Genomic DNA, 43,377 nt, shown 5'->3' with positions numbered 1-43,377 from the left:
ACGGCGCCCACGCGATCCACCACGCCCAGTAGAAGATCGTCCAGTCTGCCACCCATGTGCTGCCCGAGAACGGCGACATCCGCAGGCTCATCGTCACCAGTGAATTGAGGTAGGAACCGATCGTGGTGGTGAACGTATCGAAGATGAAGCCGGTCGGCCCGAGCACCAGGATCAGCGCCAGCAACAATGCCGCCAGGCCGAGGTTGAAGTTCGAGAGCCACTTGATGCCGCGGTGCACGCCACTGGTGGTGGAGGCCATGTACAGCACGAACGCCACCGCGATGATGGTCAACTGCACGGGTACCGAGGCCTGGATACCGAACACGCGCTCAAGGCCGGCCGCGATCTGGATCGTGCCGAAGCCCAGCGTCGTGGCCACACCGATCGCCGTGGCGACCACCGCGGCGACGTTGACCACCGTGCCCATCCAGCCGCGGTGATGCGCGCCGATGATCGGCTGCAGCAGATCGCTGATCAGCCCGCGGCCGTTGCGGTTGAACTGGAACCAGGCCATCGCCAGGCCGATCAGCGCATAGATCGCCCACGGGTGCAGGCCCCAATGGAAGAACGCATAGCGCATCGACGCGCGCGCCGCCTCCATGCTCTGCGGGGCCAGCCCTTCCGGTGGCTTCACGAAGTGCGAGATCGGCTCGGCCGCGCCCCAGAACACCAGGCCGATGCCCATGCCGGCGGCGAACAACATCGACATCCAGCTGGCGTTGGAAAAATCAGGCTCGGCATCCTCGCCGCCGATGCGCAGCGAACCGAAGCGGCCGAAGGCCAGGTACATCAGGAACGACAGCGTGATGAACACCACCAGCAGATACAGCCAGCCGGTACTGCGGATGATGGTGGACAGGCCGCTCTGGACGACCTCGTTGAAGGGGCCCGGCGCGAGGCCGGCGATCAGCACCAGCAGTGCGACCAGTGCGATGGAAATGCGGAACACCATGCTGGCGTGTCTCCGATCAGTAGGGGCGAGCCGAGGCTTGCAATCTCCAGCGGCGCAACGGCAACGACTGGGGCGGATCAAGCCGGTCGAGGCCGGTCAGTACGGACGTCAATGGCGTCGAGCAGAGCGCGGTGTGCACGCGATCGGGAGGCTACCCCCTGACCGCACCGCATACCGCGCTGCAGCATGGTAGTGCATGGCGTGTCGGTGCTCTGTTCACATGCACAGGCCGATCACGTTGGTGTGCGGCTTGGCGGTGCGCCCCTGCGCGCTGCTTTGTGCTCTAATTCGCCCCGAAGCGGGGGTACCGCGGCCCAGTGGCCAAGGTTGAGACAGTCCCTTCGAACCTGATCCGGTTGATACCGGCGTAGGGAAGCTTCGCATCTGCAGATGCATTGCGCCGTAGGGCCACCGTGCCCGGAGACCGCCCGCGATCCGTCCGTCGAGCGCCGCCGTTTCGTCCCTCCCATGCGAATCCCTCGCATAGAACCGCACAGTCCCTGTGCGGGGATTGAACCTAGGACGATGCCTTGATGAACGCACAGCTCTCCGCCCTGCAGCAACAGGCCCAGCAACTCTCCGAATCGGTCACGCGGCCGATTCCCGGCTCGCACAAGATCCACGTGCAGGGCTCGCGCAGCGACCTGCAGGTGCCGATGCGCGAGATCACGCTGACCCGCACGCCCACCTTGTTCGGTGGCGAAGAGAACGCGCCGGTCACCGTGTACGACACCTCCGGCCCGTATACCGATCCGGGGGTCGCCATCGACCTCTCCGCCGGCCTGCCCGCACTGCGCGCCGCCTGGGTGGCCGAGCGTGGCGATACCGAGGTGCTGGAGGGCCTGAGCTCGGTGTTCGGCCGCTCGCGTGAAACCGATGCCCGCCTGGATGCGGTGCGCTTCCCCGCGCGGTTGCAGCCACGCCGTGCACAGGCAGGCGCCAATGTCACCCAGATGCACTACGCACGCCGCGGCATCATCACGCCGGAAATGGAGTTCGTGGCGATCCGCGAGAACCAGCGCCTCGATGCGATCCGCGACGCCGCACTGCTGAAGCAGCATCCCGGCGAGTCCTTTGGTGCTTCGATCCCCAGGGTCATCACCCCCGAGTTCGTCCGCGATGAGATCGCCCGCGGCCGTGCGGTGCTACCCAACAACATCAACCACCCGGAAAGCGAACCGATGATCATCGGCCGCAACTTCCTGACCAAGATCAACGCCAACATCGGCAACAGTGCGGTGTCCTCGGGCATTGCCGAGGAAGTGGAAAAGCTGGTCTGGGCGATCCGTTGGGGCGGCGACACCGTGATGGACCTGTCCACCGGCAAGCACATCCATGAAACGCGTGAGTGGATCGTGCGCAACTCGCCGGTGGCGATCGGCACCGTGCCGATCTACCAGGCCCTGGAGAAGGTCGATGGCCGCGCCGAGGAGCTGAACTGGGCGATCTTCCGCGACACGCTGATCGAGCAGGCCGAGCAGGGCGTGGACTATTTCACCATCCACGCCGGCGTGCTGCTGCGCTACGTGCCGCTGACCGCCAAGCGCGTGACCGGCATCGTCTCGCGCGGTGGCTCGATCATGGCCAAGTGGTGCCTGGCCCATCACAAGGAGAACTTCCTCTACACGCACTTCGAGGACATCTGCGAGATCATGAAGGCCTACGACGTGACCTTCTCGCTGGGCGACGGCCTGCGCCCGGGCTGTATCGCCGATGCCAACGATGCCGCGCAGTTCGGTGAACTGGAGACACTGGGCGAGCTGACGAAGATCGCGTGGAAGCATGATGTGCAGACCATGATCGAAGGCCCCGGCCACGTGCCGATGCAGCTGATCAAGGAAAACATGGACAAGCAGCTGCGCGAGTGTGGTGAAGCACCGTTCTATACGCTGGGCCCGCTGACCACCGATATCGCGCCGGGCTACGACCACATCACCAGTGCGATCGGTGCGGCCATGATCGGCTGGTACGGCACCGCGATGCTCTGCTATGTCACCCCGAAGGAACACCTGGGCCTGCCCAACCGCCAGGACGTGCGCGACGGCATCATGGCCTACCGCATTGCCGCCCACGCCTCGGACCTGGCCAAGGGCCACCCCGGCGCGCAGGTCCGCGACAACGCGTTGAGCAAGGCGCGTTTTGAATTCCGCTGGGAGGACCAGTTCCACCTTGGGCTGGATCCGGAGAAGGCCAAGGAATTCCATGACGAGACGCTGCCCAAGGATGCGCACAAGCTCGCCCACTTCTGCTCGATGTGCGGCCCGCACTTCTGTTCGATGAAGATCACCCAGGATGTGCGTGACTATGCGGCGGGGCAGGGCCTGGATGCGCAGCAGGCGTTGGAGGCCGGCATGGCCGAGAAGTCCGCGCAGTTCCGGGATCTCGGGGCGCAGGTGTATCGCCAGGAATGAGGCGCCGGCCGTGGCGGGGCGCGCCGCCACGGCCATCATCCGCCGGCGGCGTGATTCCAGCTAAGCTCGGCGCGACCAGGCAGGGGCGGGGACGACGATGGCGATAGCACGCAGCACCAAATGGCTGGCCATCGCGCGCCGGCATCCCTCTGCCTGGCTGTTGGCCGTGCAACTGCTCGGCGTGCTGCTGTATCCGGCAATGGACGAGGCCGGCGCCAGTCGCGCGCTGTTTGGTGCGTTCGGCATCGCCGTGCTCGGCCTGGCCTTGTGGGTGGTACGGCGCAGCCCGCTCGGCATGTGGGTGGCGCTGGTGCTGGCGATCCCCTCGGTGGTGTTCTCCATCTCCGGTGCTCTGTTGGACCGCCCGGCGCTGGTCACCACTGCGCAGCTGCTCGAATGCCTGCTGTACTTCTATACGGCTGGCAGCCTGATCGCCTACATGCTGCAGGACCACAAGGTGACCCGCGACGAGTTGTTCGCGGCGGGGGCCACCTTCACGCTGTTGGCGTGGGCATTCGCCTTCGCGTTCGCGGTGTGCCAGCAGTGGTACCCGGGCAGTTTCGTGGCGACCAGCGAGAGCGAACTGCGGACCTGGATGGAGTTGCTTTATCTGAGCTTCAGCTTGCTGTCCGGGGTCGGCTTGAGCGATGTGGTGCCCATCCATTCACAGGCGCGCGCGCTGGTGATGCTGGAGCAGTTCGCAGGCGTGATGTACGTGGCTTTGGTGGTCTCGCGGCTGGTGGGACTGACCATGCTGACCCGTGCACGAAACTGAATAAAACATAAAAAATTCGCGCCAGAAGGCGCGAATGTTGACGCAATTTATGTGAATTCATCGGCGAGAGAGAGCCTGTTGTCGGCCGCACGCACAGGCGCGGTTAACCGGCATAGGCTAGTATTCGCGCGCCTCGGTGGTTTTGCGGTTTGCGCCGATGGCGTGTGCGGAATCTGGCGGTTCGTCTGGCGGTATCTATTGCGGCGACCGTGTGAATTCCAGTGGTTTTTTGTATTTTCCTCGTGTCCTGGATGATCAGCAACGACAGTGAGCGCCCTTCCGCCGATGTGATTCAGATCGGCGATTTCATCGTCACTCTCTCCTCGCGGGAAGTGATGAGCGAAGGCATGCGTCGTCCACGTCGACTGACACCCAAAGCATTGGGTGTTCTCAAGGCGCTGCTGCGTTCTCCAGGGGCGGTGGTCACCCGCGATGAATTGTTCGCGGAGGTCTGGCCGGACACGCTGCCGACCAACGACGTGCTGACCCAGGCGGTCACCCAGCTGCGCAAGGCCTTCGCCACTGATGACGATGCGGCCGAACCCTATATCGAGACCATTGCCAAGACCGGTTACCGCCTGCTGATGCCGGTCAGCGTGGTCGAGGATGCCGCACCTGTGTTGCTGCTCGAGCCCGAGCTGCAGCCGGCCTCCACGGGCGTGCTCGCCGCCGCGCACGTACCGGCGGCACTGCCGCATGCGCGGCCTCCGCAAGACCCGATCAAACGCCGTCGGCGGCGCATTCGCCGCTACGCGGTGATGGTCGTCGGGCTGGTGATGCTGGTGGCGCTGCTGGTGATGGCAGCCCTGCTGATGCAACGCGATCCGCCGGCCTCAGCGGTCGAGGCCGCGGTGGAGGATGGCACGCGGGTGATTGGTAGTCCTCAACGCCCGTATCGCCTGATTACCGCCACGGCAGGATTTGAAACCTATCCCACGCTGTCTCCGGATGGGTCGCAGATCGCCTATGAAGCCGATGTGCCCAGCCGACCGGGCAGCGTCATCAAGGTGCAGACCTCCGGTAACACGCCGGCACGCCTGCTGGTCGAGCCGCCCCCAGGCATGTCCGACCGCTTCCCGAGCTGGTCGCCCAATGGCCGTGAGATCGCGTTCGCCCGGTTCGGTCCGGCCGAAAGCTGCGAGGTGCTGATCGCCAGTGCGACGGGTGGGGCGGTGCGTCACGTGACCCGTTGCGACGGCACTGAGCTGCTCAGCTTCGACTGGACCCCGGATGGTCGCGGCCTGGTCTTCGGCTCGCTGTCCGGCCGGTATGCGCAGCGCGGCATCCGCACCCTGGACATCGCCAGCGGACGCTGGCAGCCGCTCCAATACGATATAGGCAGCGACAACTTCGAATATGCCCCGCGGTACTCGCCGGATGGGCGCTGGATCGTGTTCGTGCGCAATCCGCAGATCGGCGATCTGTGGCGCATGCCGGCTGGGGGGGGCAGCCCGGAGCAGCTGACCGATGACTCGGCGGAGATCCGGGGCTGGGCCTGGCGCGGCGACAGCCGCCATATCGTGTTCGGCCGCCGGGTCGACAGCGAATCGCGCCTGTATGAGCTCGATACCGATACGCGTGTCCTGCGCGACGTCGGTCTGGACGATGCGCAGTCCCCCACCGTGTCCCGGGCGAACGACATGCTCGCCTTCGTACACCGGCGCCCCCAGTTCGGCCTGTTCCGGGTGCCTGTGGAAGCTGGCGCGCTGGGTGTGCCGCAGCGCCTGTTCCCCTCGGGAGGACGTGACTCGCAGCCCATGGTGTCTCCGGACGGTCAACAGATCGTGTTTTCTTCGGACCGCTCGGGCAGCTATGCACTGTGGTGGGCGGATCTGCAGCGGCCGGAGTCCTTGCGTCCGATCGAGGGCCTCAGGCCCGAAGCGCGCCAGGCCTCGGACTGGTCGCATGACGGCAAGCGCGTGCTGGTATTGGGGCGCGATGAGCATGCCAACCCCGGGATCTATGAGGTCTCCCCGCGCGATGAGCAGACCGTGCGTCTGCCCGTCCCGGTGCGCCAGCCATTGCAGGCGCTGTATGGCAGGGATCCGCTGCAGGTCCTGGTGGTGGAGCGCGACCGTGATGAGCGGATGCGTCTGTCGTTGTTCGATCGCAGCCTGACCCCTTGGCGACTCATCGGCAGCATCGAGGGCGTTTCCCAGGCGCGTTATGACGTCGCAGGCGAGCGCGTGTTGTTTACCCGGCTCTCGGCGGGGGGGCTGTGGCAGGCCGACGCTTCGCTGAGTTCGCAGAGCATCCGCCAGATCAGCGAAGACCGCCCCACGCGCTGGCGCTATCGCACCTGGACCGTGTCCGCGCAGGGGGCGATCGACTATCTCTCCAATCGATCCGATTGCGCCACGGTGTTCACCCGGATTGCCCAGCCGATCGCCGATCAGGAGCATTGCCTGGATGCAGGCCGCCTCAGCGCCAGCAATGGATTCAGCGCAGGACCCGGCGGGGAGGCCCTGTATGTGGCCCTGGCGGTGGCCGATGGCACCGACATCGGGGTGATGTCGCTCCCCGAGCGCGTACCGTCGTTGTTTCCGGGGTTCGTCAAGTCCATGATTTTGAAAACAAAAAACCCTTCGTAACTTCTTCGTGGCGTTCTCGTCTCGAATTCGTATCAATCTCGCCAGGACTTCCTGAGGCAGCGGCCTGATTTGGCAAGACTGCAGGCCAGCAAAGGCAAACTCTCGGTGAAGTCATGCGTCAGCTCTCCCTGGCCGATCGCGGTCAAGCGCTCTCCCTGGACAAGGTCGTCGACGACGGTCCCTTGCCAACCTGTCTGGGTGTGGCCCGGTTGGGCAGTCTGCAAAGTCCTGGGACGACCTTCACTGTGTGGATCCAGTTGCGTGGCAGCGCGTGGGTCGAGTCCAAGGAAGGGCGGTTCCGCTTGCGCCAGCGTGAGTGGATCGCCTTCGAGAAGGAATCGCGCCCCATGGTCCAGGCCGGCCGCGACGGTCTGTGCATCGGGCTGAGCCTGGCGCCGGACGCGCTGCGCGCCCTGGGTGAGCTCACCGACTGCAGTCTCTACGCGGGTCGCGGCAGCATGAGCCGCAGCGACGCCCGCGTCGCCCTGCGCCTGTGGCGTGACGTCCTGGCCACCGGCCATCCTACCCAGGCCCTGCGCCCGGTGCTGCTGCATCTGGCCGCCCTGCAGCAGGGCATGGCGACTGGCGTGCAGCGCTGCCCGGGGCGCTCACGCAGCCGCAAACGCCAAGTCTTCGGACGCATGCAGCGCGCCCGTCTGTACCTCGAGGGCAACAGCCACCGTGTCGTGCGCATTGGTGAACTGGCCGAACTGACCAATTTCTCCAGCTGGTACCTGTCCAAGACGTTCCAGAGCCTCTACGCGGAAAGCCCGCAATCGCTTTCCGCCCGCCTGCGCCTGGAGCGCGCCGCCGATCTGCTGCGCGATACGGACATGATGGTCGGCGAGGTGGCGGCAGCGAGTGGATTTGACAACTGCTGCAGCTTTGCACGGGCGTTTCGAGCCCGCTTCGGACTGTCCGCGTCACGCTATCGTGAGGCCGGTGCGAATCTCTCGCCAGAGTCGGCAAAGTCTTCGGTTGTCTCACGCAAATAATTCACTGCAACGCAATCGTAACTTTCCGAGGCGTTTTTAACACGCTACTAACGTACCTCGGAGAGATAAATGAATTTTCGTACTCCCGCAGTGCGGCTGGGCCTTCTGCCCGCCGGCATTGCGCTTGCCCTGACGCCGGCCTTTGCTTCGGCGCAGGAAGCAAGCGGCACGACCGACCTGGACCGCATCCAGGTCACCGGCTCACGTATCCGTCAGGCCAGCACCGAGACCGCCCAGCCGGTGATCGCGCTGCAGCGCGCCGACATCGAGAAGCAGGGCTTCACCAGCGTCGCCGACATCGTCCAGAACCTGTCGGCCACCGGCTCGCCGGCCATCAGCCGCGCCGATGCGCTGTCCTCGGGTGAAGAAGTTGGCGGCCAGTACGTCGACCTGCGCAACCTCGGCCCGGAGCGCACCCTGGTGCTGCTCGACGGCAAGCGCATGGGCGTCAGCTCCGGCGGTTACACCGACCTCGCCTCGATCCCGACCTCGGTCGTGGAGCGCATCGAAGTCCTGACCGATGGCGCTTCGGCGATCTACGGTTCCGACGCGATCGCCGGCGTGGTGAACATCATCACCCGCAAGAACTTCGACGGCCTGGAAGCCAGCGTCTACAAGGGCCAGTACGGCCAGGGCGACGGCGACAAGACCACCTACAACTTCGTCTACGGCCAGACCGGCGATCGCGGCTCGATCACCCTCGGCGCCGAGTACAGCGAAGAAAAGCCGGTTCTGGCCAAGAACCGTCGCTACAGCGCCTCGGCCAACGGTTACCGCCATCCGGTGCCGACCGATGAGGACACCAACGGCTGGAGCGCGATCACCGAGAAGGGCGTGCTGGTTACCGATGATGGCAACTACGTCCTGAACCCGGGCGGCGCCTCGAACAACTTCGGCGACTACCACGAGCTGGGCAACGCCGATCTGTCCAACCCGTCGCAGCAGATGTTCCTGTCGACCGGCATCAAGCGTCGTTCGGTCTTCTCCAACGGCCAGTTCGATTTCACCGACAACATCCGCGGTACCGCCAGCGTCCTGTACACCGAACGCGAAGCGCTGCAGCAGATCGCCGGCTATCCGTACCGTTCGGCTGCCTACGACACCCAGATGGACGCCAACAGCGTCTTCAATCCGCTCGATACCGACGTTGATTTCATGCGTCGTACGTGGGAAGTGCCGCGTCAGACCAAGTCCGAGCTCAACACCTTCCGCTTCAGCGGCGGTCTGGAAGGCTCGTTCGAGTTCGCCGACAAGTACTTCGACTGGGATGTGGGCTACGTCTACAACCGCAACAAGGGCGTCAAGACCGGCACCGGCAATCTGTTCATTCCGAACGTGAAGAATGCCGTGGGTCCGTCGTACCTGGATGCGAACGGTGTTGCCCAGTGCGGTACCGCAGCGGCTCCGATCGCCGGCTGCACCCCGTGGAACCCGCTGCTGCCGTACGGCTCCACCGCCGACGGTTCGCTGTCCAACCCGGACCTGCAGAAGTACCTGTTCCTGCCGACCCACGACACCTCGCTGACCACCAGCAAGGTCTACAGCGCCAACCTGAGCGGCGCCATCGTGACCCTGCCGGCCGGCGACCTGTCCTTCGCGACCGGCTACGAGCACCGCGAAGAAGAAGCCGAGTACAACCCGGATGCGCTGCTGCAGTCGGGCCTGAGCACCGACCTGGCCGGTGCGCCGACCGCCGGTGGCTACAAGCTGGACGAGTTCTACCTGGAACTGAATGTGCCGATCCTCGCCGATCTGCCGTTCGCCAAGGAACTGTCGGTCGATATGGCCGGCCGTTACTCGGACTACAACACCTTCGGTGACACGTTCAACTCCAAGTTCGGCCTGAAGTGGAAGCCGATCGACGACCTGCTGGTCCGTGGCACCTATGCCACTGGCTTCCGTGCGCCGACCGTGGCCAACCTGTACGGTGGCACCTCGCAGAGCTTCGACAAGTACACCGACCCGTGCGACACCTCCTTCGGTGCAGCCGTGCGCAACCCCGACGTCGCCGCCCGCTGCGGCGGTGCCGTGCCGGCCAACTTCCGTCAGGAAGCGTCCGGTGGCATCGATGCCACCGGCCCGGGCGCACAGTCGAACTACCCGTACCTGTCCGGCTCCAATGATGGTCTGCTGCCGGAAACCTCCAAGACCTGGACGGTCGGCCTGGTCTACAGCCCGAACTTCGTGCAGGGCCTGGATGTCAGCCTGGACTGGTGGAAGATCCGCATCGACAACGTCATCGCGGCAGAGTCGGTCACCTCGATCCTCAACCAGTGCTACGTGCTGAACAACGCCAACGCCTGTGACCGAGTCACCCGTGACACCGACTCCGGTCAGGTCGTCGACGTGACCCGTACGCTGATCAACGGCGGCTACCAGGAAACCGCAGGTTACGATCTGGGTATCCGTTACCGTCTGCCGGAACTGTCCTTCGGCAATGTCGTCATCGACTGGAAGACCACGTATGTGGACTACCTCGAGTACAAGCGCGACAACGAAGCTGAAACCGCTGTCGAGCAGCACACTGGCTGGGGCACGGGCGACTGGGGCGGCAACTTCCGCGTGCGTTCCAACCTGAACATCGATTGGAGCCTGGGCAACTTCGGCGTCAACTGGGGCATGCGTTACTACTCCGGCCTGAAGGAAGAGTGCGCCTACGATCGCGAAGGCGGCCCGGAGTGCAACAACCCGAGCTACTCGTCGGCCTATACGCTGGCGATCCCGGTGCGCAACACCGGTTCGAACACGTTCCATGACCTGCAGGTGCGTTACACCACCCCGTGGGATGCCACCATCTCGGCAGGCGCGAACAACGTGTTCAACCACGAAGGCCCGGTGATGTACAGCCAGCCGAACTCGAGCTTCTCCTACTACGGCGGCTTCGACATCGGTCGGTTCTACTACCTGAAGTACACCCAGCGCTTCTGATCCATCGAAGCAATGGCGTAAAAAAGGAGGGCGGACCGCAAGGTCCGCCCTCTTTGCGTTGTGGGTAAGGAAACTCTGAGTTTCAGTGAAGGGTGATCCGCCTCACGTTTCGAGTGGAAATTCAGTTGATACCGTCAATCGGTCCAATCTTGGACGATTGAGAGATCGATATGAAAATGACGCTCGCTCAGAAATTTTCGGCCGTGTTCCTTGCGTCCCTCGCGCTTGGCGCCAGTGCATCGCCCAGCCTGATCATCTGCGCAGGAGGGCGCTACTGCGAAGGCGTCCGTGCCGAATGCCTGGCCGAGGGCCGCTCGGCTGCCATGTGTGAGCGCCTCTGGCGTGATTGCGTGCTGGACGCCTGTCCGCAGCGCTGAAACGACGATGGCGCGCCACAGGGCGCGCCATCCTTTGAGAACGTTCCACCTCACACTCAGGCGTCGCTGGCGACCAGCCCCATCAGTGCGTTGGCGTGATCGCGCCACTGCGGCAGCTTGTTGAGCACGCCGGCCCGCTGCAGATACTCCTCGTCCACCGGATCGCCATTGATCAGCGCCAGTGCTACGTGCACCGCACCGGTCACCCAGAAACTGCGGGTGTTCGAGCGCTGCGGCTGCAGGTGGAAGGCCACCGCCTCGATGATCGGCATCGGCAGGCCCCACAGCCCCAGCAGGTAGGCGCCTGCCTCGGCGTGACCCGGGCGATTCTCTGCCGGGTCTTCGGCGCTGCGTTCGTTGCGTACGCCCGGCAGCAGCAGCCCGATGTCGGCCAGCAGGGCCGCGGTGGCGCCCAGTTCGGCGCTGGACTCCGGCAACAGCTTGGCGGCCAGGCGGGAGGCCAGCAGCGCGCGCTGCTGCAGCGAGTTGCGCTCGGCACCGGACAGCGGCTGCGCGGAGAACACTTCGCTGGCCAGGACCAGATCACGCAGGGTGGACAGCCCCAGGCGGGTCACGGCGGTGCGCAGGTCGGAGATGATCCGGCCATTGTTGAAGAAGGCCGAGTTGGAGAGCTGCAGCACCTTGGCCGCGATGGCCGGGTCGGCCGCGACCAGCTTGGCCACGTCGGCGGTGTTGGTATCGTCGTCGTGTTCCAGCGCCTGGGTCAGGGTCAGGTACAGATGCGGCGGGGAGGGCAGCTTCTCGATCCGGCCGATGGCGCTGCGCAGGCGCGCGCTGTCGAGCAGTTCGCGCAGCTCTTCCAGGCTGGTCAGGGCTTCGAGCAGGACCTCCGGGGCCAGCGGCATCGGCAGGAAGCGGTGGGCCACGCCGATCAGGCGCGCCGGCGGCGGGCGGTTGCCATGCTCGGCATCCACCAGCGCGATACGGATGGTCTCAGGGCGCAGCGTACGGATCTGGCCGAGCAGCGTGGTGGCGTTGAGATCGGGCAACTGCGGGCACACGATCACCGCATCCACCGGCGAGCCGGCAACGATGCCCATGGCGCTCTGGCCATCGGTCGCGGTCAGCGGTTGCCACTCTTCCCCAAGATCGGCAATGAATTCCAACAGCTCAGCCGACAGGCTGGCTTCGTCCCCAACAAGCAGAATGCGCACGACACGGTCCCCTGGCTGACCACGGTGAAACGCACCGTGGACGGTGTGAAGAGACGCAATGTACCCAATCCGGCACGAATAGTGATGTGCCGCATTGAAAAAACGTGATGCGCATCGCTCCGGCAGCGGTGTGCCGGAGCGACGCAGGTCAGTCTCAGGCGATGTTGCCGAGGTAGCGCTGGTGCGCTTCGACCAGGATCTTCTTGGCTTCGGCGGCGCCGCCCCAGCCATCCAGCTTGACCCACTTGCCCTTTTCCAGATCCTTGTAGTGCTCGAAGAAGTGGCCGATGCGCTCCAGCCAGTGGCTGGACACCTGCTCGATGTCCTCGACATGGGCATAGCCACTGAACACCTTGGAGATCGGCACGGCCAGGATCTTCTCGTCGCTGCCGGCTTCATCGCTCATCTTGAGCACGCCGACCGGACGGCAACGCACCACCGAGCCCGGGACCAGCGGCAGCGGCAGCACCACCAGCACGTCGGCCGGATCGCCATCGCCGCACAGGGTGCTCGGCACATAGCCGTAGTTGCACGGGTAGCGCATCGGGGTGGAGAGGATGCGGTCGACGAAGATCGCGCCGGTTTCCTTGTCCACTTCGTACTTCACCGGCTCGGAATCCTTCGGGATTTCGATGATGACGTTGATTTCTTCCGGCGGGTTCTTGCCCGGCGAAACGAGTTCCAGACCCATGGTCGTGCTCCAGCTGAGAGGGGGTAGGGCGCAAAGTCCGCCATTTTAGGCCCATTGGCGGCCAGCGTGCAGCGGCCGTGCCGCCGATCGGTCGATCCGCAGCGGGCGTGGGCCAGGAAGGTCACCCTGCGCGCGGGGGAGGGTGGGCAGACCGCCACAGGGCAGTGCCGTCAATCCCGACCCTGCCCCGGGCAGAGGGCCGATGGTTGCGCCTGGCCGAGCGGTCGATCATGGCCACGAACCCGCTTGGAGGATGGTGATGACCCTGACAAATCGGATGGCCTGCCTGTCGATGGCGCTCGTCCTGTCCCTCGCGGCGGTGGCCGGGGAGGCCCGCGCCCGCAGTGGTCCGTACGTGGATCTGGTCGACTTCCCCTACACCGAAGCCAACTGGGACCGCTTCTACGATCTCCAGGATCATCTGACCCGGGAGTTCCATGACCTGTGTGGCGATACGTACTGCGAGGGTGAGTTCAGCAACCACGTCGTCCTGCAGTTCCGCTGCTCGGTAAACGCGCCCAGTGGACGCGTCGCGTCCTGCGTGCTGGTCATCGCGGCGGGCAACCTGGAAGTGGAGCCGACCACCGGAGAGGTAGTGCCGGACAGCCGGACTTGGGCGTGCGTGGCGCCGCTGGCGCCCGATACCTCCGTGGAAGCACTGCATGCCGCACTCGGGCGACCTGACGCGTTGACCCGGCCGCTCCCGGGCACACACCGATCCATGCACGACGCGCTGTTCGAGTGCCTCAACTGAGCATGCGCTTCCCCAACGCCGTACAGGAGACACCCATGAAACCGATCTTCCCGAGCGCTCTGCTGGTACTGGCGGTCTGCAGCCTCCCGATGGACGGCCGTACCGCGGAGACCTTCGTCGACGCGCGGACCTACCCGACCCAGGCCGTGGGCTGGGAGCGCTTCCGTGCGGTGGAAGCCCGCTTGGTCGGGGGCTTCAACGACGTCTGCGGCGACACGTTCTGCGAGGGCGAGTACCACAACCTGCAGGCGCTGCGCTTCCGCTGCTCGGTGGAGGCGGCCAGCGGGCGGGTGGAGGAATGCGTGTGGACCTTCACCGGCAGTACCGCCCGCGTCGACGCCGCCAGCGGGGCGATCGTGGTCGATGCGCGGACCTGGGCCTGCCGGGCGCCGTTGGCGGCCAATACGCAGTTGCCTGTGTTGCTGCAGACCCTGGAGCAGGGGCAGGCACTGCACGCCCCGTTGCCGGGCACGCCCGACAGCATGTACGACGGGCTGACCGAGTGCCTGTGAGGCCCACCCGCTCGATCTGCAAACGTGACTGATTCTCATTTGCGGAGTAACATGCCGCGCCTTACGGGTTGTCGTGTCCCTGCGGCCCCGCTTCGTGCATCGGCCCATGTCCACCAACGCCACTACCCTGACCGAGCTGTTGATCCGCGAACGCCCGGCGCTGCTGCGTCTGGTGCAGCGCATTCTGGGCAGCGACAGCGGCGCTGAGGATGTGATCCAGTCCATCTGGTTCAAGGCCCGGGGCGTGGACAGCGGGCAACCGATCAGCAACCCGCGCGCCTATCTGTACCGGCTGGCTGCCAACCTGGCGACCGATCATGGGCGTGAGCGCACGCGCCGCACGCGCCTGTTGGCCGAGCACTACCTGTGGGGCCCGGAGGAGGCGCTCTCAACCGAAGAGCAGGCGATGGCGCAGGACGAACTGCAGCGCGTGCTGGACGCAGCGGAGCACCTGCCCGAGCCGACCCGCACGATCTTCCGCCTCAACCGCCTGCAGGGCATGACCCAGGTGGAGGTCGCCAAACGTCAGGGCGTGTCCGTGACGACCGTGGAAAACCACGTGCGCAGTGCACTGCAGCGATTGGCCTGGGCGCGCAACGGGCGCTGAGCGGCACCGCCTGGGCTTGGGGAAGCCCGTTTCCCATCCGTCTTGATCATAATGCCGTCCCTTCCGGCATCTTCTTCGTCCGCGCGTGATCGCGCGATCCACCGCCAGCCATGAGCCCGCACGAACAACCGCCGATGTCCCGACCCTTGCCGCCGTCCGACCCTGCTGCCGTCCAGGCCCGTGCCTGGATTGCCTGGCTGGCGTCCGGCGCGGTCGAGCCGGTGCAGATGCAGGCCTTCGAGCAGTGGCTGGCCGAGCCTGACAATCGCCGCACGTTCGAATACGAGCGCCAGTTGTGGCGCAGCCTCGGGCCGCGACCGGCGCCCGCCGCGGCGGCAACACGGTCACGGCGCCGGCCGCGGTGGCCGCTGTTCGGGGTGGCCAGCGCGGCGCTGCTCGCGCTTGCGTGGGTGGCACCGGAGGCGTGGCTGCGGCTGCAGGCCGATCACCGCAGCGGGACGGGCATCCAGGCCGTGGCGCTGCCCGATGGCAGCCGCGCCGTGCTCGATGCCGACAGTGCCATCGCGGTCCGGTACGACGGGCAGGTGCGCCGCATCGCGCTGTTGCGCGGGCACGCCTGGTTCCAGGTGACGCCCGATCCGGCGCGTCCGTTCCAGGTGGAGGCGCAGGGCGGTGTGATCGAAGACATCTCCACGGCGTTCGCGGTCGCCAGAGAAGACGATCACGTGGAAACGAGGGTCGAGCAGGGACGGGTCCGGGTCGCAGCGGCCGATCGGGCGGGCTGGACATATCTCGACGCGGGCCAGCGCGCGCGCTTTGCACCGGGCGGGCGGGTCGTGCGGGAGCAGGACGTCGCCCTTGACCGCATCGCCGCATGGCGCGAGGGCGAACTGCTGCTCGAGGCGACCGGGGTCGAGGAAGCGGTGCGGCGCATCGCGCGCTATCGCGCCGGCGCCACCTTCGTGCGCGGCGATCTGTCCGCATTGCCGACCGTCAACGCTGCCTTTCGCATCGACCGGCCGGAGCAGGCACTGGACGCGCTGGCGGTGAGCGCTGGCTTGCGCGTCACCCGGCTGCCAATGGGGGTGGCGATCGTGGCACCGGCCAACATCACGGCGGAGTAGCGCGGCGAGCCCGTGGTCGTGGCATCACGTACACGCACGGGTCTTGGGGCTGCGCACGGTTCGTTCGTCTTACCCGGCATAACGTACCCGCCGCCGCCACGTACGTACGCTGCATCCGCACCCGCGTGCGGGTGACCCGCCTCTGCGGCACTGATCTTCTGACAGGTTTTTCCATGCGCATCTCCACCCGCGCGGGCCATCGTCCGCGCCCGTCATGTCTCTGCATCGCTTTGCTCACTGCTGGCCTGGCGGCCGCGCCCGGCCTGCCGGCATTCGCCCAATCCAGCGCGGTACCCGCTGCGGCGACGCTGCGGTTCGACATTCCCGCCCAGCCGCTGTCCGATGCGCTGCGCACGTACATGCGCCAGTCCGGGGTGCAGGTCGCCTATCCGGCCGCGCTGGCCGAAGGCGTGACCTCCACGGCGGTGGCCGGGCAGATGGATGCGCAGTCTGCCTTGCTGCGCCTGCTGCAGGGCAGCGGGCTGAGCCTGCGCCAGGTCGGGCCGGACGCGGTCACGCTGGAGCGCGCTGCCGTGGCAGCCAACGACGATGGCCTGATCGTCACCGACGCGCTGAGCGTGGCCGGGGACCGCATCGAGGGCGGCGGCGATGCCGAGCGTGCGCTGGAGGTGTACCGCACGGCCGGTTCCAGTGCCTACATCGCGCGCGCCACCATCGAGCGCTTCCGCGGCACCTCCACCGCGGACATCGTCAAGGGCGTGGCCGGCGTCACCGCGGGCGATCCGCGTACCGCCAACGCGCTGGACGTGAACATCCGCGGCATCCAGGGCCAGAGCCGCATCCCGGTGATCATCGACGGCGGTCAGTCCACCATGGATACCTACCGTGGTTACGCAGGCCAGTCGCAGCGCACCTATCTGGATCCGGACCTGATCTCCAACATCACCATCACCAAGGGCCCGAGCCTGGGTGTCAACGCCTCCGGTGGCATCGGCGGCGTGGTGGAGATGGAAACGCTGAAGATCGAAGACGTGCTGCGCGACGGCCGCGATGCCGGGCTGCGCGTGCGCACCGGCATGGCCAATGCCAGCGCCAACAACGTGCCCGCCTATGACGCCGCACCGCGTACCGACCGCAGCGCCCTGGGCAGCCAGTTCTTCAACATCGCCACCGCCAAGCATTGGGATCGTTTCGACCTGGTCGCGGCGTACGCATGGCGCGAGAACGGCAACTATTTCTCGGGCAAGCATGGCTACGACGATTTCCCGCAGACCCGGCGCACCTTGGCGCCGTTGAATCCGCCGGATACCGAGGTGTTCAACACCTCCTCGCGCTCGAAGTCGTTCCTGCTCAAGGGCACTTGGCGCATCGACGACAACCAGACGCTGGAAGCCGGCTACCGCCGCTATGAAGGCACCGCCGGCGAAATCATGGCCTCGCAGATCATCCGTGTGGACCGTGACCGCGTACCGCAGTGGGATCCGGGCCATGTCGACATGGATGCCTACAACCTGCGCTACCGCTTCAACCCGGACAACGAGCTGATCGATCTGAAGGCCAACCTCTGGTACACCGACGCCGACAGCCTGATGTACAACGGCCTGACCGGCATCACGCCGTGGTACTTCGATCGCCGCACCGAGTGGTACGACGGCCCGTCGTTCAATACCGATCCGGGCTACAAGGATGCCTACCGCAATGAGCTGACGCAGACGCGGCTCGGCTTCGATGTGGGCAACACCACGCATCTGGATACCGGCGCCGGGCTGTTCACGCTGGACTACGGTCTGTCCTTCAGCGATGAGGACGTCGGCCCCGGCCCGCACTCGCCGGTCATGCACGACGACCTGGTCAACAACCGCTTCCTGCGCAATGCCGAGCGCAAGGAATACAGCGCGGTGGCCTCGGTCAAATGGCAGCCGGACGAGCATTGGGAAGTGGTGGTCGGTGGCCGCTACAACCGCGTCAACGTGCATGACCGCAACCGCCTGGCCACGCCGGACGCCTACGGCGTGATCGGTCAGTACCGCTACACGCAGCTGCTGGATGGCAACCCGAACCTGCCGGCATGGCGCGCCAAGCGCATCGCCATGCTGAACTGGTATCCGGATGCCAATGGCCAGTTCACCGAGGCCTCGCTGCTGGCTTCGCCGTATGAGAAGGGCACGGTCGGTGACATCACCGGTTGGAACTTCTATGACGCCGATGACGCCGAAGACCTGAGCGTGCCGGTCAGCTGGACCTGGTCGCAGCCGATCCGTCGCCGCGACAGTGCCTTCATGCCCAGCGCCAGCGTTGCCTACCGCTTCGACGAAGACACGATGGTGTATGTGAAGTACGCCGAAGGCGTGAAGCTGCCGAGCCTGTTCGAAACCACGCTGGGCCTGTTCACCGCGGCCAAGCCCACCGGTGAGCTCAAGCCGGAGCGGGCAGGGACCTGGGAAATCGGCGCGAGCACGGTACGCCACAATCTGTTCACCGAGGGCGACCAGGCGGGCTTCAAGCTGGCCTACTTCAACACACGCATCGATGATCTGATCACCCGCGACTACCGCACCCTGTCGGCCGGTCTGATCCGCAACGTGGACCGTTTCAAGGTCTCCGGCGTGGAGTTGCAGTCCAGCTATGACAGCGGCACGGTGTTCGCCGATCTGTCCGCGCACTACTACCTCCAGGCCAAGACCTGCGCGCCGGATATCGCCGCCGAGCGCCGCGCCTACGGGATCCAGCGCAGGATCGAGGAGCTGAAGAACACCCCGGACTGCGTGGATGGTGGCTTTGAAGGCTCCTACAGCAACACCCAGAACCCGCCGCGCTACAACGTCAACCTGACCCTGGGCTCGCGCCTGTTCGGCCAGCGCCTCAGCGTCGGTACCCGGGTGATCCACAACGCCGGCCCGATCAGCAAGCTGGACAAGGAATGGAACGTCGGTCTGTCGGCGATCCAGCAGCTGTACCGCCCGGCGACCATCGTGGATCTGTTCGCCAGCTGGCAGGCCAGCGAGCAGTTCGCGGTGGACCTCAACGTGGACAACCTGACCGATCGTTACTACCTCGATCCGCTGGCGCTGGGCGTGATGCCCGCACCGGGCCGGACCGTGCGGCTGGCGCTCACCTACCGCTACTGATGCCCCGACACCACAGGGGCCGGCATTGCCGGCCCCTGCGTGCATCCGGCCGGCACACAGGGTGCGCGGCCGGTATCGGCATCCCGCGATCGCTCAGCCCGCGTTGGCCTGTACGGTCGCATCGGCGTGCAGGGCTTCGCTGAGCTCATCGACCACGATCGCCCACTCGGCATCCGAGCGCAGCTGCTCGGTCAGGAACTGGCGCTGCCCGTCGTTCCAGTACGGCGCTTCGATCAGGCGGATCTCGTTGGACAGCTGGTGATCGCGGATGAAGGCGGCAATCGCCGCCTCGCTGGCGTCCAGGCCGAGCTGCAGGAACAGATTGGTCATGCGCGGTTCGGTGGTGATCATCGTGTCATTCCAGTGGCAGGGCGTGGTCCGTATTATCGGGGCAAGGCCGTGACGGTGGCATGTGACGGTCGCACCGCTGACCGCGCGACAATGGGCTTGGGGTTACCCCCGTGCCAGACGTCTTCAACAGAGAACCGTGCCCCACTTCCCCATCCAAGCAGTGCCATGATCGTCATCGATACTCCCCAAGCCACCCGCAGCCAACGCCTCAAGGCGGCCACCCGTGACAGCCACGGCGCGCTGGACAAGCGCATCATGGCCGGCGACATCTTCGCCAGCCGCGACCTGTTCGCAAAATTCCTGCGCGTGCAGTACCGCTTCCACCGCGATATCGATGCGCTCTACGGCAACCCCGCGCTGGACGCGCTGCTGCCCGATCTGGACGAGCGCCGCCGGCTGCCCCTGATCGCCCGCGACCTGGCCGACCTCGAACAGACGCTGCCGCTGCCGGCGTCGACGCGCCTGGATGGCGATCTGCCGCTGCCGGCCGCGCTGGGATGGCTGTACGTGGCCGAAGGCTCCAACCTGGGCGGCACCGTGCTGTACAAGATGGCCGCCAGGCTCGGTCTGGACAGCGGTTTTGGCGCGCGCCATCTGGCCGCGCATCCCGATGGCGCGGCCCGCCACTGGCGCGAGTTCACCGCCGCGCTCGATGGTCTCGCGCTGACCGAGGCGCAGGAGCAGCAGGTGATCGATGCGGCCGACGCGGCCTTCCGCAGCGTGCACGGGCATGTCGAGGAAGAATTCGCATGACCGCCGCTTGCTGCACGCCCGCCGTGCCGGACCACCACCGCCGCCCATGATGCGCTGGCTCTGGTTCGGCCTGGGCTGGATCATGGTGGCGCTGGGCGTCATCGGCGCCCTGCTGCCGGTGATGCCGACCACGATCTTCCTGATCCTGGCGGTCGGCTGCTTCGCGCGCAGCTCGCCGACGTTCGAACGCCGGCTGCTCGAGCACCCCCGTTACGGTCCATCGCTGCGGCTGTGGCGCGAACAGGGCGCGATCAGCCGCAAGGGCAAGGCCTTCGCCGGCGCCGGCATGGCGTTCGGGTTCGCCATGTTCTGCTGGGGGGCGCATCCGTCCTGGCCGCTGCTGGTTGGCGTCGGCCTGTTCTTTGTGGCCAGCGCTGGCTACGTGCTGTCGCGGCCCGCGCCAAGGCCGTCGGTCACGCCCGATCGCCCGTCGGAGCGCTGAACCTGCTGTCCGCCCCGCACTGATTTCCACCGCCTCGTCCCCCGATACTTGTTCGCCCCTTTCCCGCCTCCGGCCCTGTCACGTGCCGCGATGCCCCTGACCGACGACTCCGCCCATGACCTTGCCCATCGCTCTTCCTGCCGCCGTGGCGGCACTGCCGCATGACCTGACGCCGTGGGGCATGTACCAGGCCGCCGATGGCGTGGTGCAGACCGTGATGATCGGGCTGGCACTCGCCTCGATCGCTACCTGGACGGTGCTGGTTGCCAAGACCTGGGAGCTGGGCCGGCAGCGGACGCGGCTGCGCCAGGCGCGCGCGCTGCTGCTGCAGGCCGCGCATCTGCCGGTGGCGCAGACGCATCCGCTGCTGGACGACGGCGCGGCGCATGACCTGATCGACGCGGCCCGCACCGAGCTGCGCCTCTCGCAGGATGCGCAGGATCCGGTCGGGATCAAGGAACGGGTCGCCTCGCGCCTGGAACGCATCGAGCTGGCGCATGCGCGGCAGCTGCGCACCGGGGTGGGGCTGCTCGCCAGCATCGGCGCGATCGCGCCGTTCGTCGGCTTGTTCGGCACGGTGTGGGGGATCATGAACAGTTTCATCGGCATCGCCCACGCCAACACTACCAACCTGGCCGTGGTCGCACCGGGCATCGCCGAGGCGCTGCTGGCCACTGCGCTCGGCCTGGTCGCAGCGATTCCCGCCGTGGTGATCTACAACCACTTCACCCGCGTGCTGGCTGGCATCCGCGGTTTGCTCGGTGATCTGTCCGCCGGCGTGCAGCAGCTGGTCTCGCGCGATCTGGACCGGCTCGGCAATGCGCCGGCTGTGCGCGACGCGCGCTGAGGACCGGCCATGGCCATCAAGACCGCCCGGCACGACGACGACGCGCTGGAAGAAAGCCACGAAATCAACGTCACCCCCTTCATCGACGTCATGCTGGTGCTGCTGATCATCTTCATGGTCGCCGCGCCGCTGGCCACGGTGGATACGCCGGTGGAGCTGCCGACCAGCACCGCGCAGCCACAGCCGCGCGATGCCGAACCGGTGTTCCTCTCGGTGCAGGCCGATCTGTCGCTGAGCGTGAACGATGTGCCGGTCGGCACTGACGGGCTGAATGCCACGCTGGAGCGGCTGACCGCTGGCGACCACGAACAGCGCATCTACCTGCGTGCCGATCAGGCCGTGCCGTATGGCGACCTGATGCAGACCATGAACGCGCTGCGCGCGGCCGGGTATCGCCGGATCGCGCTGGTGGGCGTGGAGCAGCGCAGCGAATGAGCCGCGACACCGCCGCGACACTGCGCTGGGCAGGCAGCCTCGCCCTCGTGCTGGCTATGCATGCCGTGCTGATCGGCGGCGCGCTGTGGTGGCAGCGGCGTGCGCCGGTGCGGGTCAGTGACACGCCGGTGGAAGCGGTGATGGTGGAGTTGGCGCCGGTACCGGAGGCGCCGTCCGCACCGCCGAAGGAGATCCCGCCCGGGCCGTTGCAACAGGAACAGCATCGGCCCGAGCCTACGCCGGTGCCCAAGGAGGATCTCCCGCCGGACGACACCCCGGACACGCAGGACGTCCTGCGTCGCGAGACACCCCGCGAAGCAGCGCCGACCGACCAGCACAACGTGGACCAGACCCTGGCACCGCCGGCGGTGTCCGCACGCCCGTCCGAGCGCTATGCCGCCACGCAGACGGTGGCTGGCCGCCAGGGCAGCGCGGCCGTCACCTGGCAGGGCCTGCTGCTGGGCCATCTGGAACAGTACCGTCGTTATCCGCGCCAGGCCGAGCGTCTGCGCCAGCAGGGTGTGGCCTATGTGCGCTTCTCGGTGGACCGGCAGGGCAACGCCTCCAACATCCGGCTGGGCCAGAGCAGCGGCCATCCGCTGCTGGATGAGGAAACGTTGGCCACGGTGCGGCGCGGCAGCCCGTTGCCGCCGCCGCCAGCAGAGATCACCGGCGACCCGGTGGAGGTGATGGTGCCGGTGACGTTCTTCCTGCGGCGGCGTTGAGCCGTGTGTCACATGCGCTGCACGGGCGCGCTGGCCTGAGGCCAGCGCGCCCCTCCTGCTTCAGAGCAGTGGCACCAGCAGCAATGCCACGATGTTGATGATCTTGATCAGCGGGTTGATCGCCGGGCCGGCGGTGTCCTTGTAGGGATCACCGACCGTATCGCCGGTCACCGCGGCCTTGTGCGCCTCGCTGCCCTTGCCGCCGAAGTGGCCATCCTCGATGTACTTCTTGGCGTTGTCCCACGCGCCGCCGCCGGTGGTCATCGAGATCGCCACGAACAGCCCGGTGACGATGGTGCCGATCAGCAGGCCGCCGAGCGCGCGTGGCCCGAGCAGCAGCCCGACCACCACCGGTACCGCAACGGGCAACAGCGAGGGGATGATCATTTCGCGGATCGCCGAGCGGGTCAGCAGGTCCACCGCGCGGTCGTACTGCGGCTTGCCGGTGCCGTCCATGATCCCGGGAATCTCGCGGAACTGGCGGCGCACTTCCTCCACCACCGCGCCCGCCGCGCGACCCACCGCTTCCATCGCCATCGCCCCGAACAGATAGGGAATCAGGCCGCCGATCAGCAGGCCGATGATCACCTCATGGTTGGACAGGTCGAAGGCGAAGACCTCGCCGGGATTGGCCGCCTGCAGGTTGTGCGTGTAATCGGCGAACAGCACCAGTGCGGCCAGCGCCGCCGAGCCGATCGCGTAGCCCTTGGTCACCGCCTTGGTGGTATTGCCGACGGCATCCAGCGGATCGGTGATGTCGCGGATCTCCGGCGGCAGTTCGGCCATCTCGGCGATGCCGCCGGCGTTGTCGGTGATCGGGCCGTAGGCATCCAGCGCCACGATCATTCCCGCCATCGAGAGCATCGCGGTCGCGGCGATGGCAATGCCGTACAGACCACCAAAGTAGTGCGCCAGCCAGATCGCCACGCACACCGCGATCACCGGCAGGGCGGTGGACTTCATCGAGACACCGAGGCCGGCGATGATGTTGGTGCCGTGCCCGGTGGTGGAGGCCTGCGCCACGTGCTGCACCGGTTTGTACTGGGTGCCGGTGTAGTACTCGGTGATCCACACGATCAGCCCGGTCAGCACCAGCCCGATCAAGGCGCAGAAATACAGGTTCAGCGCACCGTACGCGTTGTCCGGCATCAGCTGCGTGGTGATCGGATAGAAGGCGATGGCGGCCAGGACACCGGACACGATCACGCCCTTGTACAGCGCGCCCATGATCGAGCCACCGGGCTTCACCTTGACGAACAGCGCGCCGATGATGGAGGCGATGATCGACACACCGCCCAACACCAGCGGATACAGCACTGCATTCGCACCGGCCTCGGCGATCATCAGGTTGCCGAGCAGCATCGTGGCGATCACGGTGACGGCGTAGGTTTCAAACAGGTCGGCGGCCATGCCGGCGCAGTCGCCGACGTTGTCGCCCACGTTGTCGGCGATCACCGCCGGGTTGCGCGGGTCATCCTCGGGGATGCCGGCTTCGACCTTGCCGACCAGGTCCGCGCCGACATCGGCGCCCTTGGTGAAGATGCCACCGCCCAGCCGCGCGAAGATCGAGATCAGGGAGGAGCCGAACGCCAGCCCGACCAGGGCGTGCAGCGTCTGCGCCACATCCAGCCCGAGCCGCAGCAGTAGCGCGTAATAGCCGGCCACGCCCAGCAGGCCCAGCCCGACCACCAGCATGCCGGTGATCGCACCGCCGCGGAAGGCGACATCCATGGCCGCACTCAGGCCGTTGCGGGCGGCCTCGGCCGTGCGCACATTGGCACGCACCGAAACGTTCATGCCGATGTAGCCGGCCGCACCGGACAGCACGGCACCGATCGCGAAACCGATCGCGGTGTACCAGCTGAGGAAGAGGCCGACCAGCACGAACAGCACGGCACCGACGATGGCGATGGTCAGGTATTGACGGTTGAGATAGGCGCGCGCGCCTTCCTGGATGGCGGCGGCGATTTCCTGCATGCGGGCATTGCCAGCCGGTTGCCGGAGGATCCAGCGTGCCGACACGATGCCGTAGAGAATCGCGAGAATGGCGCACAACAGCGCCAGAGAAAGCCCGTAACGTTCCAGCATGTCCCCTCCCGGGTGATGGAATGACATCCAGTGAACGGATGAACGTCTCCACGCGGGGGCACAACAGGCTGCAACCATGAACCAACCCGTTCAGACCGTGCCGGTCTTCAAGCGTGTGGCGGTGTTCAGCAATCCCTGGTGGCCCGAGTATGCGGGCAAATCCCCGATGCATGCCAGCAAGGATTTCAAACTGCGCGTGCGTGCCCGGATCGCCAACGACGGAGGTAGTGCCGGCCGCTGGCCGGCAACCACGCAGATCCGGACGAAGGACCCCCTTTGCCACGCCGTTCAGCCATCCACTGGCAGCCTCGGCCCATCCCCCGCCGTTGGAGTCCTGCCATGTCCCCCCGTCATCTGTTGTGGCTGGCCCTGTTGCCCGCCGTGTCCGCCTTCGCCGCGGAAACTCCCGAGCTTCAGCGCGCCGCCGGCACACCGCAGGCGGTAGGCGCGGCCCACACGCTGCGCCAGATTCCCGAAGCCTGCGCACGGCTGGAAGGCGTGTTCACCGGCGAGGCGGCACAGCCGTACAAATTCGCTGTGGTCCGCACCAGCGAGCAGTGCCAGCCGCGTGCGCGCTTTGTCGAGTACGACAAGGCGCAGCCCAGCGAAGCCAAGGGCTGGAAGCTCAATGATGTGATCCGCGTGCCGAATGCCGCCTGCCCGGCGCAGCAGGCGGTGGTGCGCGTGTGGCGCATGCCGGTCACCACCAAGCCGGAACTCGATGGCCAGGGCCAGTCGCGCATCTACCTGGAAGACGCGAAGAAGCAGGCGGCCGCCGGCAAGATCGCGCAGGTGCCGATGTTCGCCGCGCAGATGAAGGTCGAGGGCAAGGCCTGCAACTGACGCCCCGCAACCGCGGGTAGTGCCGGCCGCTGGCCGGCTCCACGCGGACCGTCAGAGGCGCGATGAAACCGGCCGCTGGCCGGCGCCCAGGACGCTGCCGGACACCGCGATGCCGGTCAGCGGCCGGCACTACCGGGTCGATTACGCTTCGAAGGCAGGCAGTTTCTTCTTCACCGCCACGTTCTTCAGCGTCACGTACTTCGGCAGCCCATCGGGCCCGTAAGGCAACGGGGCTTCTCCCTTGATCAGCGGGGCGAGATAGGCGCGGGCCTTGGCGGTGATGCCGAAGCCATCGCGGCGGATGAAGCCGGCCGGCATCTTCTTCTCGTGGTTGGCCACCTTGTGCAGCGGGGCTGCCTCGATCTTCCAGCGGTAGGGCGTGTCACTGGTGCGCACGATCACCGGCATCACCGCGTTCTGGCCCTTCAGCGCGAACTGCACCGCCGCCTTGCCCACCGCCTGTGCCTGCTCCCAGTCGGTCTTGGAGGCCAGATGGCGCGCCGAACGCTGCAGGTAGTCGGGCAGGGTCCAGTGAACCTTGTAGCCCAGCCCATCCTTGACCCGCGCGGCCAGCTGCGAGGCCACGCCACCGAGCTGCGTATGCCCGAACGAATCGGTGCCACCGCCGGCATCGGCGACGAAGCGGCCATCGGCGGTCTGGATGCCTTCGGAGGCGACCACCACGCAGTAGCCCACCCGCTCGACCACCTGTTTGACCTTGGCCAGGAACGCGGCCTCGTCATACGCGCGCTCGGGCAGCAGGATGATGTGCGGGGCGTCGTCGGCGCCCTGGCCAGCCAGGCCCGCAGCCGCCGCGAGCCAGCCGGCGTGGCGGCCCATCGCCTCGTAGACGAATACCTTGGTCGAGGTTTCGGCCATCGCGGCCACATCCAGCGCGGCTTCGCGAACGGAGACGGCGGTGTACTTGGCGGCCGAGCCGAAGCCCGGGCAGGTATCGGTCACGGCCAGATCGTTGTCGATGGTCTTGGGCACGCCGATGCAGGTCAGGTCGTAGTCGAAGGCCTTGGCCAGCTGGGAGACCTTCCAGGCGGTATCAGCCGAATCGTTGCCGCCGTTGTAGAGGAACCAGCGCACGTCATGGGCACGCAGCACCTCGAGCAGGCGCGCGTATTTGCCGCGGTCGGCTTCCAGCGATTTGAGCTTGTAGCGGCACGAGCCGAACGCGCCGCCGGGGGTATGGGCCAGGGCGGCGATGGCGGCGGCGGTCTCCTTCGAGGTGTCGATCAGGTCCTCGCGGAGTGCGCCGAGAATACCGTTGCGCGCGGCCAAGACCTTGATTCCTTTGGCCCTTGCCGTGCTGATGACCGCCGAGGCGGTGGCATTGATGACGGCGGTGACGCCGCCTGACTGGGCGTAGAGCAGGGTACCGTTGGGCATGGTGCGACCTTGGTCTGGGGAAGGACATTGCAGAGACATTACCGGTATGGGGTAAAGTGCGCGTATTGCGGTGCAGCGTGATTGTGGACAATCCCGGGGCGCGCGCCCTTCCATTTTCTTACTACGTTGGAGTCAGGTTGATGCGATTGGTTCTGTTGGGACCGCCCGGTTCGGGCAAGGGGACGCAGGCGACGCGCCTGAAGGAACATCTCTCGATTGCGCACATTTCCACCGGTGATCTGCTGCGCGCTGAAGTCGCCGCCGGCACCGAGCTGGGCAAGCAGGCCAAGGCCGTGATGGACGCTGGCAACCTGGTGTCCGATGACATCCTGCTGGGCATGCTCGAGTCGCGCCTGGGCCAGGACGATGTGGCCAAGGGCTTCATCCTCGACGGTTACCCGCGCAACGTGGCCCAGGCCAACGCGCTGGACAGCCTGCTGGCCAAGATCGGCCAGCCGTTGGATGCCGTGGTGCAGCTGGACGTGCCGACCGAACTGCTGGTCGAGCGCATCGCCGGCCGCGCCGCCGAACAGGGCCGCGCCGATGACAATCCAGAATCGGTGCGCCAGCGCCTGCAGGTCTACAACGACCAGACCGCGCCGGTGGTGGATTTCTATGCCGGCCGCGGCACGCTTGCACGCGTCGATGGCGTGGGCGAACTCAACGACGTGGAAGCGCGCATCCGCGCTGCGATCCAGGCTTGATGCGGGTCGGTGCCGCTACGGCGGCACCGCGCCGGCCGCACGTTTGCAGGCGCCGGAAACACACACGCCCGGCCCCCGGGAGGGACCAGGCGTGTGGTTTGAAGGTGCCAGCGAGCGGGCTTGCTCAGAGCCCCGCAGCATGAGCCCCCCTGGGGATGGCCTCTTGGGGAGTAGGACCAATGGGGTACTGCGGCTGGCCAATAGAATTGTGTCCGTCTTCACAGTACGGCGCTATCGGGAATTCCCCGACACCCCGCTGGGCTTTTCTTATAGTCGACTAGGAGTTGTCTGACGGCGATCTCCATCGACGGTGGTGATCGGCGACAATCGCACGCATGAGCACGATCCACATTCTTGGCATTGCAGGCACTTTCATGGGCGGCGTGGCCGCGCTGGCACGCGAGAAGGGCCATACGGTCCGCGGCAGCGACCAGGCGATCTACCCGCCGATGTCCACCCAGCTCGAACGGCTGGGCATCGCACTGGATCCGGGCTACCGCGCCGACAGCGTGGCGCCGGACTGCGACGCGGTGGTGATCGGCAATGCACTCTCGCGCGGCAATCCCGCGGTGGAAGCGGTGCTGGATGCAGGCCAACGCTACATCTCCGGCGCCCAGTGGCTGTCCGAGCAGGTGCTGCCGGGCCGTGACACGCTGGCCGTCGCCGGCACCCACGGCAAGACCACCACCACCACCATCCTGACCTGGCTGCTGCACAGCGCCGGGCGTGAACCTGGCTTCCTGATCGGCGGCGTAGCTGAAGATTTCGGCGTCTCCGCGCGCGTCGGCAGCGGGCGCGAGTTCGTGGTCGAGGCCGATGAGTACGACACCGCGTTCTTCGACAAGCGCAGCAAGTTCGTGCACTACCGGCCGCTGGTGGCGATCCTCAACAACCTCGAATACGACCATGCCGATATCTTCCCGGACGTGGCCGCGATCCAGCGCCAGTTCCACCACCTGATCCGCACCGTACCCGCGCGTGGGCGCCTGATCGTCAACGGTGAAGATGCGTATCTCGCTGAAGTGCTGGCGATGGGCTGCTGGACCCCGGTGGAGCGCTTCGGTTTCGATCCCTCGCTGGAATGGCATGCCGAGCTGGTGGAGGCCGACGGCAGTGTGTTCGTCGTGCACCATCGCGGCGAGCGGGTCGGTGAAGTGCGCTGGTCGCTGCTCGGCCGCCACAATGTCCTCAACGGGCTGGCCGCGCTGGCTGCCGCGCATGCAGTCGGCGTCGAGCTGGCCACGGTGATCCCGGCGCTGGCCACGTTCCGCAGCGTCAAGCGCCGGCTGGAAGTGATCGGCCAGGCGCGCGGCATCACCCTCTACGACGATTTCGCCCATCACCCCACCGCGATCCGCACCACCCTCGATGGCCTGCGTGCCAAGGTGGGCGATGCCCGCATCGTGGTGGCCATGGAGCCGCGCAGCAATTCGATGCGGTTGGGGGCACACGCACAGGCGCTGGCGCCTTCGCTGGACGGTGCCGACGCGGTGGTGTTCCTGCATCGCCCGGAACTGGCCTGGGATGCGGCCAGCGTGATTGCCGCCGTGCGGGGGGAGGCCCATGCCGTGCCCGATACGGATGCTCTGCTGGCTCAACTGGGCGCGATCGCGGCGCCGGGCGACCATGTGGTGTTCATGTCCAACGGCGGTTTCGACGGGGCCCCGCGTCGTTTCCTCGCGCAAATGCAGCAGCCCTGAGGGACGCGGGCCATGACCGACACCGCTTCACTGCCCCTGTTCCCGCTGCACACCGTGCTGCTGCCCGGCGCGGTGCTCGGCCTGCGGGTGTTCGAGCGCCGCTACCTGGACATGCTGCGCGAATGCAGCCGTGCCGGGACGGCCTTCGGGGTGTGCCTGATCCTGGACGGTGAGGAGGTCGGTGCGCCGGCGTTGCCGGCGGCCTACGGTGTCGAAGCGCGGATCGAAGATTTCGACGTCGGCGCCGATGGCGTGCTGGTGCTGCGCCTGCGTGGCCAGCGCCGCTTCCATGTGGAGCACACCCGCGTGCGCGACAACGGGCTGATCATCGCCGAGGTGACCTGGTGCGCCGCCGACAGCGACGACGAGCTGCAGCCCGAGCACGCACTGATGGCCACCGTGCTGGAGCACATCATCGAGCAGGCCGGCGCGGCCTTCGCACCGGTCAGCCCGGCGCAGATGGAGCAGGCCAGCTGGGTCGGCTGGCGCCTGGCCGAACTGCTGCCGCTGCAGGACGCGCAACGCCTGCAACTGCTGCAACACGATGACCCGCACCAGCGCCTGCAGGCGCTGCTGGACTGGATGCCGTAACGCGCGGCCCCGCCCCGCGTTACGCCCCTCGGCCGGGTAGCCCCCGGCGCTGCATCACTGGGCCGGCGGCATGCGCACGCGCAGCACCGGCATCTCGGTGTCCGGATGGGTATCGACCTGCTGCGGCAGGCCGTCCAGTGCCTGGCGGACCGCATTGAGCGACGGGTCGATGCCCCGCATCGGCCGCCACATCCCGATCAGCTTGAAGTGCTGCTGGTAGTGCAGGGTCTGTGCACTGCCCAGCCACAGCGGTTCGTTGTCCGGCGCTGCCAGGCGTGCCGGTGCGGGCCACAGGCGCAGGGCGAAGATCTCATTGGGTGCATTGCCCGCCCGCAGCATCAGCAGCGATTCGACCTGCGTATCCAGCGTGGCCGGCAGCACCGGTACCTTGTCCTTGTCCGAGGATTTGTCGAGCATCAACAACGCCTGCTCCCAGCCGGCCTGCGGCTGCACGCGCCAGCCCTGGCTTTCCAGCCGGCGCTGCAGCGGCGCCAGTGGACCGGCCACCTGCACATCCAGCGGCCAGCGCTGATCGTCATCGAACTCATTGCGACGCGAGGGCAGGTGCTGCCACTCGGTCGTCCACCAGGCCTGGGCATCCAGCGGCGCCGGGGTCGGCTGGGCCGGCTCGAAGCGCGCCAGTTTCACCGGGATGTTGCGTGGGGCGTACCAGAGCGCGGCGATGGCGAACGTGCCGTAGAACAGCCATGCCACCGGCTTGACCCAGAACGAGCGGTTGAACCGGCGGCGGTAGGCGATGCCCAGCACCAGCAGCCAGAACAGGCCGAACAGCATGCCGCCGATCACATCGCTCAGCCAATGCGCGCCGAGGTAGATGCGGGCGAAGCCGATCAGGCTGACGATGATGCCCGACAACAGGTAAGGCCACACACGCGTGCGCCCGGGCAGTTCGCGGGCGATCAGCACGGCGAAGAAGCCGAAGGTGATCGTGGCCATCGTCACCGAGACCGACGGGAAGCCGAAGCCACTGCTGGCATCCGGCGGGCGGACCACGTCCACCGTCGCACCGAGCAACTTGCACAGCGCCAGCCCGAAGGCGAGGGCGGCCAGCCAGTGCGCGGCCGCCATCCAGCGCCGGCGCCAGACCAGGTAGCCCATGCCTGCCGCCGTGGCCGGCAGCAGGACCTGCCAGGCCCCCAGCGACGCCAGTGCGGCCATCGGGTAATCGGCCAGTGGGTTGCGCAATGCCAGCATCGCGTGGTGCACGGCCAGATCGACCATCAACGGCTCGCCGTGGGCGACCACCGCCATCAACAGCGCGAACCAGCCCCAGCCGAGCAGCAGCAACATCAGCGCCAGCATCGCCAGTGGCACCGACTCACGGCGCTGCGGGTCGAACACGGCGACAGAGTAACGGCCCAGGGTCGGGTGACGCTGCGACCAGGCCAGCAGACTGGCCAGCCAGCTGTCCATGCGCGAGGCCGACCAGCGGTAGCCATACAGCACGATCGCCCACACCAAGCCCATGATCACGCCGAGCAGGGCCAGCACCATCACCAGCCGGCCGGCGACCGCGGCGACCGCGTCATACGCCTCGCCGAGCACCCAGCCGGGTGCCAGGAACAGAACGGCCCAGGACAGGCTGGCGATGCCGCTGGCCTGTATGTAGCGCGACAGCGGCATCTTCATCATGCCGGCGATGGCCGGCACGAACGGGCGGATCGCGCCAACATAGCGCGCCACCAGGATGCTCTTGAAGGCATTGCGGCGGAACATCGTCTCGCCACGATCGAGCAGCTGCGGGTATTTGCTGAAGGGCCAGAAGCCGCGCAGCCGATCGCCCCAGCGCCGGCCTACCCAGTAGCTGAGGCCGTCACCGGCGAATGCGCCCAACGCCGCGCAGGCCACGGCATACGGCCCGGAGATCTCGCCCAGGCCGATGAACACACCGACCGCGAACAACAGCGGCAACGCGGGCACGATCGCGCCCAGCACGATGACCGCATCGCAGAAGGCAATGAGGAAAATGACCGCGCCGGCAAGCACGGGGTGAGCTGAGATCCACGCAAGCGTGGCATCGATCCATGACGAGTCCATCGGGGGATTATAGGGGGGGCAAAGTGACTGACTGCCCGCCAGACGCCGGCAATGTGCAGCTTCTGCAGTGAATGAACGCGATCACCCGCCTAGAATGGCGGCATGACACGCCCTGCCGATCCCGCGCCGACCGCCCTCAAAGCTGACAGTTTTGGCCGAATCCTGCTGATGGAGGAGGATGGCCAGCGCTTCGTGCGCCGTGACCTGGAGGCCACGCCCTGGTGGTTGCGGGTACCTGCTTGGTGGCTGGCCCGGCGCGAGGCGCGCGCGCTGGCGCATCTGGATGGCATGCCGGCCACGCCGCGGTTGCTGGCCTGGAACGGGCGCTGGCTGGATCGCAGCTTCATGGCCGGTGATGCCATGTACCAGCGTCCGCCGCATGGCGATCTGGCCTACTTCCGCGCGGCGCGACGGCTGCTGCAGCAGGTGCATCGCCACGGCATCGCGCACAACGACCTGGCCAAGGAGGCCAATTGGCTGGTGCGCGAAGACGGCTCGCCGGCGTTGATCGATTTCCAGCTGGCGGTGATCGGCAACCCGCGCTCGCGCTGGATGCGCCTGCTGGCCCGCGAGGACCTTCGGCATCTGCTCAAGCACAAGCGCATGTACTGCCGGCAGTCGCTGACCCCGGTGGAAAAGCGGCTGCTCAAACGCACCTCATGGGTGCGCGATCTCTGGTTCCGTACCGGCAAGCCGGTCTATCGCTTTGTCACGCGGAAAATCCTGCACTGGGAAGACAACGAAGGGCAGGGGCCCAAGCCGTGAGCGCAGGCAGCGCGCACTCGCCGCAATGACCGGGCCAGCGCCGGGCCGAGGCTGACCACGCGCGGGTGATCAGCGCAGATCGAGGATCTGTTTGCCGGCGAAGCGGCGTTGCGCATCGAAATCGTAGGCGACCCGCAGCACCCCATCCTCGGCACACGCATGGCAGGTGCGCAGCGGCGTGCTGTAGATCAGGCGCACGCCGCCGTTGGGCAGGGCTTCGCTGCCGCTGGCTTCGGCCGGGGCAAACGGCGAGGCATCCGGGTGTGCATCCAGGAACGGTTTGACGGTGGCATCGGCGCGCGACATTTCCGGCAGTACGTCCGCATCCACATCCACCGTGTGCCCGGCGCTGTCGACCAGCAGCGTGCCTTCATTGGTGTTGGCACGGAACGGGTATTCGATGGTGGCGATGCCCACGCCGTCCTGGTCCCGCCATGCGCTCACGTAGCCGGGATTGCCCTGCGCACCCAGTTGATGGGCGGCGGCGATCGCCTGCGGGCTGGCCTTGGCCGCCTGCATCGCCTTGGACAGACAATCATCGGCGACCGGTGCCTGGCCACGACAGGCGTCGACCTCGCCGTCCCAGATCGCCGCTTCGCCGAAGGGGGAGGTGCCACCGGCGGCGCCCGGGACGGTAGCCGCGTCCTGCGTCGCCGAGGCGGCAGGATCGCCAGCAGGTTGGCAGGCGCCAAGCGCCAGCACCAGGGCCAACGCGGTCAGGGGAAGGCGGATCGCCGTCATATCGCTCATTCCATGCAGAACGTGAACGCCCAGTATCGACGCGGCGCATGAATCCGGCGTGTGCGCCGGGGCGGCATAATGCGGATTCACTGCACTCGCATCCAAGGAATTCCGCGCATGGCCAGTCTGCAAGGCAAGACCCTGTTCATCACCGGCGCCTCGCGCGGCATCGGCCTGGCCATTGCGCTGCGTGCAGCACGCGACGGCGCCAACATCGCGATCGCGGCCAAGTCCTCGGTGCCCAATCCAAAGCTGCCCGGCACCATCCACAGTGCTGCCGAGGCAGTGACCGCCGCAGGCGGGCAGGGGCTGGCACTGAAGTGCGACATCCGCGAAGAAGACCAGGTGCGCGCGGCCGTCGCCGCTACCGTGGATACCTTCGGTGGCATCGACATCCTGATCAACAACGCCAGCGCTATCTGGCTGCGTGGCACGCTGGACACGCCGATGAAACGCTTCGACCTGATGCAGCAGGTCAATTCGCGCGGCAGCTTCCTGTGCGCGCAGGCCTGCCTGCCGCACCTGCTGCAGGCGCCCAACCCGCACATTCTCACGCTGGCACCACCGCCGAGCCTGGACCCGAAATGGTGGGCCCCGCACACCGGTTACACGCTGGCCAAGATGGGCATGAGCTTCGTCACCCTCGGCCTGGCGGCCGAGTTCGGCCCGCAGGGCGTGGCGGTCAATGCGTTGTGGCCGCGCACGGTGATCGCCACCGATGCGATCAACATGATTCCCGGCGTGGACATCGGGGGCTGCCGCACGCCGGCGATTCTGGCCGATGCCGCGCACGCGGTGCTGTGCCGTGAGGCGGCCGGTTTCAGCGGACAGTTCCTGCTCGATGACGAGGTGTTGGCGCAGGCCGGCATCACCGATCTGAGCGGCTACGCCGTCGATCCATCGCGCCCGCTGATGCCGGATCTGTTCCTGGAGTGACGCGCGCCCGGCGTGCGATGACAGCGGCTGCACACACCGGGCTGTTAAGGTGCGGGCCCCAATTTGTATGGACACTCGCATGTCATTCCGCACACGGACCGCGCCGCTTGCCGCCGCCATTGCCCTGATCAGCCTGCTCGGCGCCTGCGGCAAGGGGCCGGGCAGCGTCGCCGATACCCAGGGCGTGGAGAAGGTGAACGCCTACATCGCCTGCTTCAATGCCGTTGAACAGCCGATCCACGAAGGCTTCCAGCAGTACATCGGCTGGATGCAGGACCCGGAGGCCGGCCCGACCGGCAACGAGAAAAAGGTGCGTGGGCCGGGCACGGTGCTGTCGCATCGCGTGGACGCATGCAATGCCCCGATGGTGGCCGCGCTGGCGATGACGCCGGCCGAGCCGGCACTGGATCCGGCAGCCAGCAATTACCAGAAGACCTTCGTCGACCTGTACGCCTTGATCGAGCAGGCTGACCGTTACTACAGCCGCGAGGACTACCTGCGCGATGACCATGCCGGGATGCGCAGCCAGCATGCGCCGTTGATGAAAGCCTACATGGCCTTCTTCGATGCAGGCACCGCGCTGGATGCCGCACTGGAAAAGCGCGAAGACGAACGCCGTGCCGAGCAGCTCAAGGAGATTGAAGCCTCTGAAGGCCGCTCCATGGCGTACTACCAGATCAAGATCCTCGGTGATGGCAAGCAGCTGACCCAACTGCTCAACACCGAGGCGCCGGACCTGGCCGTGGCCCGCACCCAGCTCACCGCGTTCCAGGCGCTGCTGCAGCAGGCGCAGGATGACAAGGTCGGCAAGGGCGATGCGATGTGGGGGCACCTGGAGCGTGCTGCCGATACGCTGGCCCGTGATGCCGGTCGCCGTATCGAGCGCGTCGAGTCAAAGAAGCCGTACACCCGCAGCGAGCAGATGCTGATCCAGAGCGGCGGCCGGATCAACAACCCGCAGGGCTCGGCCGAAGCGTTGCTGGTCAGCTACAACGACCTGGTCGACATGAGCAACCGCCTGGCGCAGTCCAGCGGCGCACGCTGAGCGGGCGCGCGGCGGGCTGCCAGGCGGCCCGCCCCGCGGTGATCACACGTTGAAGACCGGGGGCAGCTTGTCGCCGCAGTGGCGGCAGTGCAGGGCATCCGGTTCGTGCCCTTCCAGCCCGCAGTGCGGGCAGCCGCGCGCATCCCGGCGCGCGGCATGCTCGGCATCACGCATGGTGTTGGCCAGTTCGGCGGTGTAGATCCCGGTCGGCACCGCGATGATGCTGTAGCCGATCAGGATCAGTACCGAGGTGACGAAGCGGCCCAGCACGGTCTGCGGCACGATGTCGCCGAAGCCCACCGTGGCCATGGTCACCACCGCCCAGTACATGCTGCTGGGGATGCTGGTGAAGCCGTGGTTGGGGCCTTCGATCACATACATCATGGTGCCGGCGATGATGGTGATGGTGATGACCGTGAACAGGAACAACAGCACTTTGCGGCGGCTGCGCCACAGCGACTCCATCAGCACGCCGCTTTCTTCGATGTAGCGGGTCAGCTTGAGGATCCGGAATACCCGCAGGATGCGCAGCGCGCGCACCACCAGCAGGCTCTGCGCGCCGGGGATGAACAGCGACAGGTAGGTCGGCAGGATCGAGGCCAGATCGATGATGCCCCAGATGCTGAATGCGTAGCGCAGCGGGCGTTTGACCACCACCAGCCGCAGCAGGTATTCGCCGGTGAACAGGATCGTGAACCCCCATTCGAGCACGTACAGCCAGTCGGCATAGGCCGCATGGAAGCGTTGGACGCTGTCGAACATGACCACCACCACGCTGGCGATGATCGCGTAGACCAGCAGCAGGTCGAAATTGCGCGAGGGCCGGGTGTCGTGGCGGTAGATGATGTCGAACCACTGGCGGCGCCAGCCGGAGTCGGTGGCGGGGTTGAGCTGGGGGGCAGTGAACGGTCGCATGGGGCGCATTGTGCCCCACCGGCCCAAAGCGCGAGAATGGGATCTTTCCTGAGCCGTTGACCGCCATGACTGCCGCTGCCACCGATCCGCTGTTGTCCCTGTCGCATTACTACCTGCCGGTCTACAAACCGCGCCAGGTGGTGCTCGAACGTGGCCAGGGCGCGCGCGTCTGGGACAACCAGGGCCGCGAATTCATCGATCTGGCCGCCGGCATCGCGGTGTGTGGCCTGGGCCACAACGATCCGGACCTCACCGCCGCGCTGATCGAGCAGGCCGGCAAGCTCTGGCACACCAGCAACGTGTTCTACAGCGAGCCGCCGCTGCGCCTGGCCGAAGAACTGGTCACCGCCTCGCGCTTCGCCGAGCGCGTGTTCCTGTGCAACTCCGGCGCGGAAGCCAATGAAGTGGCGATCAAGCTGGTCCGCAAGTGGGCCTCTTCGCTGGGCCGCCCGGCGCACCAGCGGGTGATCGTGACCTTCCGCGGCAGCTTCCACGGGCGCACGCTGGCGGCGGTGACCGCCACTGCCCAGCCGAAGTATCAGGAAGGCTACGAGCCGCTGCCCGGTGGCTTCCGCTATGTCGATTTCAACGATGAGGTGCAGCTGGAGACCGCGATGGCCGCCGGCGATGTGGCCGCGGTGATGCTGGAGCCGATCCAGGGCGAGGGCGGCGTGATGCCGGCCAAGCCGGGCTTCCTGCAGCGCGTGCGTGAGCTGTGCGACCAGCACAATGCGCTGGTGGTGCTGGATGAGATCCAGGCCGGCATGGGCCGCACCGGTACCCTGTTCGCGCACTGGCAGGACAACATCAAACCGGACATCGTCACCCTGGCCAAGGCACTGGGCGGCGGCTTCCCGATCGGCGCGATGCTGGCCGGCCCGAAGGTGGCCGAGGTGATGCAGTTCGGCGCGCACGGCACCACCTTTGGTGGCAATCCGCTGGCCGCGGCCGTCGCCAGGGTGGCGCTGCGCAAGCTGTCCTCACCGGAGATCGCGCACAACGTGAGCCGTCAGTCGCAGGCGCTGCGCGATGGCCTGGGCAAGATCAACGACGAGTTCAAGTTGTTCAGCCAGGTCCGCGGTCGCGGCCTGATGCTGGGCGCGGTGCTGGACAAGGATTTCGCCGGCCAGGCCGGTCCCCTCCTGGATCACGCCGCCGAACACGGCCTGCTGACCCTGCAGGCCGGGCCGGATGTGCTGCGGTTCGTGCCGTCGCTGAACATCACCGATGAAGAAATCGCCGAAGGCCTGAAGCGTCTGCGCGCGGCCGTGCAGTCGTTCATCGCGTCGCGCTAGCCAACGGCGCTAGGTCAGGGCGTATCGCTTCATGACCTTGCCGAACGCGCGGCTGTCCGGTGCGGTCTCGGCCTGCAGGCCGGCCAGCCGTGCCCCGCGCACGTTGACGAACAGGTCATCGATGAACAGCGTGCGCTCGGCACGTGCGCCGAGCAGCGTCACCGCCTTGGCGAATATCGCCGGATCCGGCTTGCGCCCGCCCAGCGCACCGCTGCACAGGATGCGGCCGTGCAGCGCATCGGCCAGGGTCGGAAGGAGCTGTGGAATCGTCTGCGCCATCAGCGCGCCGTTGTTGGTCAGGATCCCGATCGGCAGTGCCTGCGCGATCCGTGCCACGCGTTCGATGACGCCAGTCTCCGGGATGCATGCCACGAGGCGCGCGGCCTGCCACTGCGCGATGCTGATCGTGGCCTGCAGCGCATCGCCCAGTTGCTGCAGGTAGGCGTCGGTCGCCATGCCGCTGTCGTAGGCGCGTTCCAGCCCACTGTCGAACAGTGCCGTCTGCACCTGCGCCGCGCTGCAGCCGATGCTGGCGGCCAGATGGCGCACACGCAGGTGCCGCGCATAGCGCACCAGCACGCCATCGAAATCCAGCAGCAGGCACTCGATCACACGCGGCATGGGGAAGTCTCGTCCAGGTCCAGGGCTGACCGTAACCCAGCCGGGGCCTGCGCTGCGACATCGCGTCGCACGTCGCCTGCACGGGCGGTCACTAGAATCGCGGGGACTGCCTGATGGAGATCGCCTTGAAACTGCTTGCCCCCGTGTTGCTTGCCGGCCTGATGCTGGCCCCGGCCGCCCATGCGCGTGTCTGCGCGATCGCCATCGACAGTACCGACCAGATGAGCTTCAGCCAGAAGGAACTCAAGGTTGCCGCGGACTGCACCCAGGTCAAGCTGACCCTGCGCCACACCGGCAAGCTCGCGGCGACCGCGATGGGCCACAACTGGGTACTGACCCGCGCCGCGGATTACCAGCCGGTGGCAATGGCTGGCATGCGCACCACGTTGGCCGACAGCTACCTGCCCAAGGGCGATGCGCGCGTGCTGGCGCATACCCCGGTGATCGGCGGTGGACAAAGCACCAGCGTCACCTTCTCCACCGCCAAGCTGACCAAGGGCGGCGACTACACCTTCTTCTGCTCGTTCCCGGGCCACTTCGCCATGATGAAAGGCCGTTTCGTGTTCGGTTGAAGCAATCAATATTTAACGGGGACGGGGGTAATTATTAACTACCCCCGTCCCCGTTATTTGATCAGCCCTTGACGACCTTGAACGCTTCGCGCGCGGCCTCGAGCGTTGCCTCGATGATGCTGTCGTCGTGTGCGCTGGACAGGAAGCCGGCTTCATACGCCGAGGGGGCGAGGAACACGCCGCGCTCCAGCATCGCGTGGAAGAAGGTGTTGAACGCGGTGATGTCGCACGCGGTCGCCTGGGCGTAGGTTTCCACCTTCTGGTCAGTGAAGAACAGGCCGAACATCGCGCCGACCTGGGTGGTGGTCACTGCCACGCCTGCGTCCGCCGCTGCCGCTTCCAGCCCCGCGCACAGGCGCGCGGCCGAAGCACTCAGGCGATCATGGAAGCCCGGTTCCTGCACCAGTTCCAGCATCGCCAGGCCGGCTGCCATGGCCACCGGATTGCCGCTCAGCGTGCCGGCCTGGTAGATCGGGCCGGCCGGGGAAATCTGCGACATCAGCTCCCGACGACCACCGTAGGCACCCACGGGCATGCCGCCGCCGATGATCTTGCCGAAGGTGGTCAGGTCCGGGGTAACGCCGTAATGCGCCTGCGCGCCACCGAGCGCCACGCGGAAGCCGGTCATCACTTCATCGAAGATCAGCACCGTGCCGTACTGCGTGCACAGTGCGCGCAGGTGCTGCAGGTAGCCCTCGCGCGGCGGGATGCAGTTGGCGTTGCCCACCACCGGCTCGATGATCAGCCCGGCGATGTGCTCGCCCTGTTCGGCGAACAGCGCGGTGGCCGCTTCGACATCGTTGTAGGGCAGGGTCAGGGTGAGTTCGCTCAGCCCGGCCGGGACACCCGGCGAGGTCGGCACGCCCAAGGTCAGCATGCCGCTGCCGGCCTTGACCAGGAACGAGTCGCCGTGGCCGTGGTAGCAGCCTTCGAACTTGACGATGCGGCTGCGGCCGGTGGCACCGCGTGCCAGCCGGATCGCCGACAGCGTGGCCTCGGTGCCCGAGTTGACCATGCGCACCATCTCGCAGGACGGCACCAGCCGGGTCAGGGTTTCGGCCATGGTGACTTCGGCTTCGCACGGCGCGCCGAAGGACAGACCGTTGCCGATCGCCTGCTTGACCGCCTGGCGCACGGCGGTGTGGTTGTGGCCAACAATCATCGGGCCCCAGGAGCCGACATAATCGATGTAGCGGTTGTCGTCCACGTCGTACAGGTAGGGGCCATCGGCGCGCTTGACGAAGAACGGCTCGCCACCGACCGATTTGAACGCGCGCACCGGCGAGTTGACGCCGCCCGGCAGCAGCTTCTGGGCGCGGGTGAACAGGGCGTGGGACTGGTCGTGGTTCATGCGGTCGTATCCTGGAAGCAAGCGAGGTAGGCGTGCAGCGTGGCGACCGGGTCGGGCGCGGCGTACACGCTGCTGATGACGGCAACCAGATCGGCGCCGGCAGCGATGAGCGGTGCCACATTGTCCGGGCTCAGCCCGCCGATCGCCACCCGGGGCACCCCGAGTGCGGCGCTTTGCCGCAGCAGGTCCGGTGGGGCGCGGCGGGTGGTGGCCTTGCTGGTGCTGGGGAAGAAGGCCCCGAAGGCGACGTAGCTGGCGCCAGCGGCGACCGCGCGCTCGGCCAGCGCCAGGGTGTCATAGCAGGAGGCGCCGATGAGGGCGTCCGGGCCGAGCAGGGCACGGGCGGCGGCGATATCGCCATCGTCCTCGCCCAGGTGCACACCGGCCGCGCCGACCGCCTGGGCCAGGGCCACGTCGTCATTGATGAGCAACGGCACTGCGTACAGCTGGCACAGGCCCTGCAGCGCAGCGGCCTGGGCGTGGCGCAGGGCCACATCGGCGCTCTTGTTGCGGTACTGCAGCCAGGTGGCGCCGGCCGCCAGCAGCGGCGCGGTGCGCGCCAGCAGCCGCGCGGTATCGGGCTCGTCGGGGGTGATGAGGTAGACGCCGCGGGGCGGCGTGGGGGCTGAAGCGTGATTCATCAATGGCTACCGGTAGCGCAACGGGAGTGGGACAATGAGCGCTGTCAGCTCTTGTCCCGCCGTGATTATCCGATGACCGACGCAACCGCCACCACCTTCCGCACCTGGATGTGCGTTGTCTGCGGCTTCCTGTACCGGGAAGAAGACGGGCTGCCGGACGAGGGCATCGCCCCGGGCACGCGCTGGGAAGACATCCCTGATACCTGGACGTGCCCGGACTGCGGCGTGACCAAGGATGATTTCGAAATGGTCGAAGTCGACTGAGGCACCGCCAGGCGCCGCGTCGCGGCACCGTCAGTGCAGGCGCGGCACCACGCCACCGAGGCCGACCAGCTTCTCGCGGACGAACTGGGCATCGCTGGCCTTGGCATTGCGCTTGAGATACAGCCCCAGGTCGTTGCGCGCGCCGGCCTCGTAATCCAGTTGCAGGTAGGCCATGCCGCGATCGCGCAGCGCGTCGTCCTGTTCGGGTGCCAGCTTCAGCAGGCGGTCGGCACTGCGCGCGGCGCGGTCCCATTCGCCGCGTTCCACGTACACGCCATGCAGGTTGCGCAGCATCCTCATCAGGATCGCGCGTGCCGGGGCCGGGTCCAGGATCTGCGCGAGCACGTCGTCGTCGGGGACTTCACCGCCCAGGTGTGAGCGTGCGCGTTCGCGCAGTTCCTCCACGCCCAGTGGGCGGCCGCCGTTGAACGGGTCCATCACCAGCACGCCGTCGTTGAGCGGCAGACGCACCAGGAAGTGCCCGGGGAAGGACACCCCGTCCAGCGGGATGCCGAGCCGGCGCGAGACTTCCATCTGCACCAGCGCCAGCGAGATCGGATTGCCCAGGCGGCGTTCGAAGACCTGGTTCAGATAGCTGTTGCGCGGGTCGTAGTACTCGCCATGGTCGCCGCTGTAGCCCAGCTCGTCGAACAGGTGGCGGTTGACCGCGGCGATCTTCAGCGGCCACATGTCGATCGTGGCGATCTCGGTGCGCAGGTGGTCGGCGTGACTCTGCAGGACCGCGTCGTAGACGGCGGGGTCCAGATCCGGGTATTCGTCCCGGGCGATCAGCAACGCGGTCGGCAACAGCGGCAGCGCCTCGTCATCCAGCTCGGCCAGTGAGTCCCACGTCGGCAATGTGATCTGCCCCTGCATGGGACAAGACTGGCGACAAACGCGCCGCGATTCAAGGGCGCGGCGCGTTTATCAGGGCACTTTTATTTGCCGTCGGCGATGCCGGGGCCGAAGGTGAGTTCGGTGCCGTCCTTGAGCGCCATCTTTTCGGCCTGCCCGGCGTTGAGTTCCAGCACGTAGCGGGCCGGCTCGCTGCTGGGGTAGGGCGGGCAACGATCGCCGGCCGAACACGGCGGCACATCGCGCTGCTGGCTGACCAGGCGGCGCTGCGCATCGAAGTAGAGGATGTCCAGCGCGATCTTGGTGTTCTTCATCCAGTACGCCTGCAGTTCTTCGCGTTCATGGATGAACAGCATGCCGTGGTCCTCGGGCATCTGGTCGCGGAACATCAGCCCGCGGGCGCGGGTATCGTCGTTGGTGGCCAGTTCAACGTGGTAACGGTTGCCGTCCAGTTCCACCCAGTGACGGGCGTTGGTGCTGGCACAGCCGGCCAGGGTGAACAGCAGGAGCAGGGGCAGCAGGCGCAACAGGGACATGGGCGTACCTCGTTGGGGCGGCCGGCGCGGGCGCCGGCCACGGGATCACATCACGATCGGCGGCTCACCGCCGATGATCACCACATCGGCCGGGCGGCGCGCGAACAGGCCGACGCTGACCACGCCCGGCAGCTGGTTGAGCTCGCGCTCCAGCTTGACCGGATCGGTGATCTCCAGGTGGTGGATGTCCAGGATCACGTTGCCGTTGTCGGTGACCACGCCCTCTCGCCAGGCCGGCTGGCCGCCGGTCATGTCCATGATGCGGCGGGCGACCAGGCTGCGGGCCATCGGGATCACTTCCACCGGCAGCGGGAACTTGCCCAGCACCTTGACCTGCTTGCTCGGGTCGATGATGCACACGAAGCGCTCGCTGGCCTCGGCGATGATCTTCTCGCGGGTCAGCGCGGCACCGCCGCCCTTGATCAGGTTCTTGTTGCCGTCGCATTCGTCGGCCCCATCCACATATAGCGACAGGTTGCCGGTGTGGTTGAGCTCGAGCACCTCGATGCCGTGCTGCTTCAGGCGCGCGGTGCTCTGGTCCGAGCTGGACACGGCGCCCTTGATGCGGTGCTGGATCTTGGCCAGGGCATCGATGAAGTAGGCCACGGTGGAGCCGGTGCCGACCCCCACGATCATGCCGTCTTCGACGTATTCAATGGCTTTTTCAGCGGCCAGGCGCTTGGCTTCGGACATGGCGGGCAACTCTTGGAGGAAAGGGGTCAGTGCTTTTCCAGCGACAGCAGCAGCTTCCACTGCGCAGCGGTCACCGGGAGGATCGAGAGACGGTTGCCGCGTGCGGTCAGCGGGAATCCTTCGCCCAGCGCATCGGCGTGCAGCTTGATCTCATCCAGCGAAATGGTGTCGCGCAGTTTGCGCTCGAAGGCCACGTCCACCAGCATCCAGCGCGGTTCTTCGCGGGTCGCCTTGGGGTCGTGGTAATCGGATTTGGGATCGAACTGGGTG

42 protein-coding genes and 1 riboswitch (1 of these 43 running past the window's edge) are annotated in these 43,377 nt (G+C 66.8%); of the genes, 26 read left to right on the top strand and 16 right to left on the bottom strand.

Going from position 1 to position 43,377, the window contains the following annotated elements:
* Nucleotides 1–952, bottom strand: a 952-nt coding sequence (locus ACW6W5_RS11105; RefSeq protein WP_193222795.1) for a BCCT family transporter, incomplete at its 3' end; no start/stop codon positions are given.
* Between the two features lie 290 nt (nucleotides 953–1,242).
* A riboswitch (TPP riboswitch) is annotated at nucleotides 1,243–1,344 on the top strand.
* Nucleotides 1,345–1,485: 141 nt separating this feature from the next.
* On the opposite strand from ACW6W5_RS11105, the gene thiC reads away from it, so the two are divergent.
* From thiC to ACW6W5_RS11075, 6 genes are all read left to right on the top strand, one after another.
* The gene (thiC, locus tag ACW6W5_RS11100) at nucleotides 1,486–3,363 is read left to right on the top strand and encodes a phosphomethylpyrimidine synthase ThiC (protein ID WP_152152599.1); all 1,878 of its coding nucleotides are present in this window, start codon (nucleotides 1,486–1,488) and stop codon (nucleotides 3,361–3,363) included.
* Between the two features lie 97 nt (nucleotides 3,364–3,460).
* Nucleotides 3,461–4,138 carry an ion channel gene (locus tag ACW6W5_RS11095; RefSeq protein ID WP_121039590.1) on the top strand — a complete coding sequence of 226 codons (678 nt, stop codon included), beginning with the start codon at nucleotides 3,461–3,463 and terminating at the stop codon, nucleotides 4,136–4,138.
* 251 nt (nucleotides 4,139–4,389) lie between these two features.
* Nucleotides 4,390–6,729, top strand: a complete 2,340-nt coding sequence (locus tag ACW6W5_RS11090) for a winged helix-turn-helix domain-containing protein (protein WP_152152611.1) — start codon at nucleotides 4,390–4,392, stop codon at nucleotides 6,727–6,729.
* 113 nt (nucleotides 6,730–6,842) lie between these two features.
* A complete protein-coding gene (locus ACW6W5_RS11085) occupies nucleotides 6,843–7,724 on the top strand; it encodes a helix-turn-helix transcriptional regulator (RefSeq protein WP_121039584.1) in 882 nt (293 codons plus the stop codon).
* Nucleotides 7,725–7,793: 69 nt separating this feature from the next.
* Nucleotides 7,794–10,652 (top strand): TonB-dependent receptor plug domain-containing protein, encoded by a 2,859-nt coding sequence (locus tag ACW6W5_RS11080; RefSeq protein ID WP_183073698.1) that lies wholly within the window; start codon nucleotides 7,794–7,796, stop codon nucleotides 10,650–10,652.
* Nucleotides 10,653–10,822: 170 nt separating this feature from the next.
* Nucleotides 10,823–11,029: a hypothetical protein gene (locus ACW6W5_RS11075; RefSeq protein WP_121039578.1), complete on the top strand. Its 207-nt coding sequence runs from the start codon at nucleotides 10,823–10,825 to the stop codon at nucleotides 11,027–11,029.
* A 56-nt stretch (nucleotides 11,030–11,085) separates the two neighbouring features.
* Here ACW6W5_RS11075 and ACW6W5_RS11070 read toward each other — a convergent pair whose 3' ends face one another.
* Together ACW6W5_RS11070 and ppa are read right to left on the bottom strand one after the other, a co-directional pair.
* On the bottom strand, nucleotides 11,086–12,204 hold the full coding sequence (locus ACW6W5_RS11070; protein ID WP_152152597.1) for an HDOD domain-containing protein: 1,119 nt from the start codon (nucleotides 12,202–12,204) through the stop codon (nucleotides 11,086–11,088).
* 154 nt (nucleotides 12,205–12,358) lie between these two features.
* Complete coding sequence (gene ppa / locus ACW6W5_RS11065; protein ID WP_019183821.1) at nucleotides 12,359–12,895, bottom strand: inorganic diphosphatase; 537 nt, start codon at nucleotides 12,893–12,895, stop codon at nucleotides 12,359–12,361.
* A 259-nt stretch (nucleotides 12,896–13,154) separates the two neighbouring features.
* Here ppa and ACW6W5_RS11060 point away from each other — a divergent pair, with 259 nt between their 5' ends.
* The 5 genes from ACW6W5_RS11060 (at nucleotide 13,155) to ACW6W5_RS11040 (ending at nucleotide 18,942) form a co-directional block, all read left to right on the top strand.
* On the top strand, nucleotides 13,155–13,649 hold the full coding sequence (locus tag ACW6W5_RS11060) for a hypothetical protein (protein ID WP_147433868.1): 495 nt from the start codon (nucleotides 13,155–13,157) through the stop codon (nucleotides 13,647–13,649).
* A 35-nt stretch (nucleotides 13,650–13,684) separates the two neighbouring features.
* Entirely contained in the window at nucleotides 13,685–14,161 is a 477-nt protein-coding gene (locus ACW6W5_RS11055; protein WP_121039569.1) for a hypothetical protein, read from the top strand.
* A gap of 106 nt (nucleotides 14,162–14,267) precedes the next feature.
* Entirely contained in the window at nucleotides 14,268–14,768 is a 501-nt protein-coding gene (locus ACW6W5_RS11050) for an RNA polymerase sigma factor (RefSeq protein ID WP_121039566.1), read from the top strand.
* Nucleotides 14,769–14,878: 110 nt separating this feature from the next.
* Nucleotides 14,879–15,853 (top strand): FecR family protein, encoded by a 975-nt coding sequence (locus ACW6W5_RS11045; RefSeq protein WP_152152595.1) that lies wholly within the window; start codon nucleotides 14,879–14,881, stop codon nucleotides 15,851–15,853.
* Nucleotides 15,854–16,026: 173 nt separating this feature from the next.
* Nucleotides 16,027–18,942, top strand: a complete 2,916-nt coding sequence (locus tag ACW6W5_RS11040) for a TonB-dependent receptor (protein ID WP_152152593.1) — start codon at nucleotides 16,027–16,029, stop codon at nucleotides 18,940–18,942.
* A gap of 93 nt (nucleotides 18,943–19,035) precedes the next feature.
* Here ACW6W5_RS11040 and ACW6W5_RS11035 read toward each other — a convergent pair whose 3' ends face one another.
* Entirely contained in the window at nucleotides 19,036–19,293 is a 258-nt protein-coding gene (locus ACW6W5_RS11035) for a DUF2789 domain-containing protein (protein ID WP_152152591.1), read from the bottom strand.
* 165 nt (nucleotides 19,294–19,458) lie between these two features.
* On the opposite strand from ACW6W5_RS11035, the gene ACW6W5_RS11030 reads away from it, so the two are divergent.
* From ACW6W5_RS11030 to ACW6W5_RS11010, 5 genes are all read left to right on the top strand, one after another.
* Nucleotides 19,459–20,046 (top strand): biliverdin-producing heme oxygenase, encoded by a 588-nt coding sequence (locus ACW6W5_RS11030; protein ID WP_152152589.1) that lies wholly within the window; start codon nucleotides 19,459–19,461, stop codon nucleotides 20,044–20,046.
* A gap of 49 nt (nucleotides 20,047–20,095) precedes the next feature.
* Nucleotides 20,096–20,488, top strand: coding sequence for a YbaN family protein (locus ACW6W5_RS11025; protein ID WP_152152609.1), 393 nt, complete (start codon nucleotides 20,096–20,098; stop codon nucleotides 20,486–20,488).
* Nucleotides 20,489–20,603: 115 nt separating this feature from the next.
* Nucleotides 20,604–21,335 carry a tonB-system energizer ExbB gene (gene exbB / locus ACW6W5_RS11020; RefSeq protein WP_152152587.1) on the top strand — a complete coding sequence of 244 codons (732 nt, stop codon included), beginning with the start codon at nucleotides 20,604–20,606 and terminating at the stop codon, nucleotides 21,333–21,335.
* Between the two features lie 9 nt (nucleotides 21,336–21,344).
* Nucleotides 21,345–21,770, top strand: a complete 426-nt coding sequence (gene exbD, locus ACW6W5_RS11015) for a TonB system transport protein ExbD (RefSeq protein WP_152152585.1) — start codon at nucleotides 21,345–21,347, stop codon at nucleotides 21,768–21,770.
* On the top strand, nucleotides 21,767–22,495 hold the full coding sequence (locus tag ACW6W5_RS11010; protein WP_152152583.1) for an energy transducer TonB: 729 nt from the start codon (nucleotides 21,767–21,769) through the stop codon (nucleotides 22,493–22,495). Before exbD ends, ACW6W5_RS11010 begins: the two co-directional genes overlap by 4 nt.
* A 60-nt stretch (nucleotides 22,496–22,555) precedes the next feature.
* Here ACW6W5_RS11010 and ACW6W5_RS11005 read toward each other — a convergent pair whose 3' ends face one another.
* The gene (locus ACW6W5_RS11005; RefSeq protein WP_152152581.1) at nucleotides 22,556–24,583 is read right to left on the bottom strand and encodes a sodium-translocating pyrophosphatase; all 2,028 of its coding nucleotides are present in this window, start codon (nucleotides 24,581–24,583) and stop codon (nucleotides 22,556–22,558) included.
* Nucleotides 24,584–24,922: 339 nt separating this feature from the next.
* Between ACW6W5_RS11005 and ACW6W5_RS11000 the strand changes: the two genes are divergently transcribed.
* Entirely contained in the window at nucleotides 24,923–25,426 is a 504-nt protein-coding gene (locus tag ACW6W5_RS11000) for a hypothetical protein (protein WP_121039539.1), read from the top strand.
* A 141-nt stretch (nucleotides 25,427–25,567) separates the two neighbouring features.
* On the opposite strand, the gene ACW6W5_RS10995 is transcribed toward ACW6W5_RS11000, so the two are convergent.
* A complete protein-coding gene (locus ACW6W5_RS10995) occupies nucleotides 25,568–26,824 on the bottom strand; it encodes a 6-phosphofructokinase (RefSeq protein WP_152152579.1) in 1,257 nt (418 codons plus the stop codon).
* A 140-nt stretch (nucleotides 26,825–26,964) separates the two neighbouring features.
* On the opposite strand from ACW6W5_RS10995, the gene ACW6W5_RS10990 reads away from it, so the two are divergent.
* The 3 genes from ACW6W5_RS10990 (at nucleotide 26,965) to ACW6W5_RS10980 (ending at nucleotide 29,819) form a co-directional block, all read left to right on the top strand.
* On the top strand, nucleotides 26,965–27,528 hold the full coding sequence (locus ACW6W5_RS10990) for an adenylate kinase (protein WP_019183836.1): 564 nt from the start codon (nucleotides 26,965–26,967) through the stop codon (nucleotides 27,526–27,528).
* Nucleotides 27,529–27,863: 335 nt separating this feature from the next.
* Entirely contained in the window at nucleotides 27,864–29,228 is a 1,365-nt protein-coding gene (mpl, locus tag ACW6W5_RS10985; protein WP_152152577.1) for a UDP-N-acetylmuramate:L-alanyl-gamma-D-glutamyl-meso-diaminopimelate ligase, read from the top strand.
* Between the two features lie 12 nt (nucleotides 29,229–29,240).
* Nucleotides 29,241–29,819 carry an LON peptidase substrate-binding domain-containing protein gene (locus ACW6W5_RS10980; protein ID WP_152152575.1) on the top strand — a complete coding sequence of 193 codons (579 nt, stop codon included), beginning with the start codon at nucleotides 29,241–29,243 and terminating at the stop codon, nucleotides 29,817–29,819.
* A gap of 54 nt (nucleotides 29,820–29,873) precedes the next feature.
* On the opposite strand, the gene ACW6W5_RS10975 is transcribed toward ACW6W5_RS10980, so the two are convergent.
* Nucleotides 29,874–31,877, bottom strand: a complete 2,004-nt coding sequence (locus tag ACW6W5_RS10975; protein ID WP_152152572.1) for a bifunctional DedA family/phosphatase PAP2 family protein — start codon at nucleotides 31,875–31,877, stop codon at nucleotides 29,874–29,876.
* A 102-nt stretch (nucleotides 31,878–31,979) separates the two neighbouring features.
* Between ACW6W5_RS10975 and ACW6W5_RS10970 the strand changes: the two genes are divergently transcribed.
* On the top strand, nucleotides 31,980–32,642 hold the full coding sequence (locus ACW6W5_RS10970) for a phosphotransferase (RefSeq protein WP_121039524.1): 663 nt from the start codon (nucleotides 31,980–31,982) through the stop codon (nucleotides 32,640–32,642).
* Nucleotides 32,643–32,711: 69 nt separating this feature from the next.
* Here the strand turns inward: ACW6W5_RS10970 and ACW6W5_RS10965 are convergent, their stop codons facing one another.
* Nucleotides 32,712–33,392 carry a hypothetical protein gene (locus ACW6W5_RS10965; protein WP_226956628.1) on the bottom strand — a complete coding sequence of 227 codons (681 nt, stop codon included), beginning with the start codon at nucleotides 33,390–33,392 and terminating at the stop codon, nucleotides 32,712–32,714.
* A gap of 108 nt (nucleotides 33,393–33,500) precedes the next feature.
* Between ACW6W5_RS10965 and ACW6W5_RS10960 the strand changes: the two genes are divergently transcribed.
* Both ACW6W5_RS10960 and ACW6W5_RS10955 read left to right on the top strand, forming a co-directional pair.
* The gene (locus ACW6W5_RS10960; RefSeq protein WP_152152570.1) at nucleotides 33,501–34,319 is read left to right on the top strand and encodes an SDR family oxidoreductase; all 819 of its coding nucleotides are present in this window, start codon (nucleotides 33,501–33,503) and stop codon (nucleotides 34,317–34,319) included.
* A gap of 79 nt (nucleotides 34,320–34,398) precedes the next feature.
* Nucleotides 34,399–35,364 carry a YiiG family protein gene (locus ACW6W5_RS10955; RefSeq protein ID WP_152152569.1) on the top strand — a complete coding sequence of 322 codons (966 nt, stop codon included), beginning with the start codon at nucleotides 34,399–34,401 and terminating at the stop codon, nucleotides 35,362–35,364.
* A gap of 42 nt (nucleotides 35,365–35,406) precedes the next feature.
* On the opposite strand, the gene ACW6W5_RS10950 is transcribed toward ACW6W5_RS10955, so the two are convergent.
* Entirely contained in the window at nucleotides 35,407–36,279 is an 873-nt protein-coding gene (locus ACW6W5_RS10950; RefSeq protein WP_121039512.1) for an ion transporter, read from the bottom strand.
* Between the two features lie 65 nt (nucleotides 36,280–36,344).
* On the opposite strand from ACW6W5_RS10950, the gene ACW6W5_RS10945 reads away from it, so the two are divergent.
* Nucleotides 36,345–37,574 carry an acetylornithine transaminase gene (locus ACW6W5_RS10945; protein WP_152152567.1) on the top strand — a complete coding sequence of 410 codons (1,230 nt, stop codon included), beginning with the start codon at nucleotides 36,345–36,347 and terminating at the stop codon, nucleotides 37,572–37,574.
* Nucleotides 37,575–37,583: 9 nt separating this feature from the next.
* On the opposite strand, the gene ACW6W5_RS10940 is transcribed toward ACW6W5_RS10945, so the two are convergent.
* Nucleotides 37,584–38,195 (bottom strand): HAD-IA family hydrolase, encoded by a 612-nt coding sequence (locus ACW6W5_RS10940; protein WP_152152565.1) that lies wholly within the window; start codon nucleotides 38,193–38,195, stop codon nucleotides 37,584–37,586.
* Between the two features lie 113 nt (nucleotides 38,196–38,308).
* On the opposite strand from ACW6W5_RS10940, the gene azu reads away from it, so the two are divergent.
* Entirely contained in the window at nucleotides 38,309–38,767 is a 459-nt protein-coding gene (gene azu, locus ACW6W5_RS10935) for an azurin (RefSeq protein ID WP_152152563.1), read from the top strand.
* 61 nt (nucleotides 38,768–38,828) lie between these two features.
* On the opposite strand, the gene hemL is transcribed toward azu, so the two are convergent.
* Nucleotides 38,829–40,118, bottom strand: coding sequence for a glutamate-1-semialdehyde 2,1-aminomutase (gene hemL, locus ACW6W5_RS10930; protein WP_152152561.1), 1,290 nt, complete (start codon nucleotides 40,116–40,118; stop codon nucleotides 38,829–38,831).
* Complete coding sequence (gene thiE, locus ACW6W5_RS10925; protein WP_152152559.1) at nucleotides 40,115–40,759, bottom strand: thiamine phosphate synthase; 645 nt, start codon at nucleotides 40,757–40,759, stop codon at nucleotides 40,115–40,117. The genes hemL and thiE overlap by 4 nt, the downstream gene beginning before the upstream one ends.
* A gap of 72 nt (nucleotides 40,760–40,831) precedes the next feature.
* Here thiE and ACW6W5_RS10920 point away from each other — a divergent pair, with 72 nt between their 5' ends.
* On the top strand, nucleotides 40,832–41,023 hold the full coding sequence (locus ACW6W5_RS10920; RefSeq protein WP_121039493.1) for a rubredoxin: 192 nt from the start codon (nucleotides 40,832–40,834) through the stop codon (nucleotides 41,021–41,023).
* 30 nt (nucleotides 41,024–41,053) lie between these two features.
* Here ACW6W5_RS10920 and ACW6W5_RS10915 read toward each other — a convergent pair whose 3' ends face one another.
* The 4 genes from ACW6W5_RS10915 to ACW6W5_RS10900 form a co-directional block, all read right to left on the bottom strand.
* The gene (locus ACW6W5_RS10915) at nucleotides 41,054–41,899 is read right to left on the bottom strand and encodes a SirB1 family protein (protein ID WP_121039490.1); all 846 of its coding nucleotides are present in this window, start codon (nucleotides 41,897–41,899) and stop codon (nucleotides 41,054–41,056) included.
* A gap of 62 nt (nucleotides 41,900–41,961) precedes the next feature.
* A complete protein-coding gene (locus ACW6W5_RS10910; protein WP_121039487.1) occupies nucleotides 41,962–42,414 on the bottom strand; it encodes a DUF192 domain-containing protein in 453 nt (150 codons plus the stop codon).
* A gap of 45 nt (nucleotides 42,415–42,459) precedes the next feature.
* Nucleotides 42,460–43,107: a ribose-5-phosphate isomerase RpiA gene (rpiA, locus tag ACW6W5_RS10905; RefSeq protein ID WP_121039484.1), complete on the bottom strand. Its 648-nt coding sequence runs from the start codon at nucleotides 43,105–43,107 to the stop codon at nucleotides 42,460–42,462.
* 26 nt (nucleotides 43,108–43,133) lie between these two features.
* Nucleotides 43,134–43,377 carry the 3' portion of an EVE domain-containing protein gene (locus tag ACW6W5_RS10900; protein WP_121039481.1) on the bottom strand. The gene runs 233 nt beyond the window's last position, so 244 of the gene's 477 nt are visible here — the last part of the coding sequence; its start codon lies off the right edge, out of view — the gene reads right to left on this strand; the stop codon is at nucleotides 43,134–43,136.

It is taken from the genome of Stenotrophomonas sp. IS26 (assembly GCF_054188265.1).
This window is presented reverse-complemented; position numbering and strand designations above follow the sequence as displayed.

Bases quoted from the DNA above. Each gene is read 5' to 3' on its own strand.
- ACW6W5_RS10995 (WP_152152579.1), bottom strand. From the start codon at position 26,824: ATGCCCAACGGTACCCTGCTCTACGCCCAGTCAGGCGGCGTCACCGCC.
- ACW6W5_RS11060 (WP_147433868.1), top strand. From the start codon at position 13,155: ATGACCCTGACAAATCGGATGGCCTGCCTGTCGATGGCGCTCGTCCTG.
- ACW6W5_RS11030 (WP_152152589.1), top strand. From the start codon at position 19,459: ATGATCGTCATCGATACTCCCCAAGCCACCCGCAGCCAACGCCTCAAG.
- ACW6W5_RS11010 (WP_152152583.1), top strand. From the start codon at position 21,767: ATGAGCCGCGACACCGCCGCGACACTGCGCTGGGCAGGCAGCCTCGCC.
- azu (WP_152152563.1), top strand. From the start codon at position 38,309: ATGGAGATCGCCTTGAAACTGCTTGCCCCCGTGTTGCTTGCCGGCCTG.
- ACW6W5_RS11055 (WP_121039569.1), top strand. From the start codon at position 13,685: ATGAAACCGATCTTCCCGAGCGCTCTGCTGGTACTGGCGGTCTGCAGC.
- exbD (WP_152152585.1), top strand. From the start codon at position 21,345: ATGGCCATCAAGACCGCCCGGCACGACGACGACGCGCTGGAAGAAAGC.
- ACW6W5_RS10940 (WP_152152565.1), bottom strand. From the start codon at position 38,195: ATGCCGCGTGTGATCGAGTGCCTGCTGCTGGATTTCGATGGCGTGCTG.
- ppa (WP_019183821.1), bottom strand. From the start codon at position 12,895: ATGGGTCTGGAACTCGTTTCGCCGGGCAAGAACCCGCCGGAAGAAATC.
- hemL (WP_152152561.1), bottom strand. From the start codon at position 40,118: ATGAACCACGACCAGTCCCACGCCCTGTTCACCCGCGCCCAGAAGCTG.
- mpl (WP_152152577.1), top strand. From the start codon at position 27,864: ATGAGCACGATCCACATTCTTGGCATTGCAGGCACTTTCATGGGCGGC.
- ACW6W5_RS11040 (WP_152152593.1), top strand. From the start codon at position 16,027: ATGCGCATCTCCACCCGCGCGGGCCATCGTCCGCGCCCGTCATGTCTC.
- ACW6W5_RS11025 (WP_152152609.1), top strand. From the start codon at position 20,096: ATGCGCTGGCTCTGGTTCGGCCTGGGCTGGATCATGGTGGCGCTGGGC.
- rpiA (WP_121039484.1), bottom strand. From the start codon at position 43,107: ATGTCCGAAGCCAAGCGCCTGGCCGCTGAAAAAGCCATTGAATACGTC.
- ACW6W5_RS10955 (WP_152152569.1), top strand. From the start codon at position 34,399: ATGTCATTCCGCACACGGACCGCGCCGCTTGCCGCCGCCATTGCCCTG.
- ACW6W5_RS10915 (WP_121039490.1), bottom strand. From the start codon at position 41,899: ATGCAGGGGCAGATCACATTGCCGACGTGGGACTCACTGGCCGAGCTG.
- ACW6W5_RS11005 (WP_152152581.1), bottom strand. From the start codon at position 24,583: ATGCTGGAACGTTACGGGCTTTCTCTGGCGCTGTTGTGCGCCATTCTC.
- ACW6W5_RS10910 (WP_121039487.1), bottom strand. From the start codon at position 42,414: ATGTCCCTGTTGCGCCTGCTGCCCCTGCTCCTGCTGTTCACCCTGGCC.
- ACW6W5_RS10970 (WP_121039524.1), top strand. From the start codon at position 31,980: ATGACACGCCCTGCCGATCCCGCGCCGACCGCCCTCAAAGCTGACAGT.
- ACW6W5_RS10990 (WP_019183836.1), top strand. From the start codon at position 26,965: ATGCGATTGGTTCTGTTGGGACCGCCCGGTTCGGGCAAGGGGACGCAG.
- ACW6W5_RS10920 (WP_121039493.1), top strand. From the start codon at position 40,832: ATGACCGACGCAACCGCCACCACCTTCCGCACCTGGATGTGCGTTGTC.
- ACW6W5_RS11090 (WP_152152611.1), top strand. From the start codon at position 4,390: ATGATCAGCAACGACAGTGAGCGCCCTTCCGCCGATGTGATTCAGATC.
- ACW6W5_RS11085 (WP_121039584.1), top strand. From the start codon at position 6,843: ATGCGTCAGCTCTCCCTGGCCGATCGCGGTCAAGCGCTCTCCCTGGAC.
- thiE (WP_152152559.1), bottom strand. From the start codon at position 40,759: ATGAATCACGCTTCAGCCCCCACGCCGCCCCGCGGCGTCTACCTCATC.
- ACW6W5_RS10980 (WP_152152575.1), top strand. From the start codon at position 29,241: ATGACCGACACCGCTTCACTGCCCCTGTTCCCGCTGCACACCGTGCTG.
- ACW6W5_RS11035 (WP_152152591.1), bottom strand. From the start codon at position 19,293: ATGATCACCACCGAACCGCGCATGACCAATCTGTTCCTGCAGCTCGGC.
- ACW6W5_RS10960 (WP_152152570.1), top strand. From the start codon at position 33,501: ATGGCCAGTCTGCAAGGCAAGACCCTGTTCATCACCGGCGCCTCGCGC.
- ACW6W5_RS11095 (WP_121039590.1), top strand. From the start codon at position 3,461: ATGGCGATAGCACGCAGCACCAAATGGCTGGCCATCGCGCGCCGGCAT.
- ACW6W5_RS11080 (WP_183073698.1), top strand. From the start codon at position 7,794: ATGAATTTTCGTACTCCCGCAGTGCGGCTGGGCCTTCTGCCCGCCGGC.
- ACW6W5_RS11050 (WP_121039566.1), top strand. From the start codon at position 14,268: ATGTCCACCAACGCCACTACCCTGACCGAGCTGTTGATCCGCGAACGC.
- ACW6W5_RS10945 (WP_152152567.1), top strand. From the start codon at position 36,345: ATGACTGCCGCTGCCACCGATCCGCTGTTGTCCCTGTCGCATTACTAC.
- ACW6W5_RS11000 (WP_121039539.1), top strand. From the start codon at position 24,923: ATGTCCCCCCGTCATCTGTTGTGGCTGGCCCTGTTGCCCGCCGTGTCC.
- ACW6W5_RS10975 (WP_152152572.1), bottom strand. From the start codon at position 31,877: ATGGACTCGTCATGGATCGATGCCACGCTTGCGTGGATCTCAGCTCAC.
- ACW6W5_RS10950 (WP_121039512.1), bottom strand. From the start codon at position 36,279: ATGCGACCGTTCACTGCCCCCCAGCTCAACCCCGCCACCGACTCCGGC.
- ACW6W5_RS11045 (WP_152152595.1), top strand. From the start codon at position 14,879: ATGAGCCCGCACGAACAACCGCCGATGTCCCGACCCTTGCCGCCGTCC.
- ACW6W5_RS10965 (WP_226956628.1), bottom strand. From the start codon at position 33,392: ATGAGCGATATGACGGCGATCCGCCTTCCCCTGACCGCGTTGGCCCTG.
- exbB (WP_152152587.1), top strand. From the start codon at position 20,604: ATGACCTTGCCCATCGCTCTTCCTGCCGCCGTGGCGGCACTGCCGCAT.
- ACW6W5_RS11075 (WP_121039578.1), top strand. From the start codon at position 10,823: ATGAAAATGACGCTCGCTCAGAAATTTTCGGCCGTGTTCCTTGCGTCC.
- thiC (WP_152152599.1), top strand. From the start codon at position 1,486: ATGAACGCACAGCTCTCCGCCCTGCAGCAACAGGCCCAGCAACTCTCC.